At 60.6% G+C, this 40,958-nt stretch carries 30 protein-coding genes and 2 pseudogenes (1 of these 32 cut by a window edge); 9 read left to right on the top strand and 23 right to left on the bottom strand.

Annotated elements, in window-relative coordinates; all coding sequences use genetic code 11:
• Window positions 1-74: 74 nt before the first annotated feature.
• From nirB to F591_RS0109545, 5 genes are all read right to left on the bottom strand, one after another.
• On the bottom strand, window positions 75-2,504 hold the full coding sequence (nirB, locus tag F591_RS0109565) for a nitrite reductase large subunit NirB (protein WP_019534376.1): 2,430 nt from the start codon (window positions 2,502-2,504) through the stop codon (window positions 75-77).
• Between the two features lie 702 nt (window positions 2,505-3,206).
• A complete protein-coding gene (locus F591_RS27720; protein ID WP_019534375.1) occupies window positions 3,207-3,542 on the bottom strand; it encodes an antibiotic biosynthesis monooxygenase family protein in 336 nt (111 codons plus the stop codon).
• A 44-nt stretch (window positions 3,543-3,586) separates the two neighbouring features.
• On the bottom strand, window positions 3,587-4,378 hold the full coding sequence (locus tag F591_RS27715) for an ABC transporter ATP-binding protein (protein WP_019534374.1): 792 nt from the start codon (window positions 4,376-4,378) through the stop codon (window positions 3,587-3,589).
• Window positions 4,362-5,534, bottom strand: coding sequence for a FecCD family ABC transporter permease (locus F591_RS0109550; RefSeq protein ID WP_019534373.1), 1,173 nt, complete (start codon window positions 5,532-5,534; stop codon window positions 4,362-4,364). Before F591_RS0109550 ends, F591_RS27715 begins: the two co-directional genes overlap by 17 nt.
• Window positions 5,531-6,583 (bottom strand): ABC transporter substrate-binding protein, encoded by a 1,053-nt coding sequence (locus F591_RS0109545; RefSeq protein WP_019534372.1) that lies wholly within the window; start codon window positions 6,581-6,583, stop codon window positions 5,531-5,533. The genes F591_RS0109550 and F591_RS0109545 overlap by 4 nt, the downstream gene beginning before the upstream one ends.
• Window positions 6,584-7,693: 1,110 nt before the next feature.
• On the opposite strand from F591_RS0109545, the gene F591_RS0109540 reads away from it, so the two are divergent.
• The 3 genes from F591_RS0109540 (at window position 7,694) to F591_RS0109530 (ending at window position 13,336) form a co-directional block, all read left to right on the top strand.
• Entirely contained in the window at window positions 7,694-9,442 is a 1,749-nt protein-coding gene (locus F591_RS0109540; protein ID WP_019534371.1) for an ABC transporter ATP-binding protein, read from the top strand.
• A 389-nt stretch (window positions 9,443-9,831) separates the two neighbouring features.
• Window positions 9,832-11,901, top strand: a complete 2,070-nt coding sequence (locus tag F591_RS0109535) for an ABC transporter ATP-binding protein (RefSeq protein ID WP_019534370.1) — start codon at window positions 9,832-9,834, stop codon at window positions 11,899-11,901.
• Window positions 11,902-12,418: 517 nt separating this feature from the next.
• Entirely contained in the window at window positions 12,419-13,336 is a 918-nt protein-coding gene (locus F591_RS0109530) for a pectinesterase family protein (protein ID WP_019534369.1), read from the top strand.
• A gap of 150 nt (window positions 13,337-13,486) precedes the next feature.
• On the opposite strand, the gene F591_RS0109525 is transcribed toward F591_RS0109530, so the two are convergent.
• The 4 genes from F591_RS0109525 to F591_RS0109510 form a co-directional block, all read right to left on the bottom strand.
• Window positions 13,487-13,714 (bottom strand): hypothetical protein, encoded by a 228-nt coding sequence (locus F591_RS0109525; RefSeq protein WP_156829501.1) that lies wholly within the window; start codon window positions 13,712-13,714, stop codon window positions 13,487-13,489.
• A 258-nt stretch (window positions 13,715-13,972) separates the two neighbouring features.
• Window positions 13,973-14,851 carry a sugar phosphate isomerase/epimerase family protein gene (locus tag F591_RS0109520; RefSeq protein ID WP_019534367.1) on the bottom strand — a complete coding sequence of 293 codons (879 nt, stop codon included), beginning with the start codon at window positions 14,849-14,851 and terminating at the stop codon, window positions 13,973-13,975.
• Between the two features lie 18 nt (window positions 14,852-14,869).
• On the bottom strand, window positions 14,870-15,931 hold the full coding sequence (locus tag F591_RS0109515; RefSeq protein WP_019534366.1) for a Gfo/Idh/MocA family protein: 1,062 nt from the start codon (window positions 15,929-15,931) through the stop codon (window positions 14,870-14,872).
• A 22-nt stretch (window positions 15,932-15,953) separates the two neighbouring features.
• Window positions 15,954-16,817 (bottom strand): sugar phosphate isomerase/epimerase family protein, encoded by an 864-nt coding sequence (locus F591_RS0109510; protein WP_019534365.1) that lies wholly within the window; start codon window positions 16,815-16,817, stop codon window positions 15,954-15,956.
• A gap of 555 nt (window positions 16,818-17,372) precedes the next feature.
• Here F591_RS0109510 and F591_RS0109505 point away from each other — a divergent pair.
• Window positions 17,373-18,740, top strand: coding sequence for a hypothetical protein (locus F591_RS0109505; protein ID WP_019534364.1), 1,368 nt, complete (start codon window positions 17,373-17,375; stop codon window positions 18,738-18,740).
• 92 nt (window positions 18,741-18,832) lie between these two features.
• On the opposite strand, the gene F591_RS0109500 is transcribed toward F591_RS0109505, so the two are convergent.
• Both F591_RS0109500 and erm read right to left on the bottom strand, forming a co-directional pair.
• Window positions 18,833-19,657: a dienelactone hydrolase family protein gene (locus F591_RS0109500; RefSeq protein WP_026326492.1), complete on the bottom strand. Its 825-nt coding sequence runs from the start codon at window positions 19,655-19,657 to the stop codon at window positions 18,833-18,835.
• 202 nt (window positions 19,658-19,859) lie between these two features.
• Window positions 19,860-20,726 (bottom strand): 23S ribosomal RNA methyltransferase Erm, encoded by an 867-nt coding sequence (gene erm, locus F591_RS0109495; RefSeq protein ID WP_019534362.1) that lies wholly within the window; start codon window positions 20,724-20,726, stop codon window positions 19,860-19,862.
• A gap of 294 nt (window positions 20,727-21,020) precedes the next feature.
• Between erm and F591_RS0109490 the strand changes: the two genes are divergently transcribed.
• Window positions 21,021-21,305 (top strand): HesB/YadR/YfhF family protein, encoded by a 285-nt coding sequence (locus F591_RS0109490; protein ID WP_019534361.1) that lies wholly within the window; start codon window positions 21,021-21,023, stop codon window positions 21,303-21,305.
• Between the two features lie 73 nt (window positions 21,306-21,378).
• Window positions 21,379-21,750 carry an iron chaperone gene (locus tag F591_RS0109485; RefSeq protein WP_019534360.1) on the top strand — a complete coding sequence of 124 codons (372 nt, stop codon included), beginning with the start codon at window positions 21,379-21,381 and terminating at the stop codon, window positions 21,748-21,750.
• Between the two features lie 198 nt (window positions 21,751-21,948).
• On the opposite strand, the gene F591_RS0109480 is transcribed toward F591_RS0109485, so the two are convergent.
• Window positions 21,949-22,830: an ROK family protein gene (locus F591_RS0109480; RefSeq protein WP_019534359.1), complete on the bottom strand. Its 882-nt coding sequence runs from the start codon at window positions 22,828-22,830 to the stop codon at window positions 21,949-21,951.
• Window positions 22,831-23,141: 311 nt separating this feature from the next.
• Here F591_RS0109480 and F591_RS0109475 point away from each other — a divergent pair, with 311 nt between their 5' ends.
• Both F591_RS0109475 and F591_RS0109470 read left to right on the top strand, forming a co-directional pair.
• Window positions 23,142-23,990, top strand: a complete 849-nt coding sequence (locus F591_RS0109475) for a glycerophosphodiester phosphodiesterase (protein WP_019534358.1) — start codon at window positions 23,142-23,144, stop codon at window positions 23,988-23,990.
• Between the two features lie 382 nt (window positions 23,991-24,372).
• Window positions 24,373-25,038 carry an ankyrin repeat domain-containing protein gene (locus tag F591_RS0109470; RefSeq protein ID WP_169445844.1) on the top strand — a complete coding sequence of 222 codons (666 nt, stop codon included), beginning with the start codon at window positions 24,373-24,375 and terminating at the stop codon, window positions 25,036-25,038.
• Between the two features lie 535 nt (window positions 25,039-25,573).
• Here the strand turns inward: F591_RS0109470 and F591_RS0109465 are convergent.
• The 9 genes from F591_RS0109465 to F591_RS0109420 form a co-directional block, all read right to left on the bottom strand.
• A complete protein-coding gene (locus tag F591_RS0109465; RefSeq protein WP_026326491.1) occupies window positions 25,574-26,545 on the bottom strand; it encodes an acetylxylan esterase in 972 nt (323 codons plus the stop codon).
• Window positions 26,546-26,820: 275 nt separating this feature from the next.
• Window positions 26,821-27,705, bottom strand: coding sequence for an NAD(P)-dependent oxidoreductase (locus F591_RS0109460; RefSeq protein ID WP_019534355.1), 885 nt, complete (start codon window positions 27,703-27,705; stop codon window positions 26,821-26,823).
• Window positions 27,706-29,054: 1,349 nt separating this feature from the next.
• Window positions 29,055-29,882 (bottom strand): sugar phosphate isomerase/epimerase family protein, encoded by an 828-nt coding sequence (locus tag F591_RS0109450; protein WP_026326490.1) that lies wholly within the window; start codon window positions 29,880-29,882, stop codon window positions 29,055-29,057.
• A 67-nt stretch (window positions 29,883-29,949) separates the two neighbouring features.
• Window positions 29,950-31,116: a dihydrodipicolinate synthase family protein gene (locus F591_RS0109445; protein ID WP_019534353.1), complete on the bottom strand. Its 1,167-nt coding sequence runs from the start codon at window positions 31,114-31,116 to the stop codon at window positions 29,950-29,952.
• A gap of 13 nt (window positions 31,117-31,129) precedes the next feature.
• Window positions 31,130-32,281, bottom strand: coding sequence for a Gfo/Idh/MocA family protein (locus F591_RS0109440; RefSeq protein WP_019534352.1), 1,152 nt, complete (start codon window positions 32,279-32,281; stop codon window positions 31,130-31,132).
• A gap of 193 nt (window positions 32,282-32,474) precedes the next feature.
• The gene (locus tag F591_RS0109435) at window positions 32,475-33,275 is read right to left on the bottom strand and encodes an AraC family transcriptional regulator (protein ID WP_245581009.1); all 801 of its coding nucleotides are present in this window, start codon (window positions 33,273-33,275) and stop codon (window positions 32,475-32,477) included.
• Between the two features lie 239 nt (window positions 33,276-33,514).
• A complete protein-coding gene (locus tag F591_RS0109430; protein ID WP_019534350.1) occupies window positions 33,515-35,110 on the bottom strand; it encodes an alpha/beta hydrolase in 1,596 nt (531 codons plus the stop codon).
• Between the two features lie 119 nt (window positions 35,111-35,229).
• Entirely contained in the window at window positions 35,230-36,213 is a 984-nt protein-coding gene (locus F591_RS0109425; protein ID WP_019534349.1) for an ABC transporter substrate-binding protein, read from the bottom strand.
• Window positions 36,214-36,335: 122 nt separating this feature from the next.
• The gene (locus tag F591_RS0109420) at window positions 36,336-38,039 is read right to left on the bottom strand and encodes an AraC family transcriptional regulator (protein ID WP_019534348.1); all 1,704 of its coding nucleotides are present in this window, start codon (window positions 38,037-38,039) and stop codon (window positions 36,336-36,338) included.
• Window positions 38,040-38,340: 301 nt separating this feature from the next.
• Here F591_RS0109420 and F591_RS32710 point away from each other — a divergent pair.
• Window positions 38,341-38,520 (top strand): annotated as a pseudogene (locus F591_RS32710) (hypothetical protein); the annotation flags it as partial.
• A gap of 337 nt (window positions 38,521-38,857) precedes the next feature.
• Here F591_RS32710 and F591_RS27710 read toward each other — a convergent pair.
• Window positions 38,858-40,123 carry a Gfo/Idh/MocA family protein gene (locus F591_RS27710; protein ID WP_019534346.1) on the bottom strand — a complete coding sequence of 422 codons (1,266 nt, stop codon included), beginning with the start codon at window positions 40,121-40,123 and terminating at the stop codon, window positions 38,858-38,860.
• A gap of 482 nt (window positions 40,124-40,605) precedes the next feature.
• Window positions 40,606-40,958: pseudogene (locus F591_RS27705) on the bottom strand (ABC transporter ATP-binding protein) (it continues 1,446 nt past the right edge of the window).

Raw genomic sequence — 40,958 nt, 5'->3', positions numbered from 1 at the left:
GCATCGTCTCGCGCACGCCTGACCGATTCGGTCAGTTGGCGGCCGTGGCCTCATGCATGCCTTGACCGATCCGGTCAGTTGACGGCCGTCGTCTCGCGCACGCCCAGCTGCTCGAACGTGGCGCGGAGCTGATCCTTCTCGATGATTTCCTTCCACGGGTCCCGAGTCAGGCTCAACGTCTCCTCAATCCGCTGTACGAGCGCTTTCCGGTCTTCCTTCTTCTCCAGCGCCTGCTTGATCGTATCGAGTCCGACGCGCTGCACCCACTCGCTGGTGCGCTCGTTCCAGCGCGCCTGCTCGCGGTAATATTGCAGGAAGGCGCCGGCCCATTCGATCACTTCTTCTTCTGTCTTCACCTTGCAGAGCAGATCGGACGCCCTAACCTTCACGCCGCCGTTGCCGCCGACGTACAGCTCCCAGCCGCCGTCGATCGCGATGACGCCGAAGTCCTTGACGGTCGATTCCGCGCAGTTGCGCGGGCATCCCGATACGGCCAGCTTCACCTTGGCGGGCGTGTTCAGCCGCTCGAACTTCTTCTCGAGAGCGATGCCCATCTTGATCGAGTCCTGCGTGCCGAACCGGCAAAACGTGGAGCCGACGCACGTCTTGACCGTACGCAGCGCCTTGCCGTAAGCGTAGCCTGAAGGCATGTCGAGATCGGCCCACATGCGCGGCAAATCCTCCTTCTTCACGCCAAGCAGGTCGATTCGCTGGCCGCCGGTGAGTTTCACCATCGGCACGTCGTACTTCTCGGCAACCTCGGCGATGCGCTTCAGCTCCGCCGGCGAGGTGACGCCGCCATAAATCCGCGGAACGACGGAATACGTGCCGTCCTTCTGAATGTTGGCGTGATTGCGCTCGTTGACAAAACGCGATTCCCTCTCGTCCTCATGCTCGGCAGGCCATACCATGCCCAAGTAATAGTTCAGCGCCGGACGGCATTTGGAGCAGCCTTCCTCCGTCTTCCATCCCAGCACGTTCATGACTTCCTTGGATGTCGTCAAATGCATGGAGCGGATCGCCGCCACCACCTCGTCCCGGTTCAGCTCGGTGCAGCCGCAAATGCCTTCCTTGACGGTCTTCACGCCGTCGCCCAGGGTGAGCGTCAGCAGATCGGCGACCAGCGGCTTGCAGCCGCCGCACGAGCCCGAAGCCTTCGTGCACGCCTTGACGTCGTTCACGCTGGCGCAGCCCTTTTCCCGAATCGCCTCGACGATCGCGCCCTTGGTCACCCCGTTGCAGCCGCAGACGATATCGCCGTCGGCCATCGCGGCCACATAGTCGATGCCGGATGCCGGCTTACCCACGGCGGCGTCTCCCAGCAGCACCTGCTTCTCCTTGCCCGCAACGTCCTCGCCGCTGCGAATCATCGAGAACAGCCGCGAGCCATCGCTCGTGTCGCCGAACAATACGGCGCCGATCACCTTGCCGTCGCGGATAACGACCTTTTTATACACCCCGTCGAAGTCGTCCTGCACGCGCACCGCCCTCGTTCCCGGCTCATCCGTGAACTGCCCGGCGGAAAATACGTTGACGCCCGACACCTTCAGCTTCGTCGATACGACCGAGCCCTGATACCCTTCCGAGGCTACGCCGGCCAACCGCTTCGCCAGCTCGGCCCCCTGCTCGTACAGCGGCGCCACCAGCCCGTAAGCGATGCCGCGGTGCTCGGCGCATTCCCCGACGGCATAGACATTCGGCACGTTCGTCTCCATATAATCGTTCACGACGATGCCCCGGTTGACCTCGATGCCGCTGTTTTTCGCCAGCGCGACGTTCGGGCGAATCCCGACAGCCATCACCACGAGATCGGCCTCGACTTCGCTGCCGTCCTTGAACCGGACGCCGGTGACGCGTTTGCGGCCCAAGATGGAATCGGTATTTTTCTCCAGCAAAAATTTCATGCCCTGCGCTTCCAGTTCTTTCTGCAGCAAATGCGCCGCCGTCTCGTCAAGCTGCCGCTCCATCAAATATTTGTAGATGTGCACGACGGAAACCTGCATGTTCAGATTGAGCAGCCCGCGCGCCGCCTCCAGCCCGAGCAGCCCGCCGCCGATGACGACCGCCTTCCTGTACTTCTTGGCCGTCTCGATCATCGTCTCGCAATCCTTGATGTCGCGGAACGCGATGACACCTTCCTTGTCCGCTCCGGGGAGCGGCAGCATGAACGGCAGCGAGCCGGTGGCCAAAATCAGCTCGTCATACGGCTGAACGATGCCGCTGTCGGTGCGCACGGTCCGCTTTGCGGGATCGATCTCGCTGACCGTATGGCCCGCATGCAGCGTAATGCCGTTGCTCTTGTACCAATCCCAATCGTGAATGACGATATCGTTCATGGAAGCGTCGCCCGCCAGCACCGACGACAGCAAAATCCGGTTGTAGTTCGGATGCGGCTCGCTGCCGAAAACTGTAATCTCATACCGGTTCGGGGCCAGCTTGAGCAGCTGCTCGACTGCATTCATGCCGGCCATGCCGTTTCCTACTAGCACAAGCCTTTTCTTCATCACGTTCACCCTTTTTGTGTAATATTATGTTACACACAAAACAAACCGAGTAACATTACTTAACATGTTCTATTACATACATTAATCGAGGATGACGGATATTTCAATCCTTTTTTTGTGATTTTCTTATATTTTTTCAGATTTATGCTCACCAAAAACCGAATATTATCAATGAAATCCAAAGATATCGTTCGTGTAATGAGTAAATCCAATTTTTGAACATGACAAAAACATAACATATGAATACAAAATAAATTGTCCCTCCTAAGGATCATGTGTTATTTTTCATAACGCAAAATAAACTGCAATAAAATGAACGATGTTCAGGGAATCAACTTGTATTGTTCGTCTTTAGAAAGGGCATGTAAAGCGGTGGCCAAATACGTGCAGGGTGATCATACGCAGGAGCGGGCGCGATTACAATGAAGCAGGAGCCATCTTTTTAAAGCCAGACAAAAAAAGAACCGCCTCGGCAAGAAGCGGTCTGCCCCTTATTCATGGAAAGCTCGCCAATCGTCCGATGGCGGCGGCTGCTTGGCTAGGTCTGCCCCTACTTATGGAAAGCTCGCGAGGGGAGGTGTTCTGGAAACGGAGAGTCCGTGATGGTAACGAACTGGAGAGCGCGTCCGATGTTCGCCCCGGCCAGCTGACCGCTTCCATTTGGAGGGAAGGTCGGGACCGCCGGGGCGTTCACGCGCGGTTTTATTGCGCTTTATCCGCAGGGCTCGCCGGGGCGGGTGTCACCCGGGCCAGCACGTCGTGGCGCGTGATGCGGGATTCGAGGATCGCGCCCCGGTTCGAGCGGTTTTGATGGGCGGCGGCGAACTGCTCGCTCTGCATCCAGTTCGCGTGCGCCTCGCGGCTCTCCCAGGTGGTGCGGGCAATGTATTCGTCGTATTCCTCGTGCTCCGTGCAGCGCAGCAGCTCCAGCGAAATAAAGCCGGGCATCGTCGCGACCGCCTTCGGCTGTCCGAAGCGCTCCACCAAATAGTCCCCTTCTCCTTTTCGTACCTTGAAATGATTGGCTACGACAAACATTCGTTGCTCCTTTCTGCGGCTTGCGCCTGCAAGTCAAGTTTTGGTTATGCGTGCGGCTGCAAGCTTTCTTCAGCCGTAAATACCGGATACCCGCGATCGCAGCTCACGGTAGCGCGAATCCGGAAGACGCGCCGGAACAGCTCCTCCGTCAGCACCTCGGCCGGCGGGCCGTCGCAGGCAATGCGGCCGTCCTGCATCACGATGAGCCGGTCGCTGTATTTGGCGGCCTGATTGATGTCGTGCAGCACCATCGCCACCGTCATGCCATGCTCGCGGTTGAGCTGCTTCACCAGCTCCATCAAATCGAGCTGATGGGCGATGTCCAGATACGTCGTCGGCTCGTCCAGCAGCAGCAGCTTCGGCTGCTGGGCAACGGCCATGGCCAGCCAGGCTCGCTGACGCTCTCCCCCGGAGAGCGTCTGCAGCCCGCGCTCGGCGTACGGCAGCACGCCGGTCGCTTTCATCGCCCATTCCACGCAGGCCGCATCCGTCTCGGAATCGGTCTCGAACCAGCCTTTATGCGGGTGGCGGCCGAAGCGGACAAGCTCGCGCACGCTGATGTCCAGAGCGGCGTCGTTCGTCTGGGACAGCATCGCAAGCAGGCGGGCTGTCTCCCGCCCGCTCATGGCGGCGATGTCCCGGCCGCACAGGCGGACGGCTCCCGCACCGGGGCGCAGCAGGCGGGCAAGCAGCTTCAACAGCGTCGACTTGCCGGAGCCGTTCGGCCCGATGATGCTGACGATTTCCCCTTCGCGCAGCGAAACGGACAAGTCCGTCATCGCGAACTGCCGGGAATGCGTATAATGGAGCCGCTCGGCTTCAAGCAGGCTGGCCACTGCGGATTCCTCCCTTGCGCAGCAAATACAGGAAAAACGGCGCGCCCAAAAAAGCGAGCAAAATGCCGACAGGCAGCTCGATGGGATCGAACCAGCTGCGCGCCGCCGTATCGGCGAGGACGGTGAGGAACGCCCCGCCGAACGCCGACACCGGCAAAAAATACGCGTAATTCGTGCCGACGATCATGCGCGCGATATGCGGCACGACGAGCCCGACGAAGCCGAGCAGTCCGGCTACGCTGACGGCCGTGCCGGCCAGCAGCGTGGCGACGGCGACGAGAAACAGCCGGCTCGCCTCCACCGGATGGCCGAGCAGCTTCGCGGTATCGTCGCCGAGCAGCATGACGTTGGCCGGCTTGATGGCGAACGCCGCCAGCGCGAGCCCGACGATCGCGTAAGGAAGCATCATCTCCAGATGCTTCCAGCTCCTCCCGCCCAGGCCGCCGATCAGCCACGGCAGCACCGCCTGCACGCGCTCGCTGTACAGCAGCATGATGGCCGAGGTGACCGCTCCGATGAGCGCATTGATCGCCACGCCGGACAGCACGAGGCGCATCGCCGAAGCTCCGCCCTTCCAGGCCAGGCTGTATGTGACGAATACAGCGCCGATCGCGCCCGCAAAAGCGGCGAGCGGAACGAGCGGCATCAGCTGCGGAAATATAATCATGATGACGATCGCCGCAAGCCCAGCCCCGGACGATACGCCGATCAGGCCCGGATCGGCCAGCGGGTTGCGCATGACCCCCTGCAGCAGGCAGCCGGCAATCGCCAGGCACATGCCGACCAAAGCGCCGATGGCTACCCGTGGAATGCGCAAATTCCATAAAATTTGCTCATATGCCGAATCGCCGCTGCCGGCCAGGGCGGCATACAGCTCCCGCGCCGGGATACCTACCGCGCCAGTCGTCAGGCCGTATAAGGCTGCGGCGGCCATTAGCAGCGGCGCCGCGACGAGAGCGATGCGCCGCCGCCAGGCGCGCCCCTCGCCGGAATGCTCGTGCCGGCCGGCGGCCCCGGCTGGCCCGGCGGCTGCCGAACCGGACGAAGCGAACGAAGCGGATGAAGCGGACGAAGCGCCGCTAGCCGAACCGCCGGGCAGGCGGCCATCCGCCTCTGCAGCGGGAACCGCCGAGGTTGTCTCGCCGCCCGCGCTCATTGCAGCTGCGCCGCCGTTTCCGCAATGTGCTTATGTAAATAATCGAGCGCCTCGACAACCTTCGGGCCCGGGTTGGCGCTGAACAAATCGCTGGGCAGCACCAGCAGCCGATTCTCTTTGACCGCGCGCAGATTGGACCATGCCGGGTTGCCAGACATCTCCTTCTCGAAAGCCGCCTGCACCTGCTGTGGATCGCCATGAGCCACGAGATAGATCGCGTCCGGGTCGGACTCAATGATGCGCTCGGCGCTCAGCTGGGCATACCTCCCGCCCGATTTTTCCAATCCGGGATAGTCCGCCGCGACATTCACGCCGCCGGCCTTGGCCAGCAGATCGCCGGACAGCGAGGTCGGCAGGGCGATTTGCAGCGATGCGGGCGAACCGAAGATCACGAGCCCCCTGGGAGCGGTTTTTCCGGACATATCCGCCTGAATTTGCGCCAGCTTCGCGTCGATCTCCTTTACCATTTCAGCAGCCTTCTCGTCCTTGCGCATCATCCGGCCAAGGAGCAAAATCGACCGCTTCACTTCATCTACGGAATAGCCGCTTGTGAACAGCAGCTTCGTCCCCAGCGACTCGATCGCCTCGGCATCCTTCTGGCCGAGTCCCGCGGTGGCAATGACAACGTCCGGCTTGAGCAGCGCCAGCTTCTCCAGGTTAACGCCATGAGTCGTACCGATTTGCTCCGCCGCCTCCGCCTCCTTCGGCTCCACCGGATTTTTGGTTGTCGGCCGGCCGACAACCGTCCCTCCCAGCTTGTACACCGTGTTCAAATCGGCTCCGCTCAGCACGGCAATGCGGGAGGGAACCTCGCTGAACGTGACTTCCTGGCCGATCAGGTCCTTCACCGTCACTTCTCTGAGTGCAGGCGCAGCCGCCGCGCTGACGGCTTCTGCGCCGCTCGGCTTTGCGTTCGATACGCCTGTGCCGGCCGTCTTTCCGCTCCCTCCGGCGCAGCCTGTCAGCGCGAACGCCGTGCATAATGCGGCAATAACCCACAGCTTGGAGCGCCGTGCGAAATGAAGCTCAAGTCGTCGCGTCCTTCTCATGATTCCAAACCCTCCATATATGATAATGATTCTCATTCTCGTCAAATTGAGTTTAATTGATAATGATTCTCGCTGTCAACACCTTTTCTCAGGGCTGCAGTTCCGCAGGCGACGGCCGATGGCGAAAGCGATACACCGCTCGTCGAGGCATCCGTCTTGAAACCGGCGGCATTCACGAGCTGAATTTTCAACACCGCAGGTGAAGACCGATGGCAAAAACGATACGCTCGTTATAGGCGTACAAAAACAAAATCGGTCCCCTTTTGAAGAGGACCAATCATCGCGAAGTCTTCCTTATTTTATCTTGCGGACCGTTTTCCCTTATTGACAGCCGAGACGGTGCACTGCTCGTTTTTCTCGATAACTGTGTAACAGTGCTCGTATACCGGTACGCAGTGGTGGCGGTTAACCACCTCGATCGGATGAATAACGCGAACGAGCTGAGGATGGTAAATATTTCTGACTACTCTCACCGGCGGATCAAAAACCGTTTGCGCTGGACATTGATAACCGTGACATTGCATTCGTCGTCTCTCCTTTCGTTTGGGACTAATGTATATTATGCAATCGCGGAAGGACTGATTGGACGAATGACCGTACGGGCATAGCCCACTGTCGAGACGAATGACCGTACGGGCATAGCCCACTGTCGAGACGAATGACCGTACAGGCACAGCCCGTGACCGAGACGAATCACCGTGCGGGCATAGCCTGCTGTCGAAAGGAAGAAATCGTTATAATCATTCTATCCCGTTGACAGTTCGGACGCCTGGTGATAAAGTGAACAATGTACATAAATTTCCAGAGGGGAAGTGGCGCGTTATGACGCCGATTCATATCGAGCCTCAGCATCGCATTGCCGTCACACGACAACCGCATACCGGGCATTGGCGTCGTCTTTCCGAGCGCTTGCGGGAACCGCAGCCAAGCGGTTGTTCGATTCAATATCGCGACCTCGGGCGCAAGGATTACGCTCCGTAATCGCGCGCTTTCCATATCGGGCCGCCGTCGCCATAGAGGCGATCCGGCCTGCACCTACGGTGCAATGAGGCATGCCGCTTGCGGGCGGTATGCCTTTTTTCGTCCGCGACCAGGAAAGGAGTCACATTCATGTTCACGGTATTGAGCAAATTAAGCTGGTTTTTTCGCCTGCATTGGAAAAGGTACTTCGCCGCCGTCGTGCTGCTTGCCGTCTCCGGCGTGCTCGACGTCATCCCCCCGAAGCTGATCGGCTATTCGATCGACGGCATCCGCGACGGGGCGCTGACAGACAGCCGCTTCTACGGGGTGCTCGGCCTATGGATAGCGATCACGGTCATCGGCTACATCCTCAATTACTTATGGATGTATCAATTGTTCGGCGGCGCCTTCGTGCTGGAACGGCTGCTGCGCTCGCGGCTGATGGGCCACCTGCTGCGGATGACGCCGACGTTCTACGAGCGCAACCGGACCGGGGACCTGATGGCGCGGGCGACCAACGATCTGCGGGCCGTCTCGGTGACCGCCGGCTTCGGCATCCTGACGCTGCTCGATTCCAGCCTGTTCATGGGGACGATCCTCATTATGATGGCCGGCTTTATCAGCTGGAAGCTGACGCTGGCCTCGCTCATCCCCCTGCCCTTGATGGCGCTGCTCATCAGCAGGTACGGAACCAAAATTCACCGCCGTTTCACGGCCGCCCAGAACGCGTTCGGCGAAATGAACGATCAGGTGCTGGAGACGATCGCCGGGGTGCGGGTCGTGCGCGCCTTCGTGCAGGAGGAGGCGACATCCCGCCGATTTGGCGACAAGGCGGACGACGTCTACGCCAAAAATATGGACGTGGCGCGGATCGACGCGCTGTTCGAGCCGACCGTCAAGGTGCTCGTCGGCTGCAGCTATTTGATCGGTCTCGGCTACGGCGCTTATCTCGTGTTCCACAACGAAATTACGCTCGGCGAGCTCGTCTCGTTCAACGTCTTTCTCGGCATGCTGATATGGCCGATGTTCGCAATCGGCGAGCTGATCAACATCATGCAGCGGGGCAACGCCTCCCTCGACCGGGTGAACGAGACGCTGGCTTACGAGCCCGATGTCGCCGACGCCCCGCATCCGGTTCCCGTCGGCACGCCGGAGCGCATCGCTTTTGACAAATACAGCTTCCGCTATCCGTCTTCGGCGGCGGATAATTTGTCCGGGCTGTCGATTCGGCTGCGGCGCGGGGAGACGCTCGGCATCGTCGGCCGCACCGGCAGCGGCAAAACGACGCTGCTGAAGCAGCTGCTGCGGGAATATCCGCTCGACGAACGCGGTCGGCTTGCTTTCGGGGACGTGCCCGCGCAGCAGGTCGAGGTCGGGGAAATTTTGGGCTGGATCGGCTATGTGCCGCAGGAGCCGGTGCTGTTCTCGCGGACGATTCGCGAAAATATTTTGTTCGGCCGGCCGGACGCCGGGGAGCAGGAGCTGGAACGGGCGCTGGAGCTGGCCTCGTTCCGCAAGGACGCGGAGCTTCTTCCCGAAGGTCTGGAGACGCTGGTCGGCGAGAAGGGCGTAGCCCTGTCGGGAGGACAAAAGCAGCGCGTCTCCATCGCCCGAGCCTTGATTGCCGATCCCGAAATATTGATCCTGGACGACGCCTTGTCCGCCGTGGACGCCAAGACCGAGGCCGAGATCATCGCAGGCATCCGCTCGGAACGGGCGGGCCGCACGACGATCATCGCTACGCACCGGCTGTCTGCCGTGCAGCATGCCGACTGGATCGTCGTGCTGGACGAAGGGCGCATCGCCGAAGAAGGCACCCACGCCGAGCTGCTGAAAGCCCGGGGCTGGTACAAGGAGCAGTTCGAACGCCAGCAGTGGGAAGCGAAGCTCGATGCCTGACCGGCAGTCAGCGCGGGACAGTCTGCACAAGCGGCTGCCGTCGGCGCAGCGGGTAAACGGGCATGAACGAATGCCGCTGGTCTTGCGAAGGAGCCGGACGACCCTAAGCTGACGCAAGCCACAGAGCTTCTTTCGCTCGAAACGCGCGATTTGAAATTGTAACGAAAGTGAGCAGCCTTACTTAGCATTTGCGGGCTGCCCGATTCAGCGTTTTGGATAAGAATAGCGCTATTTGCCTCCCAAAGCGATGCCTTGCGTTTTGAGTTCTGATAACGGTTAACACCGCCATTGTCTGCACCAAGAAAAACATCCGTTAAATCACGGTCGTTCATCCTTGAAACGATGTCGACAGACGTTTTTCTTAGCTAAAAAAGAGGGTGTGATCTGCGATGAAATCTACGGGAACGCGGCTGTACCGCTATGCCCGCCTTCACCAAAAAACAATTCTGATCGCCCTGGCGCTGCTGCTTGCGGCCGTCTGCTGCGAGCTGGCCGGCCCATGGATCGCCAAGCAGATGATCGACCGCCATATTCTCGGCATCGAGCAGCCGTGGCACGAGACGTCCGGCAATTCCGGCGAACCGGCTGCCGAATACAAAGGCAAGCGATATGTCCGCGCCGACCGGCTGGCCGAGGACGCGCCCCGCGGCCCGGAAGCGCGCGTGCTGCAGGTCGGACGCGACTTTTACTTCGTCAGTGGCGCCGTCCGCTTTGACGGTCAGCGCTCGGTCCAGGACGGCCTGCTGACGGTGACAAGCGGCGCGGAGCGGGCGGTTTATCCGGCCGAGAAGCTGACCAGCGAGGAGCTCTACGCCTTTTATAAAGCCGAGTTCCGCCCGCTGCTCTTGCTGGCCGCCGGCTATTTCGGGCTGCTGTGCTTAAGCGCCTTGTTCACCTACGGCCAGCGGCTCTTGCTGCAGACGGCCGCCAACCGGATTATTCAGCGCATGCGCACAGACGTGTTCGCTCAGGTGCAGCGGCTGCCGGTTCAATATTTCGATAACTTGCCCGCCGGCAAGGTGGTGTCCCGGATTACAAACGATACCGAGGCGATCCGCGAGCTGTATGTCGCGGTGCTGGCCAACTTTTTCTCCGGGATCATCTATATGGCGGCGATTCTGGGAGCGCTGTTCCTGCTCGACGTCAAGCTGGCGCTAATCGCCTTGCCAATCGTGCCGCTGCTGTACGTCTGGGTAGTCGTATACCGGCGCTTCGCCGCCAAATACAATCACCGAATCCGCTCCCTGCTGAGCGATATCAACGGCATGATCAACGAATCGATTCAAGGCATGCCGATCATTCGAGCGTTCCGCAGGCAGCAGCAAACGGCGGGCGAATTCGAGCAGCTGAATGCGGAGCATTATGCATATCAGAACAAGCTGCTCAATCTGAACTCCCTGACGTCGCACAATTTGGCCAATGTGCTGCGCAATGTCGTTTTTTTGGCCGTGATTTGGCTGTTTGGCGGCGGTTCGTTCGGCACGGCCGTCTCGGTCGGCGTACTGTACGCCTTCATCGATTACATGAACCGGATGTTTCAGCCGATTGTCGGGATCGTCAACCAGCTCAGCAACCTGGAGACGGCGCTCGTCTCCGCGGAGCGCGTGTTCGAGCTGCTCGACGAGGAAGGCACGGATGTGGCGGCAGGCAAGCTGGAGCGATACCGGGGAGATGTCGCGTTCGAGAACGTCTATTTTGCCTATAAAAAGGACGAATACGTGCTGAAGAACATCTCCTTCTCGGCAAAGCAGGGAGAGACGGTCGCGCTCGTCGGCCATACCGGCTCGGGCAAAAGCTCCATCCTGAACCTGCTCTTCCGCTTCTATGACGCGCAGCGGGGCGTCATTCGCATCGACGGCCAGGATATCCGCGACATTCCGCGTCAGCTGCTCCGGCAGCATATGGGCATCGTACTGCAGGACCCATTCCTGTTCACCGGCACGATTGCCTCCAACGTCAGCCTCGGCGACCCGGCGATTTCCCGAAAGCGGGTCGAGCAGGCGCTGCGCGATGTCGGCGCGTACGACATGTTCCGCAGCTTGCCGAACGGGATCGACGAGCCCGTGACCGAAAAAGGCAGCACCTTGTCGGCCGGGGAGCGGCAGCTCATCTCCTTCGCCAGGGCGCTGGCCTTCGACCCGGCCATTCTGATCCTCGACGAGGCGACGGCCAACATCGATACGGAGACGGAAGCGATCATCCAGGCGGCGCTCGATGTAGTGAAGCGGGGGCGCACCACCTTCGTTATCGCCCACCGGCTCTCCACGATCCGCAGCGCGGATCTCATTCTGGTGCTGGACCGGGGAGAAATCGTCGAGCGCGGCAGCCACGAAGATCTGATGAAGCTCGGCGGCAAGTATTATCAGATGTACTTGCTGCAGTCCGGCGAAGGAATTCAGGGCGGAGGCCAAATGGCGATCCCGGCGGCGAATGCCGAGCGCGGTTCATTGGGCGTATAGCTGATGCAGGAAGCAAAGCGGCATTCGGGTGCGCGTCTTAAGAGGCGCGCGCCGCTGTGCAAGCGAGAGCCGGGGCTTCAAGGGCCCGCCCCCATGCGTGCAGGCTATCAGCCCGGTGGCGGCGAATACCGCGGCGACCCTGGCTTCCCCAGGCGTGCGGCGGTTATCCGGTGTGCAGCGATCCAGTCTCCGCTAACTTGAGCGCCCGCCTTGCCCGGCGTGCGTTCGGCGTTGCGTCAATTCGGCGTCGCATCAATTCGGCGTTGCGTCAATTCGGCGTTGCGTCAATTCGGCGTCGCATCAATTCGGCGTCGCATAAGCGGGATGCGGGAGTTCGGGCTGTTATCAAGTGGTGGCGGCAGCCCGGTAAGCGTTCCCAATCGAGGGGCCGGTATGATACAATCCATATCGGGAGCCGGCCGACGGCAAGAGCTTGTTTTAATCACGAGCGCATTCATCGTCAGCCTCGCTTGCTTCGGGCGGCGGCACAGTTCAATGATTCGGGGAGGAACATTCGATGCAGCGTATAACGGTTGCGGCCGACGGCAGCGGCGATTACGCCAGCGTGCAGGAAGCCGTCGATGCGGTGCGGGTATTGCCGCTTGAGCCTGTCACCATTTTCGTCAAAAACGGCGTTTACCGGGAAAAAATCGTCGTGCCGGACAATAAGCCGGACATCGCGCTGGTCGGCGAGAGCGCCGCAGGCACCGTGCTTTCGTACGGGGATTACGCCAACATGATTCATGCCGACGGAAAGCCGTACGGCACGTTTCGCACGCCGACGCTGACGATAGCGGCCGATCGCGTAACTGTGGAGAATATGACGGTGGAAAATACCGCGGGCTGGGGGCCGGATATCGGCCAGGCGCTGGCGCTGTATGTTTCCGGCGATCGCGTCGCGTTCCGCGGCGTCCGGCTGCTCGGCAATCAGGATACGGTGTATACGAGCCGGGGCAGGCAATATTTTGGCGAATGCTACATCGAGGGGCATGTCGACTTCATCTTCGGGTCGGCGACGGCCGTCTTCGACCGCTGCGAAATTCACAGCCTGCGGGCAGGCTACATCACGGCAGCTTCCACGCCCGAGGACGAGCCGCACGGCTATGTTTTTCTTGATTGCCGACTGACGGGGAGCGCGCCGGAGGCGACGGTATTTTTGGGCAGGCCGTGGCGGCCGCATGCGAGCACCGTCTTCGTCAACACCTGGATGGGGCCGCATATCAAGCCGGAAGGCTGGGACAACTGGCGCAATCCGGACAACGAGCGGACCGCCCGGTACGGCGAGTTCGGCAGCAGCGGTCCCGGCGCCGCCGGGGAACGCGCCGCATGGGCCCGCAAGCTGAATGCCGCGGAAGCCGCCGAATTGACCGTGCGCAGCGTGTTGGCCGGCCCGGACGGCTGGGCGCCGGATATCCAGCGCGCCGCAGCTGATTAAGCGCGGGCGGAGACGCCCGGCGCGCGCGGGCTGCGTCGCTGCGGACGCGGCGCTGCAGCTGCGCGCGCTTCACTCGCGCGGGCGGCGGGGCGCGGATCGCGCTTCCCCGCGCGGGGCGGCCGGGCCACTTTTTTCCACAGTTCAGCGGGCTCATTCGCCGCCAAGCAGCTGGTCGTCGTACCCCATCGCGGAATGCTCGGTATAGCTCACTCCCCCGTTGTTTTGGCGAATCAAGCTCACCAGCCCGTTGTTTCTGCGAATCGAATACAGCCTCCCGTCAATCCCCATGTAGATCGGCCAATCGTCAACAAACTCGGAAGGCAAATCCATGGTTTCCGGAGCGAGCGGGTCGAGCACTTCCACCTTCGTCATCCGCATGTCCGGGTCGATCCAAGCAATGGTTTGCGGATCGCCGCTAATTGGATGGATGTATATCAGAAGCCTTCCTTCGCTATCCAGCATGTTCGCAATGCCCGGATTTCGGGCTCCGGGCACGACGATCGCGCCATCTCCAAGCTCCGCGTTCGCCAGCTCGGATGGAAAAAGTTTCCGGTCGCCGCGTCATCCGATGCACAGGGCGCCGAGCCAACGCCAAGAAGCGGACGAGGACCCTATCCCCGCGCCGCCTTTCCCAAGCTATGCCCGGTAACGCCTGATAAATTCGACCGCCTTGCGAATGTCCGCCTCCGGCTGATCGCCGACTTCCCGCTCGATCGTCAAGTAGCCGCTGTAGCCGATCTCCTGTAGCGCGGCGAAATATTCGTCGAACGGCACGCTGCCCTCGCCGAGCGGGACTTCCCGGAACGCGGCGCCGCCGGATGCCATCTCGGCGATTTTCTCGTGCTCCATCGGGTCGAAGCCGAGCGCCCCGTACACGATGCGCGGATCGACCTCGCGCAGCCGGATGCCGTCCTTGACGTGCGTATGCACGATGTAATCCTTGAGCAGCTTGACGCCTGCCACCGGGTCGTCGCCGGTCACCATCACCATGTTGGCCGGGTCGAAATTGACCGAGACCCCTTTGGAGCCGAGCGTATCGAGAAACTGCTTCAGATGCAGGGCCGGCTCCGGCCCGGTCTCGATCGCAAAGTACGCTTTGCTGCTCGTCGCATAGGCGCTCAGCTCCTCGCAGGCGCGCTGCATCGCTTCGTATACCGGATCATTCGGATCGTCCGGCACGATGCCGATATGCGTCGTCACCACGTTCGTGCCGAGCTCCAGGGCAAGGTCCAGGATGCGCTTCGATCTTTCGATTTTTGCCGGATTCGCCTGCCGGTCCTGAAAGCCGTGTCCGCCCAGATCGCCGCAGAGCGCCGATACCTCCAGCCCGAGCGAATCGATATACGCCTTCAGCTCTTTGCGCGCCGCCGGAGACAGCCCGGCCGGGTCCATCTCTCCCCGCACCGCATAAATCTGCACGCCTTCGGCGCCGACCTCCTTCGCCTTGCGCAGCCCTTCGCGGACGCCGACCCGGAAGCTGTCGACGATGACGCCGATTTTGTTGGTCAAAACCATGCTTCATCCGTCCCTTCGTCAATGAAATGAAATTTCGCGGCCTTGCTCGCTGGATTCATATACGGCGCACAATATTTTCATCAGCTCGACGCCGTCCTTAACCGGGCTGATCGTCGGCTTGCCGGAGCGAACGCAGTCGATGAAACCATCGATCTCGTTCTGAAACGCTGCGCCGAAGTCGAAGCTGAGATTGTCCACCTGCGGCTGCACGTTCAGGATGGTGTCGTGCTTCTCGGTCACGATGGCGAGCTCCGGCTCGATCTCCGCTCCGCCCTTATCCCCGTAAAGCTTGATCGTCAGCTCGTCCTGCTTCGCATGCAGCGTGAAGCTGACGTCCACCATCAGCGAGGCGCCGTTCTCGAAACGGATCAGGGCATTGGCCAAATCCTCCACATCGTTCCTGGATGCGTCGTAGTCGGCCGCCTTGTAGAAGGACAGATTTTTCACATTGCTGCGGTTGCCGAGCCGGCGATAGGTGTTGCCGCTGACCGACTTGACCTTCGGCCGGCCCATCAAATACCAGCACAGATCGATGACGTGCACGCCCAGATCGATCAGCGGACCGCCGCCGGAGCGGGCCTTGTCGGCGAACCAGCCGCCCGGATTGCCGAGCCGGCGCAGGCATGACGCCTTCGCATAATATATCTCGCCCAGCTCTCCGCTGTCCAAAAACTGCTTTAGCACTCGAGTGTTATCGGCGTAACGGCGAACAAACCCGACCTGCAGCAGCTTGCCGGAGCGGCGCACCGCCTCCTCCACCTGCAGCGCCTGCCCGACCGTCTGGCAGAGCGGCTTTTCGACGAGCACATGTTTGCCTGCGTCCAGCGCGGCGATGGCGATTTCGGCGTGAGTGTTATTCCATGTGCAGATGCTGACGGCGTCAATCTCCCGATCGGCGAGCAGCTCCCGGTAATCCGTATAGGTGCGGGCTGCGCCGTATTTTTCCGCTTGGCGCGCGGCGCGTTCCCGGTTCAAATCACAGATGGCCGCAATTTCGGCATCCGGGTTGCCGCGGTATGCTTTCAGATGAGATTCGCTGATGGAGCCTGCGCCGATGACGCCGATTTTCGTTGTCCCCATAGTCCGTGTCTCCTCCCGAAAATTAAACTTCGTTCCAAATGCGCCGGGCGTTGTCCAGCCCCGCCTTCGTCCCGAAGACGCACGGCTCGCAGCCCTCGAACTCGATCGAGATGTAGCCGTCGTAACCGGATTGCTTGATCGTGCGGATCACTTCCCACATGTCGATATCGCCTTGGCCGACGATCGCTCCCCGCAAGTAGCTGCCGCCGGACGAACGGAACCAGCCTTCTCCCGGATTGCGGCAGGAAGGACGTATGTAGAAATCCTTCAGATGCACGAGCGAGGCGATCGGCAAATTTTTCCGGACAGCGCTGAGCGGCGATTCGTCGACACACAGAAAGTTGCCGACATCGAGCGTCGTCCGGTAATTGTCGCGCCCTACGGCGTGCACCAGCGCCTGCACGCGGTCGCTTGCCTGCACGTAGAAGCCATGGTTCTCCACGCTGGTCGTGATGCCGTACTGCGCGGCATAATCGGCAATGCGCCGGCAGGCGTTCGCCAGCCGTTGCAGATCCGCGTTAAATTGAATGATCGACGTCTCCGGAACGGGCCGGGAAGCGACGTCGTGGCGCATCAGCTTGACGCCGAGCGCATGGGCGATATCGACCTGCTTCATGACGCGGGCAATCTCGGCTTCGTAAGCGGCTTCATCCGGCTGAATGAAATTCGCGCCGACGGCATAATTGGACAGCTCGATGCCGACGTCCTGCGCCTTGCTGCGGATCGCTTCCGCCAGCCCCGGGTTGTCGTCGAGCGAAAAGCCGATGGGGGCCAGCTCAAGATGCTCCCCACCATTGTCCGCCACCCATTGGACCACGTCGATGATGCTCATTTCGCCGGATTGAATCGCCCGGTGCAGGCTGTAAGAGCTGATTCCGAGTTTCATGCGACGCCTCGCTTCCTTTCGTTATATCGATGGCTTTCCAGCCTTTCCCTCCTATTATAGCATAACGGCCAACCGCCGACGTCAAAAAAATGATCGTTTCATTCATTTATTTGATTAACATGATAATAGAGCGGCAGATGCCGAAACTATGCGTTTCATTGAAAATGACGCTGTCCGTCTCCTTGCAACCTTTTGCTAAAGTTTATGTCCGCCGCCGGCGAAAATGCGCCGCAGCATACGCTCCGCATCAGGAAAATGCGCCGGGCACTGTCGGACAGGCGCTGCACGCTCTGCTGTATTGGGCACATTGACATGTTGGACACCCCACTGGATCGGGCACTCTGACATGTTGGGCACTCCGCTGGATCAGGCACCCTGACATGTTGGGCACTCCGCTGGATCAGGCACTCTGACATATTGGACACTCCGCTGGATCAGGCACATTAACACGGCGCAACACAACACGATCCTCCCCTGTTGACAGCGGAGCAGTTCAATGCTAATATCCAGTTTACACATTGGAATAATAAGCTTTATAGACGAGGGAGGACTATGATGAATCGCCATTACCATGCTCGAAACAACGCGGCGGCTCGCGCTGCCGCCTGGGCGCTCGGCGCCGCGCTTCTGTTCTCGCCGCTCTTTCCGGCGGGAGCGGTCAAGGCCGAAGCGGCCGCTGCCGCGCCGGCTCAGGCCGTGCCGTCCCAGGCGGCGTCCGGCTTGCCGGAGGGCGTCGCCCGCGGGGCATTCATTGCGGCCATCGCGGACAGCCTGGGCTGGCAGGCAGCGGGAACGGACAATCCGTTCGCCGATCTGACGCCGCAAAGCCCCTATTATGCCGCCGCTCTGGCGCTTGCCGAGCAGGGCGTGCTGACCGATGCCGCCGTGCGCGCGGCGGCCCCGCTGACCGAGGCGGACGCCGTCTATATCGCGGTCAAGGCGGCGGGCCTCAAGGAGCTCGCGTATACATACCCGGAAGCGAAAATACGCCGGGCATGGGCCAAGCTCGGGCTTGATTATGATAGCGGGCATGCCTCGTTCACGCTGCAGGCGGCCCAGGAGATTGCTGCGGCTGCCGATAACGGGCTGATTCCCCGGCCGGACTCCGAACCGTGGGATTACCGCCAGCCGGCAACCGGCGCATACGCCGCGGAGCTGCTGGACCGCATCAAGTCGTTCCGCGGACTCGGGGCGAATGCGCTCGGCAGCACATCCGATCCGGACATTTTCGGCAAGCTGTGGCACGCCTGGAACGCCCAGAGCCTGATTCAAAGCCCGGAGCTGCAGCACATCGTCGACACGGCGCTGCAGCAAAATCTCGTGACAGGCTATAACCTGAAAGATTCGCGCTACAATGCGAATTTCGATCCCGCTCTGTCGATCACGTACGGCCATGACAGCATCGACCATGCCATTCAACTGATCGGCCTGCTGCGCAGCGAGGGACTTGAGGCGAAGGTGCAGCTGGAGCCGAAGACGTCGGCCTTCATCTATATGAAAGAATGGGGCGAGCCTGTGCAGACAGACAGCTATCGCGTCGTGCAGATCGACAACGGCCATTATATCGCTTATGCCAAGGAATACGATCTCGTGCTCGAATTCGCGGATTCGGCCCAGAAGCAGCGTTTTCAAGACATTGTGCTGCAGTATGCCAAGAAGAACAGCGACGACGCCCAAGGGCTGATCGTCTCCTCCTGGTGGCAGCCGCTTTACTATTCGGCGACAGAGCTCAGCGACTACGAGCTGATCTCAAGCAACGTCATTCGCGAAGGGCATCTGTACGCGCAATCGTTCTCGCTCAACGAGCACTCCCCGGCCATCGCCGCAGGCTTCGAGAAGCTGGCTGCGGGGAAAACGGCCGAAACGTACACGTTCTGGGTCGACGAGCCGTTTTACCGCTATTTGCAGGGCGAAGCTCAGTAACCCGCGGCGCGTTTCTTGCGCCTGTACTATACCAATCCGCCAAAAAGCCGCCGAGCAATCGCTCCGCGGCTTTTCCCGGAAAGCTTGCGAGCTTACGCCGGCTGCAGCACCCGGTTCAGGAACGCCAGCGTCTGAACCCAGGCGTCCCGGGCCGATGGCGCATGGTAAACGGGGCGCGTGTCATTGAAGAACGCGTGCGGCGCGTGAGGATACACATGGTACTCGAACGATCGCCCGGCAGCCTCCATCGCAGCGGCGAATGGGGCAACGGCGTCGGTGATGCGCCGGTCCAGCTCGCCGTACAGCCCGAGCAGCGGGCAGCGGATGCGACCGGCCCGCTCCGCTCCGGGAGGATTGCCGTAAAAGACGACCGCGCCGCGCAGCGCCGCATCCTCCGCCGCCAGCAGGCCGGCAATCGCCCCGCCCAGGCAAAAGCCGACCGCGCATACGCCCTGCCCTGCCGAATACTCGTACTGCTCGCGCAAAAACGAGCACGTATCCGCCGCCAGACGCACATATTCATCCATGCGGCCGCTCCCTGCAAACAGCAGCTCCAGCGTCTCAGACAGCTCGTCCCGCTCGGAAGCAGGCAGCCGTTCCAAGGCCGCCCGCCTCGCATCCGGATCGCGCCATAGGGCAGGCGAAACGGTGTTCAAGAACGATTTGGCCGCCTCCACCCTTGCGAAGTCGAGACCAGGCGGGCGAGCGCCGTCGCGAGCGTACAAATCCGGCGCGAAGGCCGTGTAACCCGCCTGCGCGATTCGCCGCGTCACATCCTGGATATGCTCGTCGACCCCCCAGATTTCCTGCAGCACGACGACCGCAGGGGCCGGTTCCTTCAGGGCGGACAAGCGGGCGGCATAACCCGTGTACTGCCCTTCGCTGCCGTAATGAATCCACTCGGTCTGCAAACTCATCTTCGTCCCTCCCGTCATTAGCCGTCATTGCCCGGACGAGCCGGCTTTCCTTCAGCTTATCACCGCGTGCGGGCGAACGTCAATGAAGCTTAAGCGGGCCGCCAGGCACCGTCCAGCTTGCCGGGCTTTCCCGCGCCACCTGCGGGTGCGCGGGCCGGCTCTCCGCCCGCTCCCCACGTGCTTTAAGGCGGTAAACGGCGAATTATTGAGGGCGCCTGCCGCTCCGGCCGCGCTGCCGCAGCCTCGGCCACCGGTAAGGCTCCACATGCCGCAGCATCGCGGCAAACAGCTCGCCCCACTGTCCCTCGTCAAGCTTGCCGACGGGCCTCTCTCTGGCGATGCCAAGCGCCCTTGCAATTTTGGCGATTTGCGGCGGCGTGAACACGTCCGCGAACGCCGCAAACAGCGGCAGCGCCGGATTGCGCAGGCCGTGGGCGGCAAACGCGGCAAAGCGGGCAAACTGGCCGTCCGGGATCAGCGGCCGCTTCCTGCGACTGATGAGCAGCGCCGCCGAATCGACGCCGGGCGGCGGCGAGAAGCAGGCCGGCGGCACCGTCCGCACCAGCCGCAGCTCGAAGCGCATCCGCCATGCCAGGATGCGCGGATCGGCTGCAGGCGCTAAAGTGAAGCGCCTGGCCGCCCCTTTTTCCACGAGCAGTACGGCTCGCTGCAGCGGCGTGCCGGGCGGGTCCAGCAGCTTGCCGAGAATCGGCGTCGTGATCGAATAAGGAATATTCGCGACGACCTTAAAAGGCCCTTTCGGCAGCGGCATCTGCAAAATATCGAGCGGCTTGATCGTCACATTCGCCGCCTCCTGCAATTTCCCGCGCAGCTTGCTCACCAATAGCGGGTCGTTCTCGACGGCCAGCACACGGCCTGCTTTTTCCGCCAACGGAAGCGTGATCGCGCCAGTCCCGGCGCCGATGTCGAGCACCGTATCGGCCGGGCCGATCTCCGCCCAAGCGATCATCTCCTGAATCAACTTGCGATGAATTAACAGGTGCTGCGCGGAAAAGGCGGACGCCGCCCCGCGCCGGGCACCCGGGTATCGTCGATGTTTTTTGGACACAAAAAAGCACCCCATTCATTCGTTTTGAAGGAATGAAAAAGGCACAGCACAAATAAACCTGTCCATTTTTGCGCAAAATTGGAAGGTTCGCTTTGTTCTGTACCTCACATTACCTTAAACGAACGGATGCGATGCCGTACACCGTAATACATGCCTCCTTTCGGAACATACGGCCATTATAACAGCTGCCGCGATGCAGGACAACCAGCGGCACGCCATATGATGAGCAACGTCACATGCGAAAAGGGCTGCGTCCGTGTATAATTAGGAAAAATCGCGAAAGGAGCGCTTCACATGAACATCGTCGTCGACCGCGATGCGGCGTCATGGCTGAAACAGGAAATGCAGCTTCAACCCGGAGACGAGCTCCGGCTGTTCGTGCGGCTCGGAGGCTGCAGTACGGTGCACAGCGGCTTTTCGCTCGGCATTGCCAAGGAGCGGCCGGTCCGGCCTGGCCTGCAGGCAGAGGCGGAAGGGATCGTCTTTTACATGGAAGAAGACAATGTCTGGTACTTGGAAGGCAAAGATTTATACGTTCGCCGGGACTTAGAGGAAGGGATCGTCTTTGACTTGAGCTAGCGCCGTTTTCTCGGTTGCAAGCCTTGAATGAGTCTGGATGAATAGGTTAATTTATGCATAAGGAGGGATGTATTTGGAGGTGTTTGCGCAATATTTGGAGCGCATCAATAACCATGAGCACCGGGCCCGAACGGAGGAGGTTTTGGCCTGGGTCTCCAGGACCTTTCCCCAATTGGTGCCTAAAATCGCGTGGAATCAGCCTATGTTTACCGATCACGGCACATTCATTATCGGCTTTAGCGTTGCCAAGCATCATTTGGCTGTTGCCCCTGAAAGGGCGGGGATTATGCGCTTTGCCGATGACATTGTGCAGGCTGGCTATGAGCATACGAAAGAGTTGGTGCGCATCCGCTGGGATCGTCCGGTTCATTACTCATTGCTTGAGAAAATGATCGAGTTTAATATTTTGGATAAGGCAGACTGTTCAACCTTTTGGCGGAAGTAACGCATCGAATCCGGGTCATCGCGTGGAGCTTGCGGCAGCCTTTGCACAAGGTCGACGCGCCTGGCGACAATGCCTTAGGAATTTCCGGAGCGCTCCTTATCCACCCGAGACGGCCCGCCCGCTGCAAGGGGGGCGCATGACGATGCTTTCGCTGTCGCTCGTGCGCCCTCCGCTTTCTTTTACAGCAGCCGCTTGCCTTTAACGGCCTGCCAGCGCTTGCTTCGCGAGCAAAATCGAGCCGGTCAGCCCGGCGTTGTCCCCGAGTCCCGGGGGCACGATATAAGAGTCGATGTCTTCCAAAATTTGCGGAAGCACGACATAACCGTTCAGCAGCTCAAGCACCCGCCGCCGGATGATCGGGAACAAGTGCGTCTGCTTGCTCACGCCGCCGCCCAAAATGATTTTTGGCGGCATCATCGTCAGGATGATGGTCATGAAGGCTTGGGACAAATATTCGGCCTCCAGCTCCCACGCCTTATGGTCCGCAGGCAGCTCGGCCCCCTTCACGCCCCAGCGGCGTTCCAGAGCCGGACCGGCTGCGAGCCCTTCCAGACAGTCTCCGTGGAAAGGGCAGTTCCCCGCAAAGTCATCGTCGGGATGACGCCGCACCAGAATATGGCCCATCTCCGGATGCGTCAGTCCGTTCACAATGCGCCCGTTCGCTACGAGGCCGGCGCCGACTCCCGTCCCGACCGTCATATATAAGCAGCCGCTTAGCTCGCGGGCCGCGCCGAGCGTCGCTTCTCCCAGCGCGGCAACGTTCACGTCCAGATCGAAGCCGATCGGCACCTGAAAACGCTCCTTCAGCGCGCCCAGCACATTGCAATTGCTCCACCCCGGCTTCGGCGTGCTCGTAACATACCCGTAAGTCGGGCTGGACGGATTCGGGTCGATCGGTCCGAACGAACCGATGCCCAAAGCGTCGATCTGTTTGTCTGCGAAATAGCCGAATACTTGCTCCAACGTTTCCTCGGGCTGCGTCGTCGGAAACGACACCCGGTCGATGATGTTGCCGTCGGGGGTTCCGATGCCGCACACGAATTTCGTGCCGCCCCCCTCAATTCCGCCTAAGTATCCCATGCTCTAAATCTCCTGCCATTCTTAATTAGGTTTCTTCCATTCCCGAATACGATTATACCACTAGACAACAATTTTTGCAGGGTGATTCTCCCAAAGCGCGGCTGCGGGTGATACCTGCGGGAATGCCGGACTGTCGGCCGCGGGCTGCCTAACTGCGCCGGGCAGCTTTATTTTTTCGCCGCCTTTCAGAAACAAATTGGCAAACTTTGCGTCTACATAATTGCGAGATTGTTCGCGATAATACGAGATTGTTCGTGGCACTCCGTTCCATCCACTGCAGCATTTTCGACATCAAGGAGATTGAAAAGACGATGCAAAAACTGTTAGCTACCCTCACCCTTCTATTCGCCGCCCATGTCGCCGTCGCCGATAGCGCTCCGCCGTCGATGACGATCAATGTCGCGACATTATCCGATATTCGCCAGCATGCGGGGGTTGCTAACGTCACCGGGCATCGCGGCAGTTCCGGCAGCGCGCCCGAAAATACGCTCAGCGCGATTCTCAAAGCGATCGAGGAAGGCGCGGGCTATGCCGAAATCGACGTCCAGGAGACGGCCGACGGCGTGCTCGTGCTCATGCATGACAGCAACCCCCGCAGGACGACCGGCATCGACAAACCGTTATGGGAAATTACCTATGACAGCCTCATCCAGGCGAGCGCCGGAAGCTGGTATAACGCGAGGTTCGAGCAGGAGAAGGTGCCGACGCTGGAGGAAGCTCTCGTGCTTGCCGCGAAGGGCAACCTGAAGCTGAATATCGAGCTGAAAAATTACGGCCATCAGAAGCAGCTTGCCGAGAAGACGGTTCAACTGATCGAGAAGCACGATTTCGTGGAGCGATGCATCGTCACTTCGTTCGACAAGTCGCTGCTCGGCAAGGTCAAGAAGCTGAACAAGCAGATCAAAACCGGGCTTATCATCGACAGTCCGCCGACGGAAGAGGTATTCAAGAGCGGGGATTACGAAGCGATCAGTGCGGCTCACAACCTGATTTATCAAGACTTTATGGCCAAGGCGGCCAAATATGGCAAGGAAGTATACGCCTGGATCGTCAACGACAAATATACGGCGCAGCGGCTGCTTAAGCTCGGCGTAAAAAACTTTATCAGCGACTACCCCAAACAAATGATCGCTTGGGTCAGCGAGCACACCCAGCCCTGAAGCGAAGTTTCCCCCGGACTGCATAGCCTCCGGGGGAATTCGCGCTGCGCGCTGTTTGCTGCAAATATTGCCCGAGCCTCAAGCGGCCGATGGTCTAGCTCCCGAATCCCATCATGCATTTAAGCTGGGCTAATCTTGGCTACCGGCTCCCGCTTGTCTCTCATCGGGAGGAAATTCCGGTATGGCGCCGAACTTTTAAAGAAAGGCAGCGATCGCCGAAGCAAGAAGCCCCCGCTTCTTCAGGCGGCCAGGAGCATTCCCTGCACCTTAGGGCGGTCGGTTGCTGTGAGCTTTACCAAAAATGGCTTGCAATATCGGCAAATCGTTGCGAGGCCGATTAGAACAACATACGTTCATCGTATACGATTGGGGGAAACATGCATTGTTGGAGCAACTCATGGAAGCGGCCAAGCAAGGCGATACGGCCGAAATCAAGCGGCTCGTCGGCGAGCAGCCGGAGCTGCTGACGGCGCGGCGGGAGAACGGGGAATCGCCGCTGATGGCGGCGATGTATTACGGTAAGCCGCAGGCGGTCGAGCTGCTGCTGACGCTCGGCGTGGCGGTCAACGTCCACGAAGCGGCGGCTTTGGGCGACGGCGAATATACGGCTTATCTGCTGCAGGAGGCGCCCGAGCAGCTCTCCGCGCACAATTACGACGGCTGGACGCCGCTTCATCTGGCGGCCTTCTTCGGCGGCGAAGAGGCGGCGGCCGCACTCATCGAGCTCGGCGCCGACGTGAATGCGCGATCGGCTAACCGCATGGCCAATACGCCGCTCCATGCCGCGGTTGCCGGGCGCAAGTTCCATCTCGCGCACCTTCTGCTGCAGCGCGGCGCCGACCCGAACGCCCGGCAGGAGGGCGGCTGGACGGCCTTGCAGCAGGCAGCGGGCAATTGCGATACGTACATGGCCCGCCTGCTGCTCGATCATGGCGCCGACCCTGAACTCGCTCAGGACAGCGGTCTTACCGCCCTGGCGATCGCGGAGATGAAAGGCTGCGATGATATCGCAGCGCTGCTGCGCGAACGGGGCGGCGCTCCGTCCTGACTGCAGGCGCGCCAGGCAACCGCCCTCAAGCGGACGAACGTCCGCCGCAGGCCGCTCGCCACAGCTTGACCGCTGCTTCGACGCAGGCCCGCTCGCCACAGCTTGACCGCCGCTTCGGCGGCAGCTGCTCGCCACAGCCTGACCGCTGCTTCGACGCAGGCCGCTCGCCACAGCTTGACCGCCGCTTCGACGCAGGCCGCTCGCCACAGCTTGACCGCTGCTTCGACGCAGGCCGCTCGCCACAGCCTGACCGCTGCTTCGACGCAGGCCGCTCGCCACAGCTTGACCGCTGCTTCGGCGGCAGCTGCTCGCACCGACTTGCGCGCAATTCGGCGCCGGGGGGGCGGTAACGGCCTTCCGCAAAGCTTCCGCTCCATCGCGGGACCGGCCCCGTCAGCAGCACGCCGGACGATGCGGGGCGATACGCGCGAGGCATATGCGCTCGTCGGCGCGAGCCCGCGGCCTGCGACCCGCGGCGCCGCCCGGCTGCCCGACCGACGCTCAGCCAGCCGGGCAGCGCGATCCGGGAGCGCCTTTAGCCCTGCAGGAACCCTTCGATGAAAAACTGCATCGTCCGGTCGGCAAAGCCCGGCAGCGCTTCGTGGCCGAAATCCGGGTAGACGATATCTTGCTTCGGCGCCTTGATTTTGTTGAAGGCCGCGTACTGGGTGGACGGCGGGCATACCGTGTCCATCAGTCCGACGCCCATCATCACCTCGCCTTGGATCCGCTCCGCCAAATGCTGAATATCGATATAGCCGAGCCGCGTAAAAATTTCATCCTCCCGCTGATGCAGCGGATCGAACTGGCGGAAATAGGTGCGCAGCTCCTCATACGCATTGACGGCCAAATCCATCTGCCAGACGCGACGGTAGTCGCTGAGGAACGGGTACACCGGCGCCAGCCGCTTGATCCGCGGCTCCAACGCGGCGCAGGCGATCGTGAGCGCCCCGCCCTGCGAGCCGCCCATAGCGCCGACCCGCTCGGGGTCGACCTCCGGCAAGCTCATGGCGATGCTCGCCAGCTGAGCCGTATCCAGGAAAATATGCCGGAACAGCAGATCGTCCTCTCCGGAATCAAGTCCGCGGATAATATGACCGCGGTGCGTATTTCCTTTGACGCCTCCCGTATCCTCCGACCTTCCCCCTTGCCCCCGGCAGTCCATCGCCAGGACCGAAAAGCCAAGCGCGGCGTAGCCCAGCTTCTCGTGCCAATCGCCCGAGCGTCCGGTGTAGCCGTGAAACTGGAGCACGGCCGGATGAGGCCCGGCGGCGTGCTTCGGCCGTACATATTTGGCATGAATGCGGGCGCCCCTTACGCCCGTAAAGTACAGATGAAAACATTCCGCAAACGGCGTCTGAAACTCGCTCGGCACGAGCTCGACCTGCGGATCGACGGCCCGCATCTCGGCCAGCGCCCGCTCCCAGTACGCGTCGAAATCGCCCGGTCGCGGATTGATTCCTTCATATTGCCGCAGCTTCTCCAGCGGCATATCCACCATTGGCATTGCAGTGCCCCCCTCTGAGAACAAGTTCCCCGGAAGCCATCCGCACGGCAGCGCGGCGCCATTTGCGGATGATTCCAGGCTCGACGCCTATGACCAGCGGTTCCTTCCGTCATCGGGCGTCGCCTTCGGTACTGAACATTCGCCGACGGACTTCGTCGAATGATCAGGCTCGACGCCTATGACAGCGATTCCTTCCGTCATCGGGCGTCGCCTTCGGCAAGAACATTCGCTGGCAATCGCCGGCTTCGCTTCGTTTGCGCTTCGTCCACCGGGCCTCAGGACGGGTCGAGCAGCTTATACAATGCCTGCGTTCCGCTGTCTTCTTCCCCCATCTCGATCAGCCGCTCGTACAGCGAGCGGGCCAAGGCCAGGCCCGGCAGCTCGATCCCCATCTCCTCGGCGGATTCCAGGGCGATCTTCATATCCTTCACAAAATGCTTCACATAAAAGCCGGGAGCGAAATCGCCCCGAATGATGCGCGGCGCCAGGTTGCTAAGCGACCAGCTTCCGGCGGCGCCGGACTCGATACTTTTCAGGACGCTCTCCGGATCAAGGCCGGCCTTGCGAGCATAGGCCAGCGCCTCGCACACGCCCATCATGTTGGAGGCGATGGCGATCTGGTTCGCCATCTTCGTATACTGCCCCGCGCCGGGACCGCCCTGCCGAACGATGTTCGTCCCCAGCTTGCGCAGCAGCGGCAGCGCCGCTTCGAAAGCCTCGGCCGAGCCGCCGACCATGATCGACAGCCGCGCCTCCCGCGCTCCGATATCTCCTCCCGATACCGGAGCGTCCAGCGCATGCAGCCCCCGCTCCCGGGCCGCCTGCTCGATACGCTTCGCCAGGGACGGGCTGGAAGTCGTCATGTCGATCAAATACGCGCCGGGCTTCGCGTTCTCGATAATGCCCCGCTGCCCAAAATACACTTCTTCCACATCGTGCGGATAACCGACCATCGTGATAACCGCATTCGCGGCTGCGGCTGCGGAGCCGGGAGAGTCATGCCATACGGCCCCTTGCTCCAGCAGCTCCCCGGCTTTCGAGCGAGTGCGGCTGTACACGTGCACCCCGTATCCAGCGGCCAGCAGATGGCCGGCCATGCTTTTGCCCATGACACCTGTGCCGATAAAAGCGACAGAAGTACCGTTCGGATGAAGCTCCATTTGCAGATCGCCTCTCTTTCGCAATCGTTATAAGGATTGAGCCAGAACCGCTATGCTTTGCTCCGCTCCGCTTCCAAGCGATATCGCGCCGCACCCTGTAATGCAGGCTGCCGGAAAACGTTGCCAAACATATTGAACGTAGCACGGCTATCCAAGCATTGTCAACGCAAGAATGCGATCTCGTCCGCCAGCGGCCGGCCCGCGCACAGCCCGTCGAACGAGCCGTCCGGCATTCGCGGCATGCCGTTGCCCGGCCTTTGTCCCCCGCCTCCAGCCCAAAACCCGCTGCTCCATACCTATTAGGCGACGAATCCTGCAAAAAATACAACATTCGCTGTATCATTCGTACAAGAGTTGAGTAAATGTTGTAATTTGTGCAACAATTTGGGCGAGATTGGCTGCAAACCCGGGAACATCGCCCGAAATGTTGCACTTTTTACAACAATGAGCCGCAGATGCGGTTTATCCCCCCGTTTTTGTTGTACAAAATACAACATTTGCTACCTTGAAAATAGCCCTGGGCCCGCAGCTCATTTTCATCTTCTGATGGTGCTGCGCCAGTGGCATGGGCGTCTACCTTGAAAATAGCGCCCGGGGCGGGCGGTTCATTTTCATCCTTCTAATGGTGCTGCGTCAGCGGCATGGGGGTCTATCTTGAAAATAGCCCGGGGTGCGCGGCCCGTTTTCACCATCTGATGGTGCCGCGCCGGCGGCATGGGCGTCTACCTTGAAAATAGCCCCCAGGGCGTGCGGACCATTTTCACCATCTGATGGTGCTGCGCAAGGCGGCATGGGCGTCTACCTTCTGGAACACGTCTCAACTCTAACGCTTGGGACAAACGCTATTTTGCAGAAACGCACCCTTTTTAGAATGCAACGAAACAGAGTAACGCTATTTTGTCAGAAACGTTGAATCTGGTAGCCAAAATTGCAAAATAAGACCGCACGCCAGCGTTACAATGCCAAATCGATCGTTTCGACAGGAATAAGCCCTGTGGCAAGCGTTAGCTAAAGCCAACCACCAAGCGAAGACCAGCAGAGCGGGTACGCTATTTCCGCCAGCCCGCTCCGCCGACCGCGAATGCCGGCGACGAACGAATTGCAAGTAAAACCTCTCCGCCATGTTCAAAAGGCCCCTACCTTGGCAACCCAGGGCAAGAGCCGTTTATGCGAAACGTGGATCAGCATGTGCGTCTAGCTAATCCCGTTGGCGGAATCCATGCGGATTGCAACCGCAGCAGGAACGCGGCCGCAGCGGCGGCACCGGTCTTGCCGTCCGCACCGGTCTCGCCGTCCGCACCGGCCTCGCCGTCCGCACCGGCCTCGCCGTACGGCCGCGGGCCACGTTGTTACACGTGCTGCAAATACCGCTCCTTCGTCAGAGCGAGCGCATCGTCGCCGGGCATATCCCAGATCGCCTGGTTGAAGATTTCCACCTCGATCGGCCCGGCGTAGCCAGCGTCCTCGACCGCTTTGCGGATGCGGCGCAGATCGATGACGCCGTCGCCCATCATCCCCCGCCCCATCAAAAGGTCCGGGGTCGGCACGATCCAGTCCGACACGTGGAAGCCGAGGATGCGGCCGCTGGCCCGAGCGATTTGCGGATACAGTTCCGGGTCCCACCAGACGTGAAAGGCGTCGACGACGACCCCGACCTGATCCGGCCGATACCGCTCGGCAATATCGTTGGCCTGCGCCAGCGTATTGATGACCGAGCGCTCCGCGGCGTACATCGGGTGCAGCGGCTCGATGCCGAGCCGCACGCCGCACTGCTCGGCGTACGGCACGAGCTGCTCGATGCCCTCCTCGACCATGCGTCTGGCGGCAGCGATATCTTTGTCCGGCGCCGGGCCGCAGACGAGGACGAGCACGTCCGTGCCGAGCTCCGCCGCCTCCTCGATCGCCCGCCGGTTATCGTCGATGCGCTTCGCCCGCTCCTCGGCCGTCGCCGCGGGAAACATGCCGCCGCGGCACAGGCTGGAGACGCGCAGCCCCGCTTCGCGGACGATCCGGGCGCTCTCCTTCAGCCCCCCCTCGGCAACCTTGTGCCGCCAGCAGGCGATCCATGGAATGTTCGCCCGCACGCAGCCTTCCGCTGCCTCTCGCAAGCTCCAGCGGTCTGTCGTAATCTGGTTGAGGCTCAATCGCTCTATTGAAGTTAAAGGCAATGCTTCCATCTTCTACCCCCTCGAGTATGACATCATGCCATGCTGCTTTTGTCCTTGAACGGTTCGGTCTTTCGTCTCAGGAAGAAATACCGGCCAGCGCCAGCACCTGCTTCATCCGCTTGACCGCCAGCTCCGGATCGGACAGCAGCCCCGCTTTGTCGGCCAGCACGAACAGATCGGCCAGATGCACGGCAGATCTTGCCCCTTCCGCCCCGCCGATCATCCGGAAGTGGTTCTGGTGACCGTTCAAATAGGCCATGAAGACGATGCCTGTTTTGTAGGCGTATGTCGGCTTCTGAAAAATATGGCGCGACAGCGCGACCGTCGGCTCCATCAGCGCGTCGTAGCGCGCAAGGTCTCCCTCGTCCATCGCCTCGATCGCCGCCGCCGCAACCGGCGCGATGGCGTCGAAGATGCCGAGCAGCGCATGGCTGAAGCCCTGCTCGTCGCCGCGAATCAGTTCGGGATAGTTGAAATCATCGCCGGTATACATACGGACGCCTTCGGGCAGCAGACGGCGCATTTGAATTTCCTTGTCGGCGTCGAGCAGCGAAATTTTGATGCCGTCCACCTTGTCCGCATTGTCGCGGATGATGCGCAGACACACGTCCATCGCCTTGTCCAGATCGCTTTCGCCCCAATAGCCGGCCAGCGCCGGATCGAACATGTCGCCGAGCCAGTGCAGGATGACCGGCTGGGACACTTGGCGGAGCAGCTTGCCGTACACCCGCTCGTAGTCTTCCGGGCTTTTGGCGCAGGCGGCGAGCGCGCGGCTGGCCATCAGAATGATTCGGCCCCCCTGCGCTTCCACAAAGGAGATCTGCTCCTCGTACGCCGCTTCCACCATCTCAAGCGTCACATTCGGGCCCGGCAGCAGATGATCGGTCCCGGCACCGCAGGCGATGCCTCCCCCCACGGCTTTGGCGTCCGCTACGGACCTGCGGATCAATTCCTTGGCCCGCTCCCAGTCGAGCCCCATCCCCCGCTGCGCCGTATCCATCGCCTCAGCCACCGAGAAGCCGAGCGACCAAAGGTGCCGGCGATAAGCGAGCGTCGCCTCCCAATCGATCTGCGCGTTGTGCAGCGGATCAGCGTCGGCGAACGGGTCGCACACGACGTGGGCGGCGGCATAAGCCGTCCTGCTGACGAGCGGTCCCTTCGGTGGCGCGATCGGGGCCGCATTTCCCGGGGAATAAGTGTACAAAGCTCCTCCCGCGCGAGGAAGCTGCAGCGTTGCGTTCATCGGTCGTCTCCTCCTACAGCGTAAGTTCCGGCACGTCGATCCAGCGCCGTTCTTTCCACGATTGCAAGCCAAGCTCCGCGAGCTGGGTGCCCTTCGCCCCCTCGAGCAAATCCCACGGGAACGGGGAATCCGTGACGATATGCTTCAGGAACAGCTCCCACTGAACCTTGAATCCATTGTCAAACAATTGATTATCCGGAACTTCCTTCCATTGCTCGAGAAACTTGTGCGGGTTCGGAATATCCGGGTTCCATACCGGCTTCGGCGTGTTGACGCGATGCTGCACCTTGCAGTCGCGCAGCCCGGCTACTGCGCTGCCTTCCGTACCATCGACCTGGATCGTCAGCAGGTCTTCGCGGTTGACGCGCACGGTCCACGAGGAGTTCGCCTGAACGACGATGTCGCCGTCCAGCAGAAACGTCGCGTAAGCCGCATCGTCAGCCGTCGCCTTGTACGGTTTGCCCTGTTCGTCCACCCGTTCCGGAATGTGCGTCATGCCGAGGCACGATACGGAGCGGACTTCGCCGAACAGGTTGTCAAGCACGTAGCGCCAGTGGGCGAACATGTCGACGATGATGCCGCCGCCGTCTTCCGCGCGATAGTTCCAGGATGGCCGCTGCCCCGTCTGCCAGTCGCCTTCGAATACCCAATAGCCGAACTCCATGCGCACAGACAAGATGCGTCCGAAAAATCCGCTGTCCACGAGACGCTTCAGCTTGAGCAGCCCCGGCAAAAACAATTTGTCCTGCACGACGCCGTTCTTGACGCCGGCTTTCCGCGCAATGCGAGCCAGCTCCAGCGATTCGGCCAAGCTGTCGGCCGTCGGCTTTTCGCAATAAATATGCTTCCCTGCGGCAATCGCCTTCTTGATGCTCGCCGCGCGAAGCTGCGTCGTCTGTGAATCGAAATAGACGATGTTGTGCCCGTCGGCCAGGCATGCGTCCAAATCCGTGCTCCAGCGGGCTACGCCATGCTTCTCGGCCAACGCCTTCACTTTGTGCTCCTGGCGGCCGACCAAGATCGGGTCCGGCATGATCGCGTCGCCGTTCGGAAGCGTTACGCCTCCTTGATCCCGGATTGCCAGAATGGAACGGATCAAATGCTGGTTCGTGCCCATTCGTCCCGTTACGCCGTTCATAATAATGCCGATTTCGTGAATTGCCATTTTGCGCCCACTCCCTGCTCATGAATGAATATCGAATGCTGCTGCCTTCTTCGTAACGCTTTCATTGTAAACGACAAAAAACCCGTCTGTCTTAGCAGATCGGGCAGCGATTCTCAATTTCGGAACTGTTTTCGCGGCGTGCCTTGAGGGGTCTTATTTTGTCTGTTGCTTTCGATTTTGACAGCGGCCTGCCTCAGCCTGGCGCAGACGCTTCGCGGTGCAGCTGGCGGTACTTGTTCGGCGAGAGCTGGACGCCGTTTTTGAACGCGCGGTAAAAGGTCGGCAGCGATTCGTACCCGACCTCGAAGCAGACCGAGACGATATCTTTGTCCGTCTCCGCGAGCAGCTTTTTGGCGATGCCGAGCCGCACCTCGGTCAAATACTGCATCGGAGTCATCTGGTACTGCTCCTTGAAAATATTGTTGGCATGGCGGCTGCTGACGCCGAGCTTGTAAGCAAGCTCCTCGGCCGTCAGCGGCTCGTAGTAGTGCCGGTCGATGTAGCTGCGTATTTTCTCCGCTCTCAGCCCGTTGGCGTCTGTCACCTGGGCTGCCTGCCTGGCTCTGGCGAGCAGCAAAAAAATCTCCTGAATATAAATGGACATGGCCCAGTCGCTCATGTCATCCCTCTGCCGTTGCTCGTGCAGCAGCTTGCGCAGCAAGAGCCGCAGCTCGCTGGCGTTGAACGGGTTCAGGCGGAGCAGCGCCGATGCCGCAAACAGCGGCCTGTCCACCGCCTCCCGGCCGCTTGTCTGAAGCAGCTTCTCGTCAAACGCCAGCACGAGCAGCGTAAGATGCGAATCCGAAGACACCGCATGGTCGGCGTAGGGCAGAATGAGCACAGCATGGTCCTGCTCCAGCGCTTCTTTCCGGCCTTCCAGCACGATGCTGCCCCTGCCTTCGAGCACATACAGCAGCTGTCCGTACAGATGGTGGTGAAGCTCAAGCGCGTAGCTTTCCCGATGCTTGTCTTCGTAAAGATAGATGCCGTTCACAGGATGCACGCCCTTTGACATGAAAATCCAGCGGGTATGCCGCCTTGGTCTCCCTATTATACCTTATCGGAGCCCCGCTCTGCATGCCGGATCGATTCGCCCCCGGTCGATACTGCGCCCTCGCCTGCCGCAACGGCGGGCCCTGAGCGGATGACAGCGGTCTTACGTCCATTGTCGGGCGGACACAGTACGGATAGCGACGGCCGGAAAATCAACGCTGTCTTTGCGGCGGCAGCGCTTCAGTCCGATGGTGGTGATGTCTCCCGGGCGATAAAGCGCAGCATGCAGCTGATGAGCGGCGGAATGACCGATACATGCCCCTCTTCCTCGAACGCGCGGCATTCCAGCCGCAGGCCTCGCCCTTGGTATGGCTCCAGCAGCTGGCGCATGCGCTCGGCGCCTTGCGTAATGGACGGCTTCTCCTCCGCGCCGTAGCCGATCAGAACAGCCGCTTCCGCCTCGCCGCGCTCCAGCTTGTCCCGAAGAAGCGGCCAGCGGTTCAGCAAGCTGAAATCGTTCCACCAGACGGACGGGCTTCCTGCGATATAACAGCGGAAAGCGGCAGGCCGGACGAACAGGACGTACAACGCGAACAAGCCCCCTAGCGAATGGCCGAACAGCGACTGCCGCTGACGGTCGATCAGACAGAGCCGTTCGATCGCAGGCTTCACCTCTTCTTCGATAAACAGAAGAAATGGCTCCACGCCTCCGGTCTCGGGCCATGGCGAGCCGTCGGGCCGCGGCGGAAGCTTGTCCTCCTCGGCCGGCTCCGTATAATCGAAAAACCGCCTGGACGAGACGAACGGCTCCTCGGAATCGTAGCCGATGCCGACGATGACCGTCGGCGGACAGCCGCCGCGCGGACGGCGCGACTGCAGCCGCACCGCTTCGGCCAATGAGGCGAACGTCGCATTGCCGTCGAGTGCGTACAATACCGGGTACCCGTTCTCGGGAGGCGCCGCGGCCGGTACCGATACGAAAATGCGGTACTCGCGCCCCGTCCGTCTGGCGCGCATGGTCAGCTGCCTCGTTCCCGGCAGCCGATAGCTTTCCTCCGCGAACGCTCCGCTATGAGCCGCCCGACAACCGGCCGCCTCCCCGGACGGTGCAAACAGCCACCGCAGCGCTGCGGGCAGCTGCTTCGCCATGAACAGCATGTCGTGGGTTCCGCCTTCCTCCAGCACGAACTGCAGCCGGGCGGTCGGAAAGCCTTTGCCCAGCCAGATGGTACAGGCTTCCTGCGCGTAGCGCGCCATATTCTTTTGCGCATTGCGCTTGTACATGCCTTCGCAGCTTCCGACCGACATAAAGATTCGCAGCCGGCTGTCGGGAGCCTCCCGTTCCCTGATATAATCCATCGCACCCTCGAACCAGAAGGAAGCGGACAGCAGTCCGATACGGCCGAACGTTCCGGCCCGCCAGTAGCCGGCGAACAGCGAGATCAGCCCGCCGAGCGAGCCGCCGATCATGGCGGTGTGCTCCGCTTCCGGCATCGTGCGGTACCGCTCGTCAATCAGCGGCTTGAGCGTATCCGCGATGTCGTCGACATAGGCCCGCCCATGACCGGCAAAGGCCGGCTTGCCGCTGCCCAGCGGCTCCGCCGGCCATGGCGTATATTCCTCCAGCCTGTTGCGAGGCTCGATGCCGACCAGGATCACTTCCGGCAGCATGCCCTGTATCATAAGGTGCTCCAGGTAGTTGACGCATGGGGCAATCAGCTGGCCGCCGTCCTGCACGTAGGCGACCGGATAACGCCGTTCCTGCGCGGAATAGGACGGGGGCAGGAAGACGGCGAGCTCCCGTCCTCCCGCATGGATTCGCTGCAGCTTGTTCATCGGGTTATGAAGTCTCCTCTCGTCCTTGCGCCATTCACAATGGGCATTCGGCAAATCAATCGTGCAGACCCTCGTTATCTTATTTCCATACTGTTCCGTTCAATTTAAAAAAGGATCGGCTACTCGGCCAATTTATCGACTACGGCTTTCAGAAACTCGATTTTGCTGTAAGCCGTCCCGCCTTGAGCGAGCGGATCGACGACATTGTCATATACCGCTCCGTTCTTGAACGCATTCACGTTTTTCAGAACCGGATGGTTCAGCATCTCCTTCAGCGCCTCCGGCTTATCCTTGTTCTCGTCCGCCGAGAACTGAACGAACAAATAATCCGGATTCATCTCCGCGAACCTCTCTGCCGACAACAGCTCCTGCGCTTTGGCTCCTTTCACCTCGTCAGGCACCGCGAACCCTAGATCCTGGTACAGCACCGGGTTGAAGAAGACGGATTCGGGGTAAATGTAGATTTGACCGGAACGGATGCGCACCGCCAGCACCTTCTTGTCCTTTTGCTTGCCGCCCAGCTTCGTCTTGGCTGTCTCCAAATCCGCCTTGTATTGCGCAATGGCTTGTTCGGCCTGCTGCTGTTTGCCGCTCAGTTCGCCCAGCAGCTTCAAATTGCTCTCCCAGTCTGTCGCAATATGAGAATACGGGATGGTCGGAGCGATCTTGCTCAGCTTCTCCATCACTTCAGGCTTGAATTTCGTCGAGCCGATAATGACATCCGGCTGCAGCGACAAAATCTTCTCGACGCTCGGCTCGGTCTTCTCCCCGATCGGCTCGGCATTCTCCGTAATGGAAGCGAACAGCGGCGGGAATTTACCGGAGTACGAGATCGCTCCGACAGGCTTGATCCCGAGCACGATCGAATCCTCCATCGCCTCCACGGCTCCCGCAATGACGATCCGCTCCGTCTTGGCCGGAAGCTCGTATTCCTTCCCCAAATAGGAGACCGTTCTCGTCTTTGCCTCCTCGCTGGTCGCGGGCGGAGCATCATTGCCTCCCCTGGAACTCGCCGGGGAATTGCCGGGATTGGCAGCCCCGCAAGCCGTAAGCGCCCCGGCAAGCGCGATCGTTAACCCCAAACGCAGCATCGTTTTTTTCATTGTCTTTCTAGAGCTCCTTTCGGCAACGTAGCCAAAAACTATAGTGATAATGATTCTCATTATTGATTATAGGGAGCTCTGTTGACTGCGGCCATGGACTTTTTCCGGATGGGAGATGGATATTATCCGGAAAAGATGCGCCGGGCATCCTCCAGCATCCGATCGATTGCGACCGGTGAATATTCCCGCCACGGCTCCGAGGCGACCAGGATCACCCTGTCGTCCCGCACTACCTTCAGCGACAGCCATTGCGGGGATTGGCGCAGCCGTTGCCAGCTTGCCAGCGTCTCCGATTCCTGGCAGACGGTCAGCAGGACCCGGCCGGCGCCCGCGGCGTCCAGCTGCTCGGGCGTGATGGGAAAGCTGTACGGCTCCTGCGCTTCCGGATAGGGCGAAAGAAAACCGAGCAGGTCATGCAGCACTTCGGCCATCCCTCTGCCGCAGCCGGCAAACAGCTGCGACTTGTGCAGCCGCGCGGCAAGCACGGTTTCGCTGCAGGGCCATGCGATACGCTCGCGGATCTCGGACGCCCGGCGCTCGCACGCCGCGATCCACCCCTCCGCCTCCGCCTGTACATCAAGCAGCGCCGCGAGGTCGAGCAGCTGCCGCCGCCAGCCCAGCCGCTCTTCCGGCAGCTCGAATACGTCGGCAATTTCCTTCAGCCGGCTGATCTCCCGCGCATCCAATCCGGCCGGGCAAATAATGAGCTCCGGCCTGGCCGATGCCAGCTTGTCCAAATTGTCCGCCCAGCGATAATTTTGCCGAAATCCGTCCAGATGAACGGGAATTTCCGCTCCGACGGCATCGAGATAATAGCGTGACCATTTCGGATGAAGCGGCGCCGCATACGGGACGATATGCAGCGGCAGCAAGTAGCCGAGCAGCGATGTCGGACCGTAGGCCGCAATTTTCCGCTTCCTTTTCTTTACGAACGCCGACGGCGCTATGCCGACCGTCTTCTTGAACCTGCGGCTGAAATAATATTCGTCGTCGTAACCGACCTCGTGAGCGACGTCGCGCAGCAGCAGATCTCCGCGCAGCATAAGCCGCTTCGCCTGATCGATGCGGATTTGCGTCAAATAATCGTGGGCGCTGACGCCGTACGTTTTTTTAAATATGTCGACAAAATATTTCGCGCTCAGTCCGGCGATTTCCGCCAGCCGGTCGATCGTCAGCTCTTCGCTGAAATGTTCTTCAATGTATATTTTCGCTCTTTCGAGCGCCGCCCGCGTATCGTCCTTGCAACGGCCGCCGCGCCGCATAGCCATTTCGTACAGCCAATTCTGAAAATCGAGCTCGGCCCGCCAACGCTTCAGCGCATCGCCGCTGCACCACAGCTCATGCAAGCTGCGGCACCTCTGGGCTAGCCTGCCCGCCGGGGCGAGCGGATACGCCCCCTCCGGCAGCAGGTCGTCGCCGACGGCAGCCGCCAGCTGGCCGCTGCCGCGGTCGCGGTCGCAGTCGCAGGCCCGAAACAACCCGAAACGGACGATGGCGACGGAAAGCCCGGACACTGCTCCTGCAGCGATTGCGAAGGTGCTCTCCGGCAGGCATAGGTAAGCCGTATCCGGGTATAGACGGCGCCGCCGCTCTCCCAATTCCAGAGTTCCTTCGCCAGTCAGCGGAACAATGAGGACATGCGACGTCGTCAGCTGCTGAACCGGTTGAGCGCCCCCGCTCCAAGCGGCGATTTCAATATTCCACAGCTTCGCCGTCAATGGCCCCCGGGCAGCCTGCGGCAATTCGTTCCGTTCATGCTGCGTCGATTCGTGCCGCTCATACTGCGGCATTTCGTTCCGTTCATGCTGCGTCGATTCCATCGTCATCGTCGGTTGCGCCTTTCTATTGCATAATCATGATCGTGATTCATTTGCTGCCTGTGACAAGCGATTTCTTCATCATCGGACATCGCCCTCGGCACTGAAAATTCGCCGACGGATTCGTCGGACTGCGACAGGGATACTCCGCCGACAGCCCCCAAATTCCGCGTTAGCGCGCTTCCTTCCCGGCACATAAGGCGATCCGCTCCCCGTTCATCAGGTTGTACGTCCTCCCCGGACACATTGAGGCGACAAATCCTGCAAAAAATGCAACATTTTCCGGTCTCTTCGCACCAGAGGAAGGGGAGTGTTGTATTTTGTGCAACAATTTGGGCGAGATCGGCTTCAAACCGAGAAACATCGCCCGAAATGTTGCACTTTTTACAACATTGAGCCGCGAGTGCGGGTTATTTCCCCGTTTTTGTTGTACAAAATACAACATTTGCTGGCTCTCTTAAAAATAACCCGAGGTGCGCAGCCCATTTTCACCCTTCGGATGGTGCCGCGCAAGGCATGGGCTTGGGGCACGGGCTTAAAGCACAGGTTGCGGCCCGAGCCTCAGCCGGAGCACGGAGCACGGGGCGCGTGGCACGGGGCACGGGGCACGGCCTAGGACACGGGAACCAGCCCCTATTTCGCGCTGGACGCCTACAGCGAACGGATTCCGCCGCATCGGCCGGCCTTCTCTTTTGATGAGCATTCCCGCGGAAGCTTTTCTATATAAAAGGGCACCCTCATAGAAAAGGGTACCCTCGCGCTTTAGTTTTGTAAAGAATTTAATCGACTCTGATATTGCGCGCACTCCATGCGGAGAATGGACGGCGTTAGCGCATTGCCCCTGCGTTGTTCCCGATTCCGCCTGATCCCGCCAGCCATGCCGGCTGAAACCGTTCGTAGCCGTGCAGATCGAACGGACGGGAAGGCGCTGCCCACGGTGCCGGCAGCTCGGAGAACAGCTTCCCGGACAGCGCAGCCTCGTCGATTGCGGCGGAGATGTTGTCGATCGTTCGGAGCTCCGACTGCTGCTCCCGCTGCCGGCGGATATATTCGAACGGGATCGCCCGGGGCGGCCCGGACGACTCCAGCGCCGCGTTCAAGGATGCGACAAAACGGTACGTCGACGATAGCGGGCTGAACAGCTCCGTCCTCCGCTCGCGAATCGCTGCGAAGCAGTTCAAGTACATCGCCTCTACGCCCTGCTCCTCGCCGAACGTATAATCCGTCTGTCTCCCATCCGCCTCCGTGATCGTCAGCCGATTGCGATACCCCCACACCATCTCGCCCCGCTCCGCTTCCACGCGAATGACCGGCTCTGTCGATTCGCCATGGCAAAGCGTGGAGTAAAAGCGGATCGATACTCCGTGCGGCGTATCGATCCGAACGCAGGACGTATCGTCCCCTTCGATATCGTACGCGTGATACAGTTCGGCTTGAACGCGGGTAGGAAGCGACGTCTCTTCCTCTCCGGCAAACGCGGCGATCAGGCAGTTGTTCAGCAAATGGGAAAACGGGTTCGACAGCGTGCCGTCCAGCACGAGCCGGCCGTCGTGAGTTAGCCGGCCCGCCCACGGCGTGCGTTCGTAGTAGGCCTGAAGCCGCTTCCATTTACCGATGCCCGTCACGCTTCGCACTTTCCCGATAGCCTGTTCTCTCAGCTTCTGAAGCATCAGGCGGAACGCCTGCCCGCTCGTATTCTGGAAGTTGACCTGCACAGTCAGGCCGGTAGACCGCTGTGCAGCGAGCATTTCGGCGATATCCTGAACCGTGACGGCAGGCGGCTTCTCCAGCAGCACATGACAGCCGCTCCTCAGCGCCTCGATGCACATCGGCTTATGCAGATGAATCGGCGTGGAGATGACAACGAGATCGATATTTGTCCGTTCGCGGAGCATCCTGGAATAATCGTCGTAATGCGCCGCTCCGGCCGCCATAAGCCGCCCTGCCAGATCCCTGCTGCGATCCGGATTCGTTTCGCAGAACGCGACGCACGAGGCGAGTCCCCGCTCGCATAAGCTTTGAACCCATCGTACATGAACGCGGCCGAAGCCGCCGATGCCGGCAATCGCAATGTTGATTTTGTCCGCTGCCAAACCGTCCGCCTCCGCTCTATGATTTTGTTTTTCGAGCGGCCCTTCGGTTGGTGCTCCGAACGGCCCTCTCCCCGCGCTATGATTCAGCCTTGGCCCAAGCAAACAACGGCAGATCGATTTTGAACGCCATGCCGCATATCGCCGACGATCATGAACGCATCTGCCCTTTTATGTTCTGCGACTGAAATGACGACTTACATATTTATCCTTGCAAACGATATCATAGCACAGTTGCCCGGTCGGATCATTCCGGCTCCGCAAGCCGGGCGCGGGATAATCGCGGCTGACAACGCATTACGGCGCGTCATGCCCTGATTTTCGCCGAATTGAGCCGCAATGCTGCCTTTGCATCGTTCGGCTGCATTTGCGTTCGGCTGCATTTGCGTCCGGCTGACATTGCATCGTTCGGCCGTCCTTGCAGCCTGCGGCCCGGCACCCATCCGGCGGCGAAGAGACGGCCGGCCTGCGACAAGGGGGCAGCTTTATTCCGCCGCCCCCTGCACATTTTTGAACTGGTTCGAGAACATCCGGTAGTAACTGCCCTTCCTCTCGAGCAGCCGCTCGTGTCGGCCTTCCTCGACGATCTGCCCGCGATCGATGACCATGATCGTATCCGCATCGCGGATCGTGTTCAGACGGTGGGCAATGATGAAGCTCGTGCGCCCTTCCATCACCTTGAGCAGCGCCTCCTGAATGTGAAGCTCCGTCCGCGTGTCGATGCTGCTCGTCGCTTCGTCGAGGATGAGAATCGATGGCTGAGCAAGAATGACCCGGGCGATCGCCAGCAACTGCCGCTGGCCTTGGCTGAGGTTGCCGCCGTTCTCCGACAGAACGG

This window comes from Paenibacillus ginsengihumi DSM 21568 (assembly GCF_000380965.1).
In the GTDB taxonomy this organism is placed as follows: Bacteria; Bacillota; Bacilli; order Paenibacillales; family NBRC-103111; genus Paenibacillus_G; species Paenibacillus_G ginsengihumi.
Note: the sequence above shows the minus strand (reverse complement) of the source record. Positions and strands in the feature narration are given on the sequence as shown.

Bases quoted from the DNA above. Each gene is read 5' to 3' on its own strand.
- nirB (WP_019534376.1), bottom strand. From the start codon at position 2,504: ATGAAGAAAAGGCTTGTGCTAGTAGGAAACGGCATGGCCGGCATGAAT.
- F591_RS27720 (WP_019534375.1), bottom strand. From the start codon at position 3,542: ATGTTTGTCGTAGCCAATCATTTCAAGGTACGAAAAGGAGAAGGGGAC.
- F591_RS0109550 (WP_019534373.1), bottom strand. From the start codon at position 5,534: ATGAGCGCGGGCGGCGAGACAACCTCGGCGGTTCCCGCTGCAGAGGCG.
- F591_RS0109545 (WP_019534372.1), bottom strand. From the start codon at position 6,583: ATGAGAAGGACGCGACGACTTGAGCTTCATTTCGCACGGCGCTCCAAG.
- F591_RS0109540 (WP_019534371.1), top strand. From the start codon at position 7,694: ATGTTCACGGTATTGAGCAAATTAAGCTGGTTTTTTCGCCTGCATTGG.
- F591_RS0109535 (WP_019534370.1), top strand. From the start codon at position 9,832: ATGAAATCTACGGGAACGCGGCTGTACCGCTATGCCCGCCTTCACCAA.
- F591_RS0109530 (WP_019534369.1), top strand. From the start codon at position 12,419: ATGCAGCGTATAACGGTTGCGGCCGACGGCAGCGGCGATTACGCCAGC.
- F591_RS0109525 (WP_156829501.1), bottom strand. From the start codon at position 13,714: ATGCGGATGACGAAGGTGGAAGTGCTCGACCCGCTCGCTCCGGAAACC.
- F591_RS0109520 (WP_019534367.1), bottom strand. From the start codon at position 14,851: ATGGTTTTGACCAACAAAATCGGCGTCATCGTCGACAGCTTCCGGGTC.
- F591_RS0109515 (WP_019534366.1), bottom strand. From the start codon at position 15,931: ATGGGGACAACGAAAATCGGCGTCATCGGCGCAGGCTCCATCAGCGAA.
- F591_RS0109510 (WP_019534365.1), bottom strand. From the start codon at position 16,817: ATGAAACTCGGAATCAGCTCTTACAGCCTGCACCGGGCGATTCAATCC.
- F591_RS0109505 (WP_019534364.1), top strand. From the start codon at position 17,373: ATGAATCGCCATTACCATGCTCGAAACAACGCGGCGGCTCGCGCTGCC.
- F591_RS0109500 (WP_026326492.1), bottom strand. From the start codon at position 19,657: ATGAGTTTGCAGACCGAGTGGATTCATTACGGCAGCGAAGGGCAGTAC.
- F591_RS0109490 (WP_019534361.1), top strand. From the start codon at position 21,021: ATGAACATCGTCGTCGACCGCGATGCGGCGTCATGGCTGAAACAGGAA.
- F591_RS0109480 (WP_019534359.1), bottom strand. From the start codon at position 22,830: ATGGGATACTTAGGCGGAATTGAGGGGGGCGGCACGAAATTCGTGTGC.
- F591_RS0109475 (WP_019534358.1), top strand. From the start codon at position 23,142: ATGCAAAAACTGTTAGCTACCCTCACCCTTCTATTCGCCGCCCATGTC.
- F591_RS0109465 (WP_026326491.1), bottom strand. From the start codon at position 26,545: ATGCCAATGGTGGATATGCCGCTGGAGAAGCTGCGGCAATATGAAGGA.
- F591_RS0109460 (WP_019534355.1), bottom strand. From the start codon at position 27,705: ATGGAGCTTCATCCGAACGGTACTTCTGTCGCTTTTATCGGCACAGGT.
- F591_RS0109450 (WP_026326490.1), bottom strand. From the start codon at position 29,882: ATGGAAGCATTGCCTTTAACTTCAATAGAGCGATTGAGCCTCAACCAG.
- F591_RS0109445 (WP_019534353.1), bottom strand. From the start codon at position 31,116: ATGAACGCAACGCTGCAGCTTCCTCGCGCGGGAGGAGCTTTGTACACT.
- F591_RS0109440 (WP_019534352.1), bottom strand. From the start codon at position 32,281: ATGGCAATTCACGAAATCGGCATTATTATGAACGGCGTAACGGGACGA.
- F591_RS0109430 (WP_019534350.1), bottom strand. From the start codon at position 35,110: ATGAACAAGCTGCAGCGAATCCATGCGGGAGGACGGGAGCTCGCCGTC.
- F591_RS0109425 (WP_019534349.1), bottom strand. From the start codon at position 36,213: ATGAAAAAAACGATGCTGCGTTTGGGGTTAACGATCGCGCTTGCCGGG.
- F591_RS0109420 (WP_019534348.1), bottom strand. From the start codon at position 38,039: ATGACGATGGAATCGACGCAGCATGAACGGAACGAAATGCCGCAGTAT.